This window comes from Pseudomonas sp. BF-R-01, assembly GCF_019946615.1.
In the GTDB taxonomy this organism is placed as follows: Bacteria; Pseudomonadota; Gammaproteobacteria; order Pseudomonadales; family Pseudomonadaceae; genus Aquipseudomonas; species Aquipseudomonas migulae.
Genome location: NZ_JAGYFX010000031.1, coordinates 1 through 56,313, shown reverse-complemented (window position 1 = coordinate 56,313; position 56,313 = coordinate 1). Strand labels below are relative to the sequence as shown.

Genomic DNA, 56,313 nt, shown 5'->3' with positions numbered 1-56,313 from the left:
GGCGGCGACACTCGCCAGCGAGCTTGAGATCTCCGAGCGTACGCTCTATCGCGACATCGCGGAACTCACCGCACTGGGCGCGCCGATCTACGGTGAGGCGGGGATCGGATACGTGTTGCGCAGCGGTTTGTTCCTGCCGCCGTTGATGCTCAATGCCGATGAAACCGAAGCCATCGTGCTGGGCCTGCGTTACGTGGATCAGCGCGGCGATGAAGTGTTGAGCAAAGCGGCAGCCGATGCGTTGGCCAAGATTGCTGCGGTACTAGCCCCCGAAGCGCTGGACGCTCTGCGCAACCCTACGGTGATGCCGGGCCCGCCCGGTTATGGCTTCGCGCCAAATGCCGTGCCGCTGAATGCGTTTCGCCAGGCGATTCGCGATCAGGCCAAGCTGCACATCGACTATGCGGACGCACAGCAAGTGCCGAGTCAGCGGCTGATCTGGCCGCTGGCGCTGGGGTTTCTCAATGAAGTGCGGATCATCGTCGCCTGGTGTGAGTTGCGTAGTGCCTATCGGACTTTTCGTACCGACCGGATTTCGGCGGCGAGCGAGCAGGGCGAGCGTTATCCGGGGCGGCGCAGCGATCTGCTGCGCACCTGGCGCAAGCAGATGCAACTGGATGAAGCCGGGCGCTTCACTCCTGACAAGAACTGACACAGGCGTGTTCTAGCATGGCCTCAGAATCAACCAACAAGGAGCTGTCACCATGTCCCATCCTGCCTCTGCACTGGCGCCCGCCATCGCCGCTTACATTGCTGCCGCCAATGCCCGCGACACCTCGACGGTCGCCAGTTTTTTCGCTGAGGACGCCAATGTGTTCGATGAAGGTCAACACCGGATTGGCACCCAGGCTATCGCCCAATGGATGCAAGACACCGCCCGGCGTTACCAGCCAAAGGTCGAAGTGCTCGACGTACAACAGCGCACCGGCAAGGTGCTGGTGCACAACCTGATCTCCGGGACGTTTCCCGGCAGCCCGCTGGAATTGCGCTACATGTTTCGCCTGAACGAGCAAGGCAAGATCGCCCGGCTGGACATTTCACTGTAGACGTCGCGTCACGATGGCATACTGCCGCGCATGAATGCCGACTCCCCGTTAAGCGCCTGGCAACACGCCATCGAACAGAAGGGCTTCGTCCAGGACGAAGCCCAGGAACATGCCGTCTGGGCGTTGCAAAAATGCCATGAAGCGTTGCATGAAGGTCAGACGCCGGTCACGGGCGTGTACCTGTGGGGACCGGTTGGGCGTGGCAAGACCTGGCTGATGGATCAGTTTTACCAAAGCCTGCAGGTCCCGGCCCGTCGCCAGCACTTTCACCATTTTATGGGGTGGGTGCATCAACGCTCGTTTCAGCTGACCGGCACCGCCGATCCACTCAAAGCCCTGGCCCGCGAGCTGAGCGAAGAAGTCCGCGTGTTGTGTTTCGATGAGCTGTTCGTCAACGACATTGGCGACGCAATCATTCTCGGGCGCTTGTTTCAGGTGATGTTCGAGGAGGGCGTGGTGGTGGTTTGCACGTCCAATCAGCCGCCGGACATGCTGTACGCCGATGGCTTCAACCGCGACCGCTTCGTGCCCGCGATCGAGGCGATCAAGCAGCACATGCAGGTGATCGCGGTGGATGGCGGCGAAGATCATCGCCTGCATCCCGGCGCTGGTTTGCAACGCTATTGGGTCGCCGCGCCAGGGCAACCCGGCGCGTTGGAGGATGTGTTCAAGGCCCTGACCGCCGGGCAGTCAGTCTCCAGTGAACCGATCAAGGTCGGTTACCGCTCGCTGAATGTGGTGCAGGCCAGTGAAACCGTGCTCTGGAGCCGATACGCCGATCTCTGTGAACAACCCTTTGCCGCCATGGATTTCATGGCCCTGTGCGACACCTTCAGGGCTATTCTGTTGAGTGACGTGCCCAACCTCAGCGCGCAAAAACGCGCCGGCCGCATTGCCCGTGGCACCGAAGACGGGGTCGAGCGGGTGGTGGCGGGTGATCGCGAGTTGCCGCAATTGTCGGTGCACGACGACGGTGTGCGGCGCTTCATCGCGTTGGTGGACGAATGCTATGACCGCAAAGTGCCGCTGTACCTCGAAGCCCAGGTGCCGATGGAATCGCTCTACACCGAAGGCTATCTGGAATTCCCGTTCCGCCGCACACTCAGTCGCCTACAGGAAATGCAGCTGCAACGTTTCGCCGACGCTTGAACCCAAGGAGCCGCGAACATGAATCAGCCCTTGTCCCACCATTTGCTGACCATGGCTTATCAGAACGCCTGGGCCAATCATCGACTGGCCAAGGCCTGGAGCCAGTTGAGCGCAGAGGAGCTGGCTGCGCCGCGCGTCAGTTTCTTCCCCAGCCTGCGTGCGACCCTCAACCACATCCTGACCTGCGACTGGTTTTACATGGATGCGCTGGAACGGGAGTTGCGTGGCGATGTTCCGCATCCTGAATGCACGGTGTTCTTCAACAAAGACGAGCCGTTCACCACTGCCGCTGACCTGCAGCGCGAACAGGCCCAGGTTGACCGCCGCTTGATCGCCTACTGCGAGCAAATGCGCGACGCCGACCTGGGCAAAATCGTGACAATCGCCCGAGACACGCCGCAATACGACAGCCGTTTGCGCCTGCTGTCTCATCTGCTCGAGCATCAGATCCATCATCGCGGGCAGGTACACGCCATGCTCAGCGGCACGTCGGTTGCGCCACCACAACTGGACGAGTTTTTCTGCGCCGGGGAGTCGGGCCTGAGGGCGGCGGATTTCGCCGAGCTGGGGTGGACCGAAGCATTGATCTGGGGGTATTGAAAGCGGATTCTCCCTGTGGGAGCGAGCCTGCTCGCGATGGACGTCAACGATAACGCGGGCTTGCTTTTTAAACGCGGCGCTCTCAGGCTCATCGCGAGCAGGCTCGCTCTCACAATCGAGGATGGAAATGGAATCCGCAGAAATTCTAGTGCTTCAGGCCAGTTACACCAATCCGGTGCATGCCGAGGCGATAGGTCAGGTGTTGAATCATTACGCCGAGGACCCGATGGGTATCGGTCATTCTTTGCCGGCCGAGGTGCTGGAGCACCTTCCGAGGGAACTCGCCAAACGTCCCCATGCGTACAGCGTGCTGGCGTTCGTCGGGGGCGAGCCGGCAGGGCTGGTCAATTGCTTTGAAGGTTTTTCGACGTTTGCCTGTCGGCCATTGGTCAACGTGCATGACGTGGTGGTGGTGAAACAGTTTCGCGGATTGGGCCTGAGCCAGAAGATGCTGCAAAAGGTCGAGGAAATCGCCCGTCAGCGCGGCTGCTGCAAAATCACGCTGGAGGTGCTGGAAGGCAATGCCGTGGCGCAGTCGTCCTACGCTAAATTCGGCTTCAGCGCTGGCATGTTCGATCCGGAGCACGGCCGGATGCTGTTCTGGACCAAACCCCTTTAACCTACCGCGCACCGCGTTCTGTAGGAGCCAGCTTGCTGGCGATGGCAATTTTGAAGACGCCATCGCCAGCAAGCTGGCTCCTACAGGTCCGAGATTCCACGCCGGTTCAAGGCTTGTAGTGCTCGGTCACTTGCGCCGTTTGATCGTCCGGAACCCGGACCTCAGCGGTTTGCTGGCTTTGATTCTCCTGTTGGCTGAGCCGCAGGCTTTCGTAGTAATAGCGCATGCGTTCTGCGCCACCTTCGGCAAATGCGCTGACCGAAACGAACGTCATCAGGCCGGCAACGATCAAGGGTGTACATTTCATGGTTCGCCTCCCAAAACGGATATCGGGTGCTTTTCATCCATGAAGCAATGTCGCGAGAACATTATCTGCCGATTTCGTCGATTGGGAATTAACTGCGCCTAGAGTTTCCAGTCCAGGCTCAGTGTCACCGTACGCGGATCACCCCAATACACACCGTTATAGAAACCGACGTTGTCGTAATACTTCTTGTCGAACAGGTTCTCGACGTTGAGCGAGGCGGACAGGTGCGGGTCGAACTCGTAACGTGACATCAGGTTGACCACGGTGTACGCGCCTTGCCGGATGTTTGTGCGTTCAGTTATCACATTGCCAGCGGCGTTGCGTCCGACCGGGCGATTGGCGGCGCGGTAAACGTCACTTTGCCAGTTCACTGCACCGCCCACGGTCAGGGCCTGCCAGTCGCCAGGCAAGCGATACGAAGTCGACACCCGAAGCAGGTTCAGCGGCTGACTGGTATTGGTGCGTTTTTCTTCGCCATTGACCGAGTGGGTGTAGGTGTAACCGGCGGTCATGTTCCAGTGCGGCATGACCTCGCCGGAGAGCTCGGCTTCGAACCCCTGTACCTTGTTGCCCTTACCGCTGGAGGTGTAGAACTCCTCGCCGGTAACCGGGTCCGGCGGCACCGAATCGTCGCGTTCGGCGACATTGTCCTGTTTGCTCCAGAACACGGCGGTGGCGAGGTTCAGTCGCTCTTCCAGCAGGCTGCCCTTGAGGCCAAGTTCATAGTTGCTGCCCACCACCGGTTCGAGGTACTTGCGGCTGCTGTCGCGGTTGGTTTGTGGCTTGAAGATATCGGTGTAGCTGATGTAAGCCGTGTATTCGGGCGTCAGGTCGTACAGCAGTCCGGCGTATGGCGTCCATAGGTCGTTGTGTTGCTGGCGGGTAACTTCGGACTCGCTCAACTGCAGATTGTCGGTGTAACTGTTAGCCGTTTTCGACGCTTTCCAGCTGCCATAGCGGCTGCCGAGGACGGCGTGCAGATTGTCGGTCAACGTCAGGCGAGTGGCCAGGTAACCGGCCTTTTGGCGGGTGTTGTCGCTGGAGCCACGCAGGCTGGTGACGGTGTCGGGGAATTTGGGGATGCCGCCCATGTACTTCCAGTCGGGTACGTTTTCGTAGTCCTTCGCGCGGGCGCCATCGACGGTGTGTGGGCTTTCGTCGCTGCGTTCGGCTTCGCCATACCCGAGCATCATTTCGTGCTCACGCCCGAACAATGAATAGGGTCCGGACACGTTGAAGTCATAAGCCTTCATTTTTTGCGTGCCGATCATGTGGCTGACGTTGGCGATCATGCCGCTGCGATCCGCCTCGGGGAAGCCGCCACCGCCGTAGTAAATCTTGCCGTCGGTGTCGCTTTCGCGATGGGTGTAAGCCGCCTTGAGGTGCCAGCCCATCCCCAGTTGCTGATCCAGCGTGGCGAACGCGGTCTTGTCTTTCAGCGGCCAGGAACTCCAGGGTGTGGCCATGTTGGTGGAGCGGCCGAGGCCGGCTTTGCTGCCGTCTGCGTTCCAGTAGGGCACGGTTCCCCAGGAGGTGCCCTGCACCTGCTTGTCCTGATAGTCATAACCCACGGCGAGCAGCGTATCGTCGGTCAGATCGGCTTCGAGAATCCCGTAGCCGACTTCCCGTTGCAGCTGATACTTGTCGCGTACCGAATGACTGTCGCGGTAGGCCAGCACGCTGCGCCCGCGCAGGCGTCCGTCGAACGCCAGCGGCCCGCCGACATCGACGTAACTGTAGTAATCGTCATAACTGCCGCCGCTGACACCGGTTTTGGCTTCCCACTGCGCCGTCGGACGCTTGCGCACCATGTTGATGGTGGCCGAAGGGTCGCCTGCGCCCGTGGTCAGGCCGGTTGCACCGCGCACGACTTCGATGCGGTCATAGATGATGGTGTCGGAGTCGGACTTCATGTAGTTGAAGGTGTTGAGCATCCCGTCGATCTGGAAATTGTTGATCGTGTAGCCGCGGGAGGAATAGACGACCCGGTCCGAGTCGTTGTGCTGAACCACCACGCCCGTGGTCTGGCGCATGGCGTCGGAGAGCGTGTCGAGTTTGAAGTCGTCCATTTGCTGGCGCGTGATCACGGACACCGATTGCGGCGTCTCCTTGATCGACAGGTTCAGGCGGGTGGCGGTGCTCATTGCGCCGGTGGTGTACGACCCGGTGTTTTCGGTGGTGCTGCCCAAGCCTTGGGCCGTGACGCTGGTGGCACCGAGTACCAGGGCGGAGGGTTGTTTGTCCGGGTCGGTTTCAGCCAGCAGGTCCGGGCTTAGTACGGCACTGCAAAACCCAAGGGTAAAGGTCATGGAACGGGTGATAGGCGCGAACATCGCGGCCGACTCCTTGTCGTCAATGAAAAAATTCCGTTTGTTCAAAGACGAAGGAGGGCGGGGGTATTTAGCAATAAACGAGAATTATTATTATCTTCCGAGTGAATTGTAGGAGCGAAGCTTGCTCGCGAAGACGTTGCCCCAGCCAGCATAGATGTTGAATCTGCCAACCTCTTCGCGAGCAAGCATCGCTCCTACAGGGTTACTGCTGAGCGACTGCCGGGGTCGGCTTCACCTTGGGTTTGATCAGGCTGAAGTCGATCAGCGCTTTCTGCTCGCGTTCATAAGGATTGCCGATCAGCAGTGGGCGCGGCTTGAAACTGTCGCTGACCACGCTCTTGCTGCGATCCAGTTCATCGAAGCTCAAGCCCGCCAGATCGGCCCAGGTATGGATCAGGTGCGAGCTGCTGTACGGCCGCCCCAGATCACCGGCGAAGCTCCAGTCATGGCTTTCGCGCCATTTCGGCGAGGCCCAGGCCATGAATGGAATGGTGTACATCGGCGCCGTCGGCTTGGCCTCGTTGCGACCCAGGGTGTTGTGACCGGCAGAGTCGAAAACGTCTTCGCCGTGGTCGGAGAGGTACAGCAGGAAGCCGTTAGGATCGGTCTTGGCGTAATCCTTGATCAGGCTCGAAACCACAAAATCGTTGTACAGCACCGCGTTGTCATAGCTGTTGTAGGTCGGCAACTGATCGTCACGCACGCCAGCCGGAACGCCGTTGCGGTCCTTGAACTTGTCGAAGGTCGATGGGTAGCGGTACTGATAGCTCATGTGTGTGCCGAGCAAATGCACGACGATCAACTTGCGTGGCGCCGCGTCGGCCAGGGCCTTGTTGAACGGCTCGATCACGTCGCCGTCGTACTGGGCGGCGTTCTGGTTGCGGTTGTTGTTCAGGTACACCTGCTCGTCGGCCTGCTCGGAGAAGGTCGTGAGCATGGTGTTGCGCTTGGTCATGGTTTGCTGGTTGGTGATCCAGAAAGTCTTGTAGCCCGCCTGTTTCATCATGCTGACCAGCGACGGCGTCGACAGGTACAGCTCCGGGTTTTCTTCGTCGGCGAACGTCAGGACCTGCTGCAATGCCTCGATGGTGTAAGGGCGCGGGGTGATGACGTTATTGAAGACCGCCAGTTGGTCCTTGAGCTTGTCCAGTTCCGGCGTGGTTTCACGCGGGTAGCCGTAGAGACTCATGCGCTGACGGTTGGTGGATTCGCCGATCACCAACACCAGGGTGGCGGGCTGATTGGCCATCGAATCCTTGAAATTGTGCAGCGGTGGAATCTTGCTCGCGCTGTCGAGCATGCCCTGCATGTCGGCCAGGGTGTCGAGGTAGCGGTGATAGGCCACGGCCATCTGCCACGGCACTGCCGGTTCGATACGGGTTTCGAACTTCTCGAAACCACTGGCGAAACTGCCGGTGTGAACGGTCTGCTTGGCCAGCGGATAACCCACCACGGCCACCAGAATGGCGGTCGCGGCGACCAAGGCGCGACCACGGGGCATGTACACCGGGCGCAAGCGGGTCCACAGGAAATAGGCGAACAGCGTGTGGGCGACAAATGCCGCCACCATCCACCAGGCAAAATACTGGGTCATGTACTCGCCGGCTTCAGAGATGTTCGACTCGAACATGATGAAGATGACGCTCTGGGAAAATTCCTGCTGATAGATGAAGAAGTAACCGAGACTGGCCATGGAACAGGCCCACAGCACCACGCCGATCAGCGCCGCCAATACACGCGTCTTGCGGGGAAACAGCAGCATCGGCGCCAGCCAGATGGCGCTCATGGTGAAGGCCTGGCGGAAACCGCTGAACCCGGAGGTGCCCGTCAATTGGATCAGCAGTTGGGTAATGCCGGAGAAATACCAGAAGAACAGAAACAGCCAGAGAAACCCTGCCCAATCAAACTTGTCCGCAGTCGAATTGCTGCGTTCATACAAAGCCATTGCGTGCTCCAGCCAGAAATCACTTCCACCGCCGGGACGGAAAGGTCGCCGACGAACAGGCGCCGCGCAGATACCGGGCGGCCATAAAGGACCGGAGTATCAACAAGGGCGTGTGAAAGTTTTGTGAGCTGCTGGGTGCGGGTAAATCGTGATGGCGTATCGGAAACAGCGATTGGCTGCTTCCGATTCAGGCGAGGGGATCAGGCGTGGGGAGCGCGCAAAGTGACAGGCATCGGCTGAGCCTGGATACCTTGCGTCAGCAGGCGCAATTGCTCGACTTCCTGTTTGAGCTGGTCGCGTTCGTCTTTCAACTGGCGCAATTCATCACGACGGATCGTGACGTAAAGGGTTTGTGCTGGCCGTGCTGCTTGTACTGTGCCCATTGCTCACCTCGCAAATGGCTTGCCTCAACTGTAAATCCGCCCCGACATCGGTGCTGATTTACTATCGGCGCTGATTTTGATTTCTTTTGTCCCGGAAGGGAACTTTTTTATTTTTCGTGGTCGTTGTGTCTTCGGCACGATTCCCGACGTTATCAATCAGGATCGGGCACAATGCCCGGAAACTTCATGCCAACGCTCTGGACTAACCCTCATTAGTCGCGTTGGGCTATAACCTTTGACACACATTTATTTGTAGTAGGGAGCATCAGCACATGCAACTCGGGATTATTGGACTGGGCCGCATGGGCGGCAATATTGCGCGGCGCCTGATGCTCAACGGGCATACCACCGTTGTTTACGACCGCAATACCGCCTTCGTCGACACCCTGGCCGCCGAAGGCGCCAAGGGCGTCATCGACCTGCCGGCCCTGGTCGCCGGCCTGGCCAAACCACGAGCGGTCTGGATCATGCTGCCGGCAGGCGCACCGACCGAAGACACCATCGACACCCTGAGCACCTTGCTTGAAGCCGGCGACACCATCATCGACGGCGGCAACACCTTCTATAAGGACGACATTCGCCGGGCAAAAACCCTCTCGGAAAAAGGCCTGCACTACATCGACGTCGGCACCTCCGGCGGCGTCTGGGGCCTGGAGCGCGGTTACTGCATGATGATCGGTGGCGAAGCCGAAGTGGTTAAACGCCTCGATCCACTGTTCGACAGCCTGGCGCCTGGCATGGGTGACATCCCGCGCACCAAGGACCGCAAGTCGGACGACGATCGCGCCGAACGCGGTTATATCCACGCCGGCCCCGCGGGTTCCGGCCATTTCGTGAAAATGATCCACAACGGCATCGAGTACGGAATGATGCAGGCCTTCGCCGAAGGCTTCGACATCCTCAAGACGAAGGCCAGCACCAACCTGCCGGAAGACCAGCGCTTCAACCTGAACGTCGGCGACATCGCCGAAGTCTGGCGTCGTGGCAGCGTGGTCTCGTCGTGGCTGCTCGACCTGACCGCCGATGCCCTGGCTGCCGATCCGCAGCTCGATAATTTCTCCGGTTCCGTAGCGGACAGCGGGGAAGGTCAATGGACTATTGAAGCGGCCATGGAACAAGCGGTACCGGTGCCGGTGCTGTCGAACTCGCTGTTCGCCCGCTATCGCTCGCGCGGCCAAGGCACCTTTGGCGACAAGATTCTCTCGGCCCAGCGCTTCGGCTTCGGCGGCCACGTGGAGACTGCGAAAAAATGACCCGTTTGATCCGCAATAAATCCAAGGCAGAACCCGCACCACCGACCACGCTGTTCCTGTTCGGTGCCCACGGTGACCTGGTCAAGCGCTTGCTGATGCCGGCGCTGTACAACCTGAGTCGCGACGGTCTGCTTGGTGATGGACTGCGGATCATCGGCGTCGACCACAACGCCATCACCGACGAAGCGTTTGCCCAGAAGCTCGAAGACTTCATTCGGGCCGAAGTGGCAAGCAAGGTCGGCAAGGGCGATCAAGCCCTTGACCCAGCGTTGTGGGCCAAACTGGCCAAAGGCATCAGCTACGTCCAGGGCGACTTCCTGGACGACAGCACGTATCAGGCGCTGGCGGCGAAAATCGCCGCCAGCGGCACCGGCAACGCGGTGTTCTACCTGGCCACCGCGCCTCGTTTCTTCAGCGAAGTGGTGCGTCGTCTCGGCGCTGCCGGTTTGCTGCAAGAGACGCCGCAAGCGTTCAGAAGGGTAGTCATCGAAAAGCCGTTCGGCTCTGACCTGCATACCGCCGAAGCCTTGAACGCATGCTTGCTCAAGGTCATGACGGAAAACCAGATCTACCGGATCGATCACTATCTGGGCAAGGAAACCGTGCAGAACATTCTGATCAGCCGGTTCTCCAACAGCCTGTTCGAAGCGTTCTGGAACAACCATTACATCGACCACGTACAGATCACCGCCGCGGAAACCGTCGGCGTGGAAACCCGTGGCAGTTTTTATGAACACACCGGCGCCCTGCGGGACATGGTGCCCAATCACCTGTTCCAGCTATTGGCGATGGTGGCCATGGAACCGCCGGCTGCCTTTGGCGCCGATGCGGTTCGCGGCGAGAAAGCCAAAGTGGTGGGGGCGATCCGTCCCTGGTCCACCGAAGAGGCACGGGCCAATTCGGTGCGTGGCCAATACGCCGCCGGCGAGATCGACGGCAAGCCGTTGGCGGGTTATCGCCAGGAAAACAATGTGGCGCCCGACAGCACGACCGAAACCTATGTCGCGCTCAAAGTCATGATCGACAACTGGCGCTGGGTCGGCGTGCCATTCTACCTGCGCACTGGCAAGCGCATGAGCGTGCGCGACACCGAGATTGTCATCTGCTTCAAACCGGCGCCTTACGCGCAGTTCCGTGATACCGAGGTCGATGAGCTGCAACCGACTTATCTGCGGATTCAGATTCAACCCAACGAAGGCATGTGGTTCGACCTGTTGGCCAAACGCCCCGGCCCCGCGTTGAAAATGGCCAATATCGAACTGGGTTTTGCCTACAAGGATTTCTTCGAAATGCAGCCGTCCACCGGCTACGAAACCCTGATCTACGATTGCCTGACCGGCGATCAGACGCTGTTCCAGCGCGCCGACAACATCGAGAACGGCTGGCGTGCCGTGCAACCGTTTCTCGATGCCTGGCAGCAGGATGCGAGCGTGCAGACTTACGCGGCGGGCGAAGACGGGCCGGCGGCGGCAGAAGACCTGCTGACTCGCGATGGTCGCGTCTGGCATAGCCTCGGATGAGTGACGAAACGCAACAACCCATCCGCTTTTTGCTCAGTGACATGGACGGCACATTGTTGCTGCCCGATCACAGCCTCAGTCAGCGCACCATCGATGCGGTCCGTTCGTTGCGTGAGTCGGGCGTGCTGTTCAGCCTGGCCACCGGCCGGCCGCCGAAAGCCATGCTGCAGCAGATCGAAGCCTTGGGCGTCGATCTGCCGACGGCGGCGTTCAATGGCGGCACCATCGTAAACCCCGACGGCAGTTTGCTGGTCGCGCATTATTTGCCGGCAACGGCCGCGCTGACCACGTTGACCACGTTGACACAGTTTGCCGATCTGCCGGACATCGAGGTGTGGGTGTTCAGCGGCGGCGACTGGCTGGTGAAAGACTCGAATGGCCCCATGGTGCCGCGGGAACAGCACGGCCTGGGGTATCCGCCCGTGGTGGTGGAGAGTTTCGAGCCCTATCTGGAATACATCGACAAGATCGTCGCGGCGAGCAACAACACGCAGTTGTTGATTGAGCTTGAGGCGCAGTTGCTGCCCAGGGTCGAGGGCCAGGCGCAGGTGTCACGCTCGCAGCCGGTGTACCTCGACGTGACCGCGATGCAGGCAAACAAGGGGGACGCACTGGCGACACTGGCGGAGTTTCTCGGCGTGTCGCTCGGGCAGACCGCCGCCATGGGCGATGGCGGCAATGACCCGGCGATGTTTCATCGCGCCGGATTGTCGATTGCCATGGGGCAGGCGGAGGAGGCGGTGAAGCGTCAGGCCGACGTAGTGACCGGGGCCAATACCGAAGACGGCGCAGCGCAGGCGATCGAGCGGTACATCCTCAATGCAGGTTAACCGCGTTATCGTTCTTCGCGGGCAAGCCTCGCTCCTACAAGTTAGCGGTGAATCTGTAGGAGCGAGGCTTGCCCGCGAAGGCGTCAAACCTGCCAACTCAAAGCCAGAAACTCACCGCATACCACCCCAGCACACCCATCACCACCGTATACGGCAACGCCATCCACACCATCCGCCCATACGACAGGCGAATCAGCGGGGCAATCGCCGACGTCAGCAGAAACAGAAACGCTGCCTGGCCATTCGGCGTCGCCACGCTCGGCAGGTTGGTGCCGGTGTTGATCGCAATCGCCAGTGTCTCGAAATGCTCACGGCTCATGTGGCCGGAGATGAACGCCTGTTTCACTTCGGTGATGTAAATGGTCGCGACGAACACGTTGTCGCTGATCGCCGAGAGCAAACCGTTGGCAATAAACAGCATGCCCGGTTGCTGATTCGCCGGCAGCGCCAGCACCCACTGGATCAGCGGCGTGAACAACTGCTGGTCGTGAATCACCGCCACTACCGCGAAAAACACCACCAGCAGCGCCGTGAACGGCATGGCGTCCTTGAAGGCGTTGCCGATGCGGTGCTCGTCAGTGATGCCTGTGAATGCGGTAATCAGCACGATCACCATCAAGCCGATCAAACCGACTTCGGCAATATGGAACGCCAGGGCGGCAATCAGTATCAGCGCCGCCAGCCCCTGAACGATCAGCGCAGCGCGTTGGTGTGAGGTGCGTTGGGCGTTGTCTTCGGCGGCGTAATTGGCCAGCACCGCGCGCACGTTGTCTGGCAGGAGCGTGCCGTAACCGAACCAGCGCAGTTTCTCCAGCAGCACGCAGGTCACCAGGCCCGCCACCAGCACCGGCATGGAAACCGGGGCGACTTTCAGGAAGAACTCAGAGAAGTGCCAACCCATTTCGTGGCCGATCAGCAGGTTCTGCGGCTCACCGACCAGCGTGCAAACGCCACCCAGTGCAGTGCCCACGGCGCCGTGCATCAGCAAGCTGCGCAGGAAGGCGCGGAACTGTTCGAGATCCCCGTGATGCAGCGTTGGCAGGTGCTGGTCATCGTTGAATTCGCTGTCCTGGCGCGGATCATTACCCGAAGCGACACGGTGATACACCGAGTAAAACCCCACGGCGGCACTGATGATCACGGCGGTCACGGTCAAGGCATCGAGAAAAGCCGAGAGGAACGCCGAAAGAAAGCAGAACATCAACGCCAGCATGGCTTTGGAGCGAACGCCGAGCAGCAGGCGCGAAAACAGAAACAGCAGCAGGTCTTTCATGAAGTAGATGCCGGCCACCATGAACATCAGCAGCAGAATCACCGGGAAGTTGTGCAGCAGTTCGTCATACAGCGCCTGGGGCGTGGTCATCTTCAGCAACAGCGCTTCGACCAGCAGCAAGCCGCCCGGCATCAGCGGATAGCACTTGAGCGCCATGGCCAGGGTGAAGATGAATTCCAGCACCAGCAGCCAACCGGCCGCTACCGGACCCACGGTCCACAGCACCAGGGCATTGAGAATCAGGAAACCGACAATACTGGCCTTGTACCAGCGAGGTGAGTGCCCGAGAAAATTATGCGCGAACGCCTGGGCCATTGAGCCGGACATCGGCTGCTCCTTGTATTAAGAAGCGCGCAACTTGCCGCAAGCGGTACGGAAGATCAAGCGCAGGAAAGCTCGGCAGGCCTATCCCAGATAGCGAGCGACGATTGCCCGGTAGTTGCCATCCAGCGAATAGCCTCCTACGACAATGTTGCCGTCGTCCTGCACGGCCAGCGACGTTGCGGTATCCAGGCTGCGACCCAGGCGGGTACGGACCCAGCCGATGCCTTTGCCGAACAGCTCGTCGAGTTGTCCGTCAGGACGATGCCGGGCCAGGATAAAGTCGGCTTCGACACCACCGATGGTCGCGCCAACAGTCAGCACACGCCCGTCTGCAAGGGCGTGGGCGGCGGTCCACTGGCAGCCACTGTGGCCGATCCCCAGCAAATGCGGCTGGCCACCGTTGCAATGGATGTCCGGGCGACCGTTGCTGTGTACTTTCAAGGCCATGCAATGCATCGGGTCGCGGCTGCTGCCAAAACAGTGCAGGTCGCCGTTGGCCTGCTGGACGACCTGGCTGACCTGGGCGTGACGCCCTTGTGCCAAGAAACTCATGAAGCCATCCACGGCGAAACGGTCGTCCAGGCTGCCGTCGCTTAGATAGCGCGCAAGCAGGCCTTCTTCAGGGAAGTTGATCGAGCCGCCCACCAGAATCCGGCCGTCGCGTTGCACCAGCAGGCTGCTGAGCCAGGTGTTCATCAGCAGGTGCCTGACCAGGACGAAGCCACGACCGTTGAAGGTGTCGTCCAGCGAACCGTCGGGGTTTAGTCGCACCAGCAGGCCGACGTGATCGGCCAGTTCAAAATGATGATTGGCCAGCAGGACCATCCGGCCGTCTTCCTGCACGCACACATCACAGGCTTCGGCGCCCGGTACGCCGGGGGGAAGCCAGGCATCCCGCACGCCCCGGGAAAGATTGCCCGGCAGGCGTACGACAAGGCGTCCGTTGTCGCCAAAGTCGGGGACCGGTTTGCCTTGCTGATCGAACAAGGCGAGGGCAGGCAGTGTCTGGTGCTCATTTTCGTAGTGCAGGCCGGCCAACAGAATGCACCCGTCGGGCCGGATCAGCACTTTGCCACCCCATGGACTCGAAGCCGGGTTCGAACTGGCTGATGACACTGCCTTGTTTGCCGAACGCCAGATCCGCCGAGCCATCCGCAAGCAGGCGGGCCAGACCGAAGCGGCTGCCGCTCGGGGTTCCGACCTTGGCCGCGACGAGCAGCCGGCCTTGTGAATCAATCGCGACGCCGGTGGCCATGCTCGACGTGCTGCCGGCGAAATACACCTGGGTTTTGCCGGCGCTGGCAAAGGTTTTGTCGAGCTCCCCGGCGGCGCTCAGCGTCGCAGGCAGGACCACAGCGGTCTGGGTTGACATGCACGCATCTCCTTGCGAGTCGTCTTGATCCAGGAGTTGGGGGGGCGACTTATAGTAGAAACATTCAATCCCTGAATGATTGGTTGCACAACTGTAATAACTAACAGACGGAGGGTCGTTTTGTGCCAGAACAGTGTCTTTTCGACCCACTGACAAGCCTGCCAAGTATTTGGCCGCGTTCAGGTACAAATAAATGTTGCGCGTGTTGTCTGCTGGCAAGGCCGGCAAACTAACGATCATGGAGGAGGGTGCGGATTACCGATAAGTAATCCGCAAAAAGATTAGTGCGGCATCGACCACGATTGCAGCGTGTAACCTTCCTGGCTCAGCTCTTTACGGGCTTCTTCCAGAACATGTTCCAGTTGTGCCGGGTCGGTATAGGCACTGCTTGGGATCTGCTTGCGAATGCAGGTGTTGGTGCGGTCGATGACGGTCAGGCTGAGTTCGCCGTTGCCGTCTTGTGGGGCCCAGGCCACGCATTGAAATGGCTTGAACGCGCGGTCGGCAATCAAAAGAGCTTCGTTGATACGGAGCGGGGCGGTCATGGGGTCTTCTCTCTGTATGCCCAATCAAGTGATGTGCCGTCGGTTGGGCTTACCGTTCGGCTGGTTACTTGTACTGATGCCCGCAACCGGTGGGTGGGTCACATACAATTAAAAGAATTTTCAACTTTCTTTCATCGGTTCGAGGTTTCGACGGCTTTTGAAAGCTGGGTGAAAGGTTCGAGTCGTTAGGTAACTAATAAAGTTGCTTCTTATAACTGCTTGCGCGCACTTCCTATAGTCAATCGATACAAGACAGTGTCAAATTCTTGCTAGTGTTACAGCCAGATCCGCCAAATGATTGTTTTTAATAAAATTTCATAAAATTTGGCGTCAAGGAACAGTCATGATCGAAGCGCCTGCGTTACGACGTCTGTTAGTAGTGGACCCTTGCGACGACTGTCATCGCCTGCTGCCAGGTCTGCGCTCTGTAGGTTGGGACGTTGATAGCTGTACGCTGGAAAATGCCGCTGACCGAACCTGCGACGTCGGCCTGCTGCGGCTCCAGCCTTTTCATCTGGAGCACCCCGATGCGGTCAAGGAACTGATCAGCCGCAGCGGCACCGAATGGATCGCCGTGCTCAACCAGGAAGTCCTGCGGCTGCAAAACGTCGGGGACTTCGTCTGCGAATGGTTTTTCGATTTCCACACCTTGCCGTTCGATGTCTCCCGGGTTCAGGTGACGCTGGGGCGGGCGTTCGGTATGGCGCGCTTGCGTGGTCAAGGCACGGTTCACATCGATCAGCCCGAACACGAGCTGCTCGGTGACAGCAAACCGATTCGCGAACTGCGCAAACTGCTGAGCAAACTGGCGCCAACCGAATCTCCGGTGTTGATTCGCGGCGAGAGCGGGACCGGTAAAGAACTGGTCGCCCGCACCCTCCATCGGCAATCCCAGCGCCACAGCAAACCCTTTGTCGCGATCAATTGCGGCGCAATTCCCGAACACCTGATCCAGTCCGAATTGTTCGGCCATGAGAAAGGCGCCTTTACCGGCGCCCATCAGCGCAAGGTCGGGCGGATCGAAGCGGCCAATGGCGGCACTCTGTTTCTCGATGAGATCGGTGACCTGCCGCTGGAGCTACAAGCCAACCTGCTGCGTTTTCTCCAGGAAAAACACATCGAACGCGTGGGCGGCAGCCAGCCGATTCCGGTCGATGTGCGGGTGTTGGCGGCGACCCACGTCGACCTTGAAGCGGCCATCGAGAAGAAACGCTTCCGCGAGGATTTGTATTACCGCCTCAACGTGCTGCAAGTGGTCACTGCACCGCTGCGTGAGCGGCATGGCGACCTGTCGATGCTGGCCAACCATTTCTCCCATTTCTACAGTCATGAAACCGGCCGCCGTCCGCGCAGTTTCAGCGAGGACGCACTGATCGCCATGGGCAAGCACGACTGGCCGGGCAACGTGCGGGAGCTGGCCAACCGTGTACGTCGCGGGCTGGTTCTGGCGGAAGGGCGGCAGATCGAGGCGCGAGACCTCGGGCTGATCAGTCAACATACAATCGCCGCGCCGATGGGCACCCTCGAAGACTACAAGACCCGCGCCGAACGGCAGGCGTTGTGCGATGTATTGAACCGCCACAGCGACAACCTGAGTGTCGCCGCCCGAGTGCTGGGCGTGTCGCGGCCAACCTTCTACCGACTGCTGCACAAGCACCAGATCCGTTAGGTTGGGTTAAACGAAAAGGCCCGCTGCGATGAACCTCGCAGCGGGCCTTTTTCATTCGGGTGTAGCGGTTAGAAGTAGTACGGGAATTTCAGGCTGAAGGAAAAGTCTGGCGCGTCGTCGGTCAGGCCGATGGCCAGGTTGGGGACGATCGTCAGGTTGTCGGTGGCTGCCATGGTCATGCCGATGTTGAAGTTGGCCGCGTTGTAATCGCTGTTGGAAATTGATTGCCAATCGCCGCCGTCGGGCTTGATTTTGCTCTTGCGGGCGAACTGATCGGTGAACGAGAACGACATACTCATCTTCTCGTTCAAGGCGAATGCAATGCCCGCGCCGACTTGCCAGGAATCGCCCAGTTTCACGTCCCCTTTCACCTTGGAGCCAACCTGAGGGCTGATGTCGCTGAAAGAGTCCTCCATGTTGTAGGTGTAGGCCAGGGTGCCGAACAGCACGGCCGGGTCGAAGGTCTTGACCAGCGAGATACCCGGGGTAATCGACCAGACGCCATTGCCGGTAGGCAAGTCCTCGGGTACCGCGAGGTTGTCGTTGTTCGGGTCTTCGACCAGTTTGATGCCGTAAGGGTCCTTGCCGGTCGGTGCCTTGACGCGCAGTGTAAAGACCGCGTCTGGCAGACTGACCGACTCATCCAGAAACTTGTAAGCAACGCCAACGTTCACATCGCCGATGGTCGGGTCGCGGGTGACGGTTGCGTCCGACGTCACGGGGCCAGCGCCACCGGCGCCACCGGAGGAATACGTCGACTCGCGATACACCACGGGGACGTTAATGTCGAACTGCCAGCGTTGCGCCACGTTGTAGCGGGCGGTCAGGTCCAGTGTCCAGTTGTCGGCCTTGATGCGGTCGAGGTTGATGTTGCCGAGGAAAATCGAGTCCAGTGCCAGAAAACCATTGAGCGTCAGCGCGCGTGTATCGAAGTGCGTGTAGGTGAGGCCGGTTTCGACACTGAACTTGCCGCCGCCGAAGAACCCGCTGGCTTCGTCATACAGGTTGGACACGCTTTGCGCAGGCTCGGCATCCTCTTTGAGCGATTGGCCGTATGAACTGCCCGTGGTGCCCGGCGCACCGGCGGCCACCGTCTGGCCACCCCTGGTCGGCTCGGCAGGGGATTTGGTCAGGCGTTTGGGGGCCGGTGTCGCAGGTGCTTCTTCTACTTGGCGAACGCGCTGTTCAAGTACCATCAGCGCGTTCTGTTGTGCTTCGTAACGCTGTTTCAACTCCATGAGTTCTTGTTTTAATGCTTCGACCTGGGGGTCCGGTGCTGCGTACAGCAATGTGGCCGGGGCCAGGCTACTCAAACAAACGATAGCTCTGAGCGTTATAGATCGGTGCATGGGTTAGCCGTCCCTTCTGACTGCATCTAATGAGACTGAGCGTAGATCAGAATCCTAGAGTGCGAACTCCTTTGAGTTGGTCCAGATTGCCGTTCATTGAACCGGTTGATGGCAGGTTGTCGCGCAGCACAACGTTGATCGACATCATGTTTCTGACCTGGTTACCACCGCCAAGCAGGGTCGCGTTTTGCATCAGCCCGCCTTGGGCAAGGCGCTGCACGGTGTTGCCCTGGTTGTTGTTGGCGATGATGTTGAGCTGCACGCCCGTGCCGGTGGCGGAAATACTCATCGCGCCGGCACCGTTGGTGTGGTTCAGGGTTGAGCCCGAGGCCAACGCTTGCCCCTGGTTGTCCATCTGTGGTGCCTGGCTACCTCTGCTGACGTTGAGATCAACGTTGTTGTAAGCGCTGTTGTTGTCGCCGGCAGCGCGCACAACCTGAGTGACGCCCTGGGTAGTGCTCAAACCGTTACCGCCGCTGACGGTCCCGGTGCCCTGAGAAACCGCCGAGCCATCGCCATTCCGGTCGATCATCGACACATAGAACTGTGGCTTGATGGTCGTTTGTTGAATTTGCATCGAGGAGGTTGCCCCGATCACCTGACCGTTGGCATTTTGCCAGGTGCTGGTCATGACAATCCCGAAACTGATGACGCGCCCCGGCATGACATAGCGGCCTCGCAGGTTCGCCAGTTCCTGATCGCTCAGTTCAATAGGTTTGAACGACTGTGCCTGGGTTGGCAGGCTGGCGGCCAGGCAAGCCACGGCCAGCCAGATTGGAGTCTTCATTAGATGCTCCCGGAGCGTCATGCTCCCTTGTTATTAGAAGAAGTCGCTTCGGATAAACCCGAAGTCCAACAACTCTGCGTCTTGCACCGGGCTGAAGGTGTCGAGGCGGTTCTTGGCGGTCAGTGGCACGGGAGGGTCGAGTAGCGCGTTGGTTTTGTCGTAGCCCTGGCCAATGACAGCAAAGATGATGCCGTTCCAGCCTTTGACAAAGTCGTCGACTTGGTAGCGTTTATGACCGAGTACCGGATCTCCGATGTATACCCAGCCCATGTGGACTTTTTGCAGGACCACAAAATGTTTGTAGCCACGGATATCCATGAGGACCACGACCGGAATTCTGATGTCGTTCAGCGTTTCTGGCGCCACCCGGTAGCCACGGGCCCGCATGCCGATACTTTCCACGTAACGCTTCATATCGAGCATGGAGAAGCCCTGAACGCGGACAAGGTCTTGATCGGCGTGTGTCAGCATGCCTTCGATGATCTGTTCTTCGTTCACGTCCAGCCAATAGGCCTGGCGCAATATGGTCGCCAGCGCAGCTGCGCCGCAACTGAAGTCGGTTTTCTGTTGCACCAGGTCGGCAAATTTACGCTCGCGTATGCTCTGGATCGGCTTGTACACCACCGCGCCGCCCGGCAGGACGGAAAGCGGCATTTGTGCAGCCTCGATCACACTGGACACACAAAGCAAAAGTACCAAGGCGATAATGCGCATGGTGGGACGCCCTCTGGTTGTGTTGAAAAAGGCCCCCGTGAGGGGGCCTCCAGAGACAGCCATCAGAACGATTGGTTGGAAATGGCCAACGAGTTGCTTTGTTGGTTACCCACACCGGCAGCCACGTTGACGCCGAGGTTGCCACTGCCGCCATTCACCGAACCGCTAAGGGTTGCAGTGTTGGTGACAGGGTTAGCCCAGCCATTTGGGGTCAGGATTTGATAGGAAACAGTGTTGCTCAATTCCCATGCATTGCTTTCGCTGTAGCCCTTCTCTTCGTGTTTGGTAGAAGCGGACGATTTCTCGCCTGATTTCTCGAACGAAGAGTCAAACGATTTTGAGAACGAAGAATCGAACTTCTTCTCGAACGAAGAGTCGGTCGATTTTGAGTGCTCTGTATCGATAGATGCTTTAAGCGATGCGTCAACCGATAGGTCGACAGACTTGCTGCGAGTGCGATCGCCATAGCCGTTATTATGAGTAACGGTTTTGGTAACATTCGCATCTGCGGTCAACATAGCTTCCACAGCAGCATGGCTGGTGGAGCTCTTGTCGGTGCTTTTTGATCCGATTGCTTCAAAGTGCTTGGTGCCACTGACGTCAAAACTGCTAGCACCTTTCTTGGTCCAGTTGCTGGACGCGCTCTTATCAATGTTCAACTCGGAGTTATGACTGAAAGAGGAATTACCGCTTTTGGTTGTGGTTAGCGTCACCGTCGTCAGGGCGAAGTTCCGATCGGCGTTGTTATTCACTACCAGACCAGGACCATTCTGATCGGCGGAGGCGGTGGCTGTTGCGTTACCCAGCGGCGAATTGGAGTTGGCAATCGCCATGGTGTTTTTCTGTTGGTTCAGGTCGCCACCGGCAATGTTGATCCCCATATTGCCGTTGCCACCATTGCCCGATCCGCTCATCACGGCAGAGGCTGTGGTGTTGTAGTTGTCGACCTTGTTGTGGTTGCTGTACTGCTTGACGCTGGCAGTGGCAGTGGCAACCCCGAACACGAAGGAGTTATCCAGAGCGGAAGTGGCGCCAGCGTTCGCGATGGCGGCAGCGTTGTCTTGTTGGTTGCCGTCGCCTGCCGCCACGTTGATACCGACGTTGCCGTCGGCGCCTGTGGCAGAGTCGGTCATCTCTGCCTTGTTAATAGTCCCTTCGTTACGGATGCGATTGTTGGTGCTGCTTTGTTTGTCGTAGGCATTGGCAGTCGCGTAAACAGGGATCTTCATTGGAGGAGGATTGTGGTGACCGTTGTTATGATGGCCATTGTGGTGGTCATCGTGACGCCGATCGTTTTGCCCAGCTTGTACAGCAACAGCCATGACCGCAGCAATTGCGAAAACCAGAGGCTTGAGTGCCGTCGAAGGTTTCATGGTGATTCTCCGTACTTATTTTAGGTTAAGTGTTGTTCCTAACTGTTTGGGTCAATCCGCGACCCGTACGTTCAGGGTGTTGGCCATTCGGTTTCCCACCCCGGCGCTCTGATTCAACTGAATCACCCCGCGGCTACCGGTGAATGCCTGGTCACTGGTAGAGACCTGGCGATAGCCTGGTGCAGAGTCAGTCGGATCGGAGTTTTTGATCAGCGCCACGTTCTGTTGCATGAGGACGCTGTCGTCGATACTTTGCGGTTGATTGCTGATGCTTATCCGCAGGGCATTGGCTTGCTGAGTGCTGGCACCGGCGCTCTGGTTGACACCCAGTACGCCGTAGCCGCGGCTGAAGGAGTCGCCCTGAATGCTGGCTCGAGCATCCATCCTGGGGTCGACTTCGGTATGCAATCGTTGGCGAATCTGTGTGGTCGCGCTGGCGCCATGGCCCATGGCGATGGCCCGGGCATTAGCCTGTTGCTGCTGATCGCCGGCAGCCTGGTTGACCGCGAAGTTACCTTGGTACTGCGCGCCCGAATTACTGATGTCGGCATTATTGATAACGGGGGGTTGAGCAAAGCTCGATGCGCTGCAAAACATGCTGATAATCAGCAGCTTACGATTCATCTCAACGGCCTCCCGTAATGACGTTCAGACCGCTCAGGCCTCGCTGGACGCTTGAATTGACCAGGTTGGAAATACCGTTGCCCGAACCTCCCGAGCGTCCGGCGGGAAGGTTGGAAAGCTGATTCTGGGTGGTGATGTTGCCGCCCAGGTTTGTGTTGCCTAACGTGACGAGGCGGGAGATCCCGGCACCACTGGCGACGTTGGCAAAGTCGCCGTCGTTCAACTCGTTCGTTTGCCTGAGGATTTGTTGGCTCGGGTTGGCATTTGCGGTCGTGGGGTTAGGATCGGGAGCCACCGGCGCTTGCACGGCGTTTCGTGTCTGGACATCACGCTTGATAATGATGATGCCGTCGTCAGCCTGGACACTTGAGCCCAATGCGCATCCGATCAGGAGGAGGCAGGTAAAGCCTTTATTGAAAGTATTGAAAGTCCCCACAGTGGCAATTCCTTCTTTTTGTGGGCTGGCCCTAGTCAGCGATGTGAAGGAGAGAGCGAATGCTGTGCCGTTTTTTGAATTTTGTTTTAATTCAACGGGTTAAAAATTTTGTCCGGGAGGCCGATGTCGGTGCTGTTTCACGTCTGAGACGGGCGCGGGCGCTTTTGTCCAACAAAAGCGGTTGCAGTGCTCTAGATCAATGCTTTGCGCCGAGGTGTATTGGGGACTTAACAGCTGACGGGCGAAGAGGGTGCAGACCGCTGAAACGGCCTGTTTGGGGTGGGGTGGGTGTAACAGGTATGGACACTTTTGCCCCCAAAACAGGGGAATTACTGGGTGAAAACCCCTAAAAACGGGTCAGGGGTTCAGTAGCAGGGTGACGGCTTGCAGTGCCTGAAATCGCCGTTCCGCCCAGTTTCCCTGCAGAATTCGAAAAGGCTGTTGATGGGTTTCAAGCCATGTCAGGGTTGCGTCGAAAAATGCCCGGCGCTCGCTCAAATCGGGTTGGCAGCGTTGGCCATCATCCTTCCAGTCGACCTGTTCGGGAGACAGCAACAGATGCAAGTCGTACTGGCGAGCCAGCAGCGCCTGCTCGAGCCACGCGGGGCAATCGCCAAACAGGGTCTGGCTCCAGAGGATGTTACTCAGCAGGTGGGTGTCGAGAATCAGCAACGATGGCTGCCGGGCGCGGGCCTCGTCTTCCCATTGCAATTGCCCGCGGGCGATCTCCGGAATGTCTGCCAGGCAGGTATCACGCGGGTTTTGTTCGATAAACCAGCGGACATATTCGTCGACCAGCACTCCGCCGAAATGCGTTTGCAACTCGGCCGCGAGCCAGCTCTTGCCACTGGATTCAGGGCCGGTGAGTACCAGGACTTTCATGTGCGCAATGCCGGGTCGGTGCGCCATTCCCGCCAGCCTTGAACGGCGATCACGGCAAACAACGCATAGAGCCCGGCGGTCAAGTACATGCCCTTGTAGACGAAGAGCCCGACGAAAATCACATCCAGGGTGATCCACAGTGGCCAGCATTGAACGCGCTTTTGCGCCATCCAGACCTGCGCCACTAGGCTGAACCCCGTCAGTGCCGCATCGAGCCAGGGCTGCGCGGCATCGGTCCAGTGCGCCATGGCCGCGCCGAGCAACAGACTGCCTAGGGCACCGATGGCCAGACCTGTCGCGATCGATTTGCCCTTGAGTTGGCTAACCTGCCGCCCTTGCCGCGCAACCCCCGCGCGGGTCCACTGCCACCAGCCATAGAGCTGCAACGCGGCGTAGATCACCTGCAACAGCATGTCCGAATACAGCTTCACTTCAAAAAAGACCCAACTGTACAGCGACACCATGACCAGACCGATCGGCCAGCACCAGGGGTTCTGTTTGACCGTCAACCAGACGGCAATGACACCGAGGGCGGCGGCAAACAGTTCAAGCCCGGACATGGAGGTTCCTTGGAGCAGACGAAGAGGGGAGCGAATTGTACCCGGATTGCAGCGGATGAGGCTGTGCTGGCGAGGGAGAAAGCACTCGTTGACCTGTAGGAGCCCGGCTTGCCGGCGATGGCGATTTCATGGGCGCTATCGCCAGCAAGCCGGCTCCTACGGGTCGCGGGGGTGTTGGGGATTGGGGGTTCACCCCAAACCTGTAGGAGCCCGGCTTGCCGGCGATGGCGATTTCATGGGCGCTATCGCCAGCAAGCTGGCTCCTACGGATCGCAAGGGTGTCGGGGATAGGAGGTTCACCCCAAACCTGTAGGAGCCCGGCTTGCCGGCGATGGCGATTTCATGGGCGCTATCGCCAGCAAGCTGGCTCCTACGGATCGCGTGGGTGTTGGGGATTGTGGGTTCACCCGAAACTTGTAGGAGCCGGCTTGCCGGCGATGGCGATTTCATGGGCGCCATCGCCTACAAGCCAGGCGCCTACACGCGGAACTGTTTGAGCAACCCGTTCAACTGCTCACTCAGTTCCTTGAGGTGGACGCTGGCCACGCTCGACTGTTCCGCCGCCAGCGCCGTGCTGTGGGACAAACCGGCCGCCTGGGTCACGTTCTGGTTGATGTCTTCGACCACATGGGCCTGTTGCAGGGTGGCGCTGGCAATGGAAGCGTTCAACCCGTTGAGGTTGCGCAGTGCCTGGCCAATGGCATTCAGGCTTGCACCGGCGAGGCCGGCCTGTTCGATGGTCAGTTGCGAGGCGCGGCTGCTGTCGCCGATGACCTTGACCGCCGCTTCGGAATGGCTTTGCAGGCGTTCGATCATTGCCTGGATCTCGGCGGTGGACTTCTGCGTGCGCTGGGCCAGCAGGCGCACCTCATCGGCCACGACGGCAAACCCGCGACCTTGCTCACCGGCACGGGCGGCTTCGATGGCCGCGTTAAGGGCCAGCAGGTTGGTTTGCTCGGCGATTGAGCGGATCACTTCCAGCACGCTGCCGATCTGAGTGCTTTCGGCGGCGAGGGTACGGATGACCTCCACGGCCTGATCAATCGTTGAAGACAGCTTGTCGATTTGTTGCAGGCTGCTGTCGATGTTGACCTGGCCCTGCTGCGCCTGAGACTCGGCATCGCGCATCTCGCTGGCGGCGTGCTCGGCGTTCTTCGCCACGTCCTGCACGCCATAGGTCACTTCATTGATGGCCGTGGCCACCAGTTCCATCTGTTGCGATTGCTGCTGGCTGCGTTGCTGGGCCTGGACGGCGTCGTTGCCCAGTTCGCTGGACGACTGGCCCAGGGCGCTGGCGGACACCTGCAATTCGCTGATCACCAACCGTAGCTTGGCGGTGAACGCATTGAAGTGGTGTGCCAACTGCGTGACTTCGTCCTGACCGTGGGTGTCGAGGCTGCGAGTCAGATCGCTCTCGCCGCTGGCAATGTTGGCCATGGCGTTCACGGTGTCCTGCAGCGGACGGACGATGCTGCGGGCAATCAGGATCACCAGCAGCGCCATGAAGGCGGCGATCACCAACCCGACCACTGTCGCTTTCCAGACCTGGCCCATGAACTCGGCTTGCATGTCATCTATATACACGCCCGAGCCGATCACCCAGCCCCACGGTTCGAAGAGTTTGACGTAGGAGGTTTTTGCGACCGGCTCGCTGGCGCCCGGTTTCGGCCAGCGATAGTCGATCGGGCCGGCTCCCTTGGCCTTGGCGAGAGCGACCATTTCATTGAACACCGCAAAGCCGTCCGGGTCGCGGATCGCCGAGAGGTTCTGGCCATCGAGTTTGGGGTTGGCCGGGTGCATGATCATCACCGGCGTCAGGTCGTTGATCCAGAAGTAGTCGTTCTGGTCATAGCGCAGGCCGCGAACGGCGGTCAGCGCCTGTTTCTGCGCAGCTTCGCGGGTCAGCGTGCCGGCGGTTTCGAGCCCGTGGTAATAGGTCAGAATGCCGCTGGCCGTCTGCACGACGTGCTGGGTTTTCTGCGCCTTGGCGTGATACAGGTCCTCGTGAATCTGCTTGAGCATCAACACGCCCAACGTCAAAAGCATCATGACGGCCACGATCAAAATCAACCACAAACGCCGGCTGATCGACATATTGCGCAAGCTGTTCATAACGCTGTCACTCCTGTTTCTTTTTCTTGTAATAAACGACCGCCAGCATCCAACCACATTTTGCCGATCGGGCATATCCGACCCAAGTCCAATAACGTGGCAGCGTTATTCAGCCTTGTCTGATAGGATTTCGGCCCCGCACGGAAAAACCTGAATCCAAGTTGATTTTTCACGGAATTTTTACGGTTTCGTCTGGATTCTGTGCGCGTCTGGCTGCAGCTGCGCTGATCGCAGTCAATGTTTTGAAAAATATTAACGGGGCATGCCGTGGCGCATCGCTTCTTGGGGGATTGATGGATCTTTGGACCGCCTTTCAGGCATTGATACTTGGCGTTATAGAAGGGCTGACGGAGTTTTTGCCCATTTCCAGTACCGGACACCAGATCATCGTGGCCGACTTGCTCAATTTCGGTGGTGAACGGGCCATTGCCTTCAACATCATTATTCAACTGGGTGCGATTCTGGCGGTGGTGTGGGAGTTTCGTCGCAAGATTCTCGATGTGGTGACCGGTTTGCCAACGCAGCCCGGCGCCCGACGCTTTACCGCCAACCTGTTGATTGCCTTCATGCCGGCCGTGGTGTTGGGGGTGATTTTTTCCGACTTGATTCACCACTACCTGTTCAACCCGATTACGGTCGCGTCGGCGTTGGTGGTGGGCGGGATCATCATGTTGTGGGCTGAAAAGCGTCAGCATGAAGTGCATGCTGAAACGGTCGATGAAATCACCTGGCAAGATGCGCTTAAAGTCGGTTTCGCCCAGTGCCTGGCAATGATTCCCGGTACATCGCGTTCCGGCTCGACCATCATTGGCGGGTTGCTGTTTGGCCTGTCGCGCAAGACCGCTACCGAGTTCTCCTTCTTCCTGGCAATGCCGACCATGGTCGCTGCGGCGGTGTACTCGGGCTACAAATACCGCGACCTGTTCGTCCCGGCCGATTTCCCGGTGTTCGCCATCGGCTTCGTCACCGCGTTCATTTTCGCAATGATTGCGGTCCGGGGCTTGCTCAAGTTCATCGCCAGCCACAGCTACGCGGTGTTCGCCTGGTACCGTATTGCATTTGGCCTGGTCATTCTCGCCACCTGGCAGTTTGGCTGGGTTGACTGGACAGCGGTCAAGCCATGAATGACACCCGCGCACGCAACAATCCCGGGCGCCAGTCCGGGGGCGGAATCCAGAACCCACGGCTGAAACTGCTGGTGTTCGCGATGGTGTGTGCGCTGCCGTTGTTCGGCTCGATGTCGTTCTGGCTGCGAGGGGTTTCGCTGATTCCCCTGGCGGCCTATGGCATCGTCAGTGTGCTGGCGTTCTTCCTTTATTGGAGCGACAAGCGCAAGGCCCGGACCGATAGCTGGCGCACGCCGGAAAACGTGTTGCATGCGGTGGAACTCGCCGGCGGCTGGCCGGGCGCGTTGCTGGCCCAGCAGGTGTTTCGGCACAAGACCCGCAAAGTGTCGTTTCAGTTGCTGTTCTGGGTGATCGTGCTGCTGCATCAAGTGTTCTGGATCGATCAACTGTTCCTGGGCGCCAATCTGGCGCTGCTTTAAAGCAGCAGCCCGACCTGCGTGCGTTTGGGCAGTTTGCTCACCACCAGTTGATGGGAGCGTTGCAGCAGCCCTTGCAGTTCTTCGCTGCCCAGCGGGTAGGGCGTTTGCATGATGATCCACTGGGCCCGGGCCAGATACGGCGCCGGATGAATGCCCGGACGGTCGCAATGCCCCAGAAACAAGTCCTTGTCGACCTTGAACGCCAAAGAGTCGCCCCGCAGGTTCTGCAGGGCGAACATCTTGTTCCCGGCAATCGAAAACACCCGCACGCCACCCCACTTGTAATCTTCCCGCGCACCCGGCAGCGCGAGACAGAATTGCGCGACATCCTCTTCGCTCATACGCCCAGCCTTCATATCAGTCGGTCCCCACAGGCATTGAATGATTCGATCAAATGGTCGAGCCAGGCGCGAACGGCCGGCATCACTCCGCGCCGATGAGGGTAGACCGCTTGCAGCCAGCCGCCAGGCAAAGACCAGTCGGGCAGTAACTGCACCAGCGCGCCGCTTTCCAGTTCCTGCTCGCAATACATCATCGGCAGCATGGTAAAACCCTGGCCGGCGAGGGTGCAGGCCCTGCGCACGATAAAGTCATCGATGCCCAGTCGCGCTTCGAGCGCGAGTTCATGACTTTTACCCTGTTGGTCGAGCATGCGGATGTGCACCATACGGTCCGCTTCCAGAGCGCCGAGCACCGGCAAGCCCTTGAGGTCTTCGGGATGATTGATTGCTCGTCCATGAAGAAAACCCGGACTGGCCACCATCAGCATCTGTGCCTGACGCAGGCGCCGGGTCACCAGCAGCGGGTCTTCATCACCCGGTTCGCGAACTCGCAACGCGACGTCGACGCCCTCGGTCACCAGATCGACCCGGCGGTTTACCAGCATGACCTCCAGCTGGACATGAGGGTATTTCTCGAGGAATTTGCTGATCACCGTTGGCAACATTTCGTGAGCCAGCCCGACGGGTGCGGACACCCGCAAGCGTCCGCGCGGTTCGCTGGACATGCTGGCCACGGCCTCATCGGCCATCTCGGCTTCCAGCAACATGGCCTGACAGTGGCGCAAATAGCGCTCGCCCACAGCGGTTAACTTAAGCTGCCGGGTGGTGCGTTGCAGCAGGCGCGCACCCAGGCGTTCTTCCAGTTCGGCGATGCGGCGCGACAATCGTGATTTGGGAATCCCCAGCAAACGCCCGGCTGCCGCGAAACCGCCAGCTTCGACCACTTTGGCGAAGTAGTAGAGGTCATTGAGGTCTTGCATGGTTTTAACTCGATTGTTCTATCAGTGAGACGAACTATCGCATTGTTGCGGTCTAATCAGCTATTGGTTTCGTCTGTAGGATTGTCTCCATCAGATCGCCTCGTGGCGGTCCTCACCTGGAGATCCCATATGAAACTGCTGCATATCGATTCGAGCATTCTTGGTGACAACTCGGCTTCCCGTCAGCTGAGCCGCGAAGTCGTCAGCGCCTGGCAAGCTGCCGAGCCGACCGCCGTCGTGACCTACCGCGACCTGGCCAGCGATGCCATCAGCCACTTCTCCGCCACGACCCTGGTCGCCGCCGGCACCTCCGCTGAACTGCGCAACGCCGCCCAGCAGCACGAAGCCGAACTGAGCGCCTCGACACTGGCCGAATTCCTCGCCGCCGATGCCGTCGTCATCGCAGCACCTATGTACAACTTCACCATCCCGACCCAACTCAAGGCCTGGATCGACCGCGTCGCCGTTGCCGGCCAGACCTTCCGCTACACCGAAGCCGGCCCTGAAGGCCTGTGCGGTGGCAAGAAAGTCGTGATCGTGTCGACTGCCGGCGGTTTGCACGCAGGTCAGGCGAGTGGCGTTGCGCACGAAGAGTATTTGAAGTTGCTGTTCGGCTTCCTCGGCATCACCGACATTGAATTCGTCCGTGCCGAAGGCCTGGCGTACGGTGATGAAGTCCGTACCAAAGCCATGAGCGCTGCTCGCACTCAGATCAGCGAGCAACTGTTCGCCGCCGCGTAAGGCTTGCGTAAAGTTGTAAATCAGCTCGGGCAACACCCCAAAAAACTCTGTATTCTGATCCCGCAAGGTCAGATACGGAGTTTTTTGTTTCTGATCATTGCGCAATCTTTCATGTTGTGGCCCAGGTTATGCAGTCGAGGGTTTAACGTCCCCGTTCTGTAACGACCTTGGTGGCCGCAATTGCTGGTACAAGGCCGCTTCCTCGGTAATCGATGGAGAACGGGCTTCCCGGTCAAGTAACAAAGGTGGGGCATCCCATGGTGCGTCTTTGGGCAACGTTACTGATTTGCCTGCTCAGCAGCCTGAATTCAGTGCACGCCGCGCCTGCGCCACATCCTCACTGGAGCGTCGGTTTCCATGAGATGAGTTTTCTCGACCCACTGGACCTGCAACCGATGCGCGCCATCGCGTTCTATCCCTCCAGCGACCGTGAACACTCCAGTAAACTCGAGGGCTACACGGTCGAAGCGGGCGAAGACACCCGCGTCGCCATTGGCCGCTTCCCGATGCTGATGCTGTCCCACGGCAACACCGGAACCCCGCTGGCCCTGCACGACCTCGCCACATCGCTGGCCCGCAAGGGTTTTGTGGTGGTGGCGGTGATTCATCCCGGCGACAACTCGAAAGACCACAGCCGCCTCGGCACCTTGAGCAACCTGTATGGGCGGCCGATCCAGATTTCCGAAGCCATTACCGCGACCCTGGGCGACCGTATGCTCGCGCCGTTCGTCAATGCCGATCAGGTGGGGGTTATCGGTTATTCGGCCGGTGGGGAGACGGCGCTGATTCTGTCGGGGGCGACGCCAGATCTGGATCGTCTGCGTCGCTATTGCCAGGAACGTCCGGACGACCACGATGCCTGCAACACTCAGGGCGAACTGATTGTCGACCGTGATGACCTGCAACCGGTGGCGGATCCACGGGTGCACGCGCTGCTGCTGATGGCGCCGTTGAGCCTGAAATTCGGTCGCCATACCCTGGCCGACGTGCATGTACCGGTGCTGTTATATAGTGGTGACGGCGACAAACTGGTGGCCTTCGACAAAAATGCCGCCGCGCTGGCGCGCAAACTGCCGACCGCACCGGACTTCAAGCTACTGGCGGGGGCAGGGCACTTCGTGTTCATGGCACCGTGCAACGAAGAACAGATCAAGGCGATGCCGGCGCTGTGCACCGATGCCGACGGTGTCGATCGCGAGGACATCCATCGCAACATGATCTCCGAAGCAGGGCGCTTCTTCTCCCACGCACTGGGCAAACCGACCCGCGCCGGCATGCAAACCGCCGATCAATAGGACCCAAACACCACTGTAGGAGCCGGCTTGCCGGCGATGGCGCCCATGAAATCGCCATCGCCAGCAAGCCGGGCTCCTACAGGTCTTGTGGTGCACCCACAAACCCAGTCATCCCCAAATCCGTAGGAGCCGGCTTGCCGGCGATGGCGCCCTCGGAATCGCCATCGCCAGCAAGGTTTGTGTTGATCAGGCTGTAGCGCGGCGTTTCAGTAGCAGAGTCAGGGCCAGGCCGGTGATCGACAACATTGCCGCGCTGAAGAAAATCCACGAGTACCCCAGGTTCAACGCCACCGCGCCCATCAGCGGTCCGGCAATCGCCAGCGCCAGATCGAAAAACACCGCGTAAGCACTCAAACCCGCGCCGCGACTGGAGTTGGGCACCTGTTTAATGGCTTCTACCCCCAACGCCGGGTACACCAGCGACAGGCCAAACCCGGCCAGACCCGCGCCAATCAGGGCGAAACCGGTCGACGGCGCGAGCCACAGCAGCACCAGGCCCGCTGTTTCAATGCTCATGCAGACAATCGCCGAGGTGAATCCACCAAAACGACTGATGCTGGAAATGAACAGCAGTCGCGCCAGAATGAAGCAGACGCCGAACACCGTCAGGCAGTACGCGGCGCCGGTCCAGCCACGGTTGACGTAATACAGGGTAATAAAGGTGGTCAACGTGCCGTAGCCGATTGACGCCAGGCTCAAACTCGCGCCGAACGGTGCAATGCGCCCGAACACCGCCCAGAACGGCAGGCGTTCACCGCGAACCACTGGCACCGAAGGTTTATTGCGGATCAGCAGCAGCGCCAACGCAGCCAACAATGACAGCGCGATGCCCAGGCTGGCAAAACCATACGCGGCCACCATCACGACGCCCAATGGCGCACCAATCGCGATGGCGCCGTAGGACGCGATGCCGTTCCAGGAGATCGAACGCGCGGTATGTTCGGCGCCGACCTGGCCCATGCACCAACTGATGGTGCCGACGCCGATCAAGCCCTGCGCGATGCCCAGCAACAAACGGCCGGCGATCAGGATCAACAGGCTCGTCAACGGAAAGCTTTGCAGCAGCGTCGACAGCAACGTCAGCGCGCCGCTCAAGACAATCCCCGCCAACCCGTAAACAATCGATCGTTTCGTGCCGATGCTGTCCGACATGCGCCCGGCCATCGGGCGGCTGAGCAGGGTGGCGAGGTATTGCGAACCGATGGTCAGCCCTGCGACGACGGCGCTGAACCCGAGCTGTTCGTGGACATAACCTGGCAACACCGCAATCGGCAGGCCGATGCAGAGGAAGGCAATAAAGGTATAGAAAACGATGGAGACGATCTGCAGGGTGATCGCCATGGAGCTTTGCGGTGGCAGTTGCTGCGCAGACATGAGGGCTCGTTCGCGGGCGGCGGTGGGAGAGGTCCATCATGGCGCGGGTGTGGAATAAAAGAAAGCAGGCTAACTATATTCGTTGAGCCCGAGGGCCTCTTCGCGGGCAAGTCGGATCGCCGCACCGCTCGCTCCTACAGGATCGATGTCGACCACAACATTTGGGCTCGACGCAAATCCTGTAGGAGCGAGGCTTGCCCGCGAAGAGGCCCTGAGCACCGCCGAATCACTGCCCCTGAAATACAAAAAGCCCCGTCACAAGGACAGGGCTTTCAGTTGCAGCAAGGCGTGTCTTAGAACACTACGCCCTGACTACGCAGATAATCATCATAAGTACCGCTGAAGTCGATCACGCCGCTAGGGCTCAACTCGATGATGCGGGTGGCCAGCGACGATACGAACTCACGGTCGTGGCTGACGAAGATCAGCGTGCCCGGATAGTTCTCCAGCGCCAGGTTCAGCGCCTCGATGGATTCCATGTCCAAGTGGTTGGTCGGTTCGTCCATGATCAGCACGTTCGGTTTTTGCAGGATCAGCTTGCCGAACAGCATGCGACCTTGCTCACCACCGGAGATGACCTTGACCGACTTCAGAATCTCGTCGTTGGAGAACAGCATGCGGCCTAGGGTGCCGCGAACCAGTTGCTCGCCGCCCTGGGTCCACTGGCCCATCCAGTCGAACAGGTTGCAGTCGTCTTCGAAGTCGTGCGCGTGGTCCTGGGCGTAGTAGCCCAGTTCCGCGGCGTCGGTCCACTTCACGGTGCCGGCATCCGGGGTCAATTCGTTGACCAGGGTGCGCAGCAGGGTGGTTTTACCGATACCGTTCGGGCCGATGATCGCAACGCGCTCGCCAGCTTCAACCTGGAAGCTGAAGTCCTTGAACAGTGTCTTGCCGTCGAAGCCTTTGGCCATGCCCTCGACGATGACCGCTTGACGGTGCAGCTTCTTGGTTTGTTCGAAGCGGATGAACGGGCTCACACGGCTCGAAGGCTTGACCTCGGCCAGCTGGATCTTGTCTATCGCCTTGGCGCGGGAAGTGGCCTGCTTGGCTTTCGAGGCGTTGGCCGAGAAGCGGCTGACGAACGATTGCAGTTCCGAAATCTGTGCCTTCTTCTTGGCGTTGTCCGACAGCAGTTGCTCGCGGGACTGGGTCGCCACGGTCATGTACTCGTCGTAGTTGCCCGGGAACAGGCGCAGCTCGCCGTAATCCAGGTCAGCCATGTGGGTGCACACGCTGTTCAGGAAGTGACGGTCGTGAGAGATGATGATCATCAGGCTGGAGCGCTGGGTCAGCACGTTTTCCAGCCAGCGGATGGTGTTGATGTCCAGGTGGTTGGTCGGTTCGTCGAGCAACAGCACTTCAGGATCGGAGAACAGCGCCTGCGCCAGCAATACACGGAGTTTCCAGCCTGGGGAAACCTCGCTCATCGGGCCAAAGTGCTGCTCGATGCCGATACCCAGGCCCAGCAACAGTTCGCCGGCACGGGACTCGGCGGTGTAGCCGTCCATTTCGGCGAATTCGGTTTCCAGCTCGGCCACGGCCATGCCGTCTTCTTCGGTCATTTCCGGCAGCGAGTAGATGCGGTCGCGCTCGGCTTTAACCTTCCACAGTTCTTCGTGACCCATGATCACGGTGTCGATCACGGTGAATTCTTCGTAGGCGAACTGGTCCTGGCGCAATTTACCCAGACGCACGTTCGGCTCGAGCATGACCTGACCGCCGGAAGGCTCGAGGTCGCCACCGAGGATTTTCATGAAAGTCGACTTGCCGCAGCCGTTGGCGCCGATCAAGCCGTAGCGGTTGCCCGCGCCGAATTTGACCGAAACGTTTTCGAATAGCGGCTTGGCGCCGAACTGCATCGTGATGTTAGCTGTAGAGATCAAAGGTTTTTCCTGCGAAGCATTCAGAGTAGCTAGGGTTGCGGCAGTACCGATTCAGTACCCGTTTCCGGTATTCAAACCACGGGAAATACATCCCGATCAGAAGCGGAAGGTCCATCTGGCAATAAGTGGACAGCAGCAGTTGGAGCGCTTGGCCCGAGTCGAAGTGCGCTGAGACGGGGTTCATTCCCGTCATCAACCAAGGGGGGCGCGTAATGTTTGGCGGCGATTGTACTGGTCTGGCTCTTTAAACGATAGGGCGTTGAGGCCGCACCGGTGCTTTGGCGGTACAAGTGGACAGATTTTCACAGTTGAACGCTAACTATTTGTTACAACTCGTGGCTAAAATGCCATCTTTCAACCGGATGCCGACCGCCGGCATGCTCAAGGACGCGCCTCAGGGACGCTGTTTCGTATTCAGACGCTGCACAAGACCCTTGGGCCGTCGGGCCTGTCAGGGGACGCAGTTTGTTCACTTCTGACGTGTGACGATTTCCGTGAAACTCATCATTGCCGCTATTTATGTTCTATCGATTGCGTACGTCCACCTGCGCGGTCAGGTGCGCCACAAGCTGGGCCGCCAACTGAGCGATCACTCGACGTTTCTCGCGCCGATCAATTGCTTCCTGTACCTGTTCTCGAAAATTCCCAACAAACCGTATCTCGATCCGGCCGACTTCCCGGACCTGAGCCCGTTGCAGACCCATTGGGAAGAAATCCGAGCCGAAGGTCAGAACCTGCTCAAGGCGGGTGAGATCAAGCGCTCGAACCAGTACGACGACGTCGGCTTCAACTCGTTCTTCAAAACCGGCTGGAAGCGCTTCTACTTGAAGTGGTACGGCGACAGCCATCCTTCGGCAATGAAGCTTTGCCCGCGCACCACCGAACTGGTGCAGAGCATCGGTTCGATCAAGGCGGCGATGTTCGCCGAACTGCCGCCCGGTTCGAAACTGGTACGTCACCGCGACCCGTATGCCGGTTCCTACCGTTATCACCTGGGCCTGGAGACGCCGAACGACGCCGGTTGCTACATCAACGTCGATGGCGAGAACTATCACTGGCGTGACGGTGAAGCGGTGATGTTCGACGAGACCTTCATTCATTACGCCGAAAACACTACGCAGCAGAACCGCATCATTTTGTTCTGCGACATCGAGCGCCCCATGAAGTATCGCTGGGCGGCGGCGTTCAATGGCTGGTTCAGTCGTAACGTGATGTCGGCGGCCGGTGCACCGAACGAAGCGGGCGACAAGACGGGTGGCATCAATCGACTGTTCACCAGGATCTACAAGATTCGCCTGCGCGGCAAAGCGTTGAAGAAGCGCAACCGCACACTCTATTACCTGGAGAAGTGGGCGATTTTTGCCGGGTTGCTGGCGATTTTTGTCTGGATCTGATTGAGGCGTCGCGGCTGCCCATGGTCCGGCGCAAAGTTTTCAGCGGCGTACCAGCCAGTCCTGGCAGGGGATCAACTTCGTGTTACATGGTTTTGGTTAACAAATCCGAACCCTCGGCGTAGCGTGCTATCGAAGGCTGTATCACCTCGAGAGGCTGGCCATGAACCGATTAGCGTTTGGCATCATCACGATGGCATTGACTGGCGTACTGAGCCAACTGGCCCAGGCCGACACCCGGTTACCCGCATTCCCGATGCTGTTGGCCCAGAGCCCGACGGGCGCCGCCAGCAATCCTTACAACAGCCCGATTCGCCGGGCCAACCCCAATAGCATGCAAGGCACACAACCCAGTGCGCCGGTTATTCGCGGGCCCAATACCGTGCCTGTTCCTCGGCCGCCAACGCTGGACAACGGCGGCATTGGCAACCGCTATCCCCAGGATCGATCGGCGCCTGTCAGCCCACCGAAATTCATCCCCAATCCGCCCCATCGAGACGCAGGCACCAGCAACCGTTGAGCAGCAGGACGCACGTCTTGCCAGCCATTCAGACGACAAAAGGAATCGTGCATGTTGCGTAAAACCCTCCTGGCCACCGTGTTTGCCAGCGCCCTGATCAGCGCCGCCGCACCGGTCTTCGCGGCGTCCGTGCAAGCGCTGAAAAGTGAACAGGGCACCCTTGAGGTCACGCCCATCGCCAAGGGGCTGGATCACCCGTGGGCCTTGGCTTTTCTGCCGGATCGCCAAGGGATGCTGGTGACCGAACGGCCTGGTAACCTGCGCGTGGTCAGCGTCGACGGCAAACTTTCGGCACCGCTCAGTGGCGTACCGAAGGTCTGGGCCAAAGGGCAGGGCGGTCTGCTCGACGTGGTGCTGTCGCCGGATTTCAAACAGGACCGCACGGTCTATCTGTCCTACGCCGAAGGTGGCGGCGAGGGGAACAAGGCCGGTACGGCGGTCGGTCGCGGGCAACTGTCGCAAGACCTGACAGCAATCAAAAATTTCAAAGTGATCTTCCGTCAGGAGCCCAAACTTTCGGTCGGCAATCACTTTGGTTCGCGACTGGTGTTCGACCGTGACGGCTACCTGTTCATCACCCTCGGCGAGAACAATGACCGGCCAACCGCGCAGGACCTGGACAAGCTGCAAGGCAAGGTCGTGCGGATCTACCCGGACGGCACGGTGCCCGACGACAACCCCTTTGTCGGCCAGGCGGGTGTACGTCCGGAAATCTGGTCGTATGGCCAGCGCAATCCACAAGGCGCGGCGCTCAATCCCTGGACCGGCGTGCTCTGGGAAAACGAACACGGCCCGCGCGGCGGTGACGAGATCAACATCATCGAACGTGGCAAGAATTACGGCTGGCCGCTGGCGACCCATGGCATCAACTACTCCGGTCAACCGATTCCGGAAGCTACGGGCAAGACCGCTGTGGGCACTGTTGCACCGCGCCACGTCTGGGAAAAATCTCCCGGCCTGAGCGGCATGGCGTTTTACGACGCTGACCGCTTCAAGGCGTGGCAGCACAACGTGTTCATCGGTGCGCTGGTCAGTCAGGAGTTGATACGCCTGCAGTTCGACGGCGACCGGGTGGTTCACGAAGAGCGCTTGATGGGCGAGCTGAACAAACGCATCCGCGACGTGCGGCAGGGGCCGGACGGGTATTTGTATGTGCTCACCGATGAAGATGATGGCGTGTTGTACAAAGTTGGCCTGAAATAAACACAATTCCTGCAGCCGCTGGCGAAACTTGTGGGAGCGAGCCTGCTCGCGATAGCGGACTTATGGCCAACATCTATGTTGATTGGTAAGGCCCCATCGCGAGCAGGCTCGCTCCCACAGGTTCCGTCAACTGCTACAGGGAGCGGCGATAAAGAATCACCGCCGCCCGCAACTTGCCGCGCCCGAAACTGCACATCTTCTCGAACTCCCCATGGCTGACCGGCAAATGCTGGCAATCCATGGGCTGACGATGCTGGCTATGGTCGACATCCGGGTCGTGCAGGTACACAAATTCCTCATCGCAATCGGTGACGATCACCCAGTGCGGCGACTTGGAGCGGGTCAGCCGGTAACTGCTGATCAGCACCAGCGGCTGTCCGCCGTCGTTCAGTAACCGTGGCAGGTCCAGCGGACCACCGAGCACCTGTTCGACGTCGGTCGTTCCCAATTGAGCCATGAACTCCTCGTGCACCAGGCGCATGACGTCTTTTTTATGCTCATCGCGCACGCCATCGAGAAACAACGGCCCGGCCATGCTCACTTGCAGGCGCACACGAAACCCGCGTCGCGCCGCCGCTAATGCCAGGCCTTGAGGGCTGCACCCGCCGTGGCCAGAGGTCATGAACACGGTGGTCGCTTCGCGCCAGATCTGCAGTTCTTCGCGGCGCTCCAGCATGCGACCGGCTTGCAGTGCGCCCATGGCCATCAACAGGCACGCGGGGCCGCAGGTGAAATCGGTGGTCTGGGCGTACCAGGGCACGTTGATATTGCGCGAGTCACGGTGCTGAAGGATGCGTTTTTCCAGGCGCAGCGCATCGGCATGGTCCTGGTAATAATCATGGATCAGCGCGAAGCGCCGGTAACCGTTGCGCTCATACAGGGCGATGGCGGCGGGGTTGTCGATGCGCACTTCCAGCCGCAGGTACGCGCAGTCGTGTTCCAGGGCGCAGGCCTCGATGCGTTCCAGCAATTGCTTACCGAGCCCACTGCCGCGAGCCTGTTCGGCGATGGCAATCGAGTAGAGCCGCGCCAGCGATGTGCCCCGGTGAAACAACACCACTGCGTAGCCCAACAATTGCTCGCCACGCTGGGCCACCAGCAGTCGTCCGTGAGCGCGGGTGATCATCCATTGAAAGCTGCGGCTGGTGAGCCGGTCCGTGGTGAAACATTGCTGTTCGAGTGCCAGCAACGCGGGTAAGTCTTCAACTACCGCCAAGCGAAAGACAGGATTCATATGACCGCCGTAAAAGTTGCGTAACGAAACGGGACTTTCGAAAAAGTTCGTGCTTAATAGGAAAGGTCTTGTTCTCCAACGGATCAATCACTATGTCAGCGGTACAGGGTCATTGGCGCGAAGTATCCGAGCAAAGTTTGCCGGCAGCAACTTATTTAAATGACACGGTTAGAACTTCAAGTCAGTTGATTATCATCGTCGAACGCAAGGAAGACTGGGCGTCCTACTTTCCCAGCGAAGACATCGTCACGGCTCAGGAATACCTCGAGCAGACCCGCGACAACGAGCAGGGCAAACGGGTCCAGGTGATCAACCTGTGTCGCAGCTACAAGTACCTGGGGCACGGTTATTACTGCTCGCTGCTGGCAGAGGCGCGGGGGCACAAGGTTATTCCATCGGTGCGTACCATCAGCGAACTGACGCGCAAAGCCCTGTACGGCCTCGCGCTGGATGACCTGGATAAAACCCTGGAAAAAGCCCTCAGTCATCACCTTTACAGTGATACCGAAGGTTTTACCCTGACCCTGTATTTTGGCAAGACACATATAGAGCCGTTGCAGGATTTGGCGCGGCAGTTGTTTGAAGTGTTTCCGTGCCCGATATTGTTAGTTGAGTTTCGCCGAACTAACGGCTGGCACATCGAAGGGATAAAGTCTGGCGCCTTACACAAGTTGCGCGAAGATCAGGAAGATCAGTTCGCCCACTCACTGGACACGTTCAGTCGAAAGATCTGGCGTGTGCCACGGTCGCGACGCCTGGCGCGTTATGACCTGGCGATCCTGCACGATCCGCAGGAAGCGTTGCCGCCGTCCAACCCCAAGGCGCTGGAAAACTTCGTACGTGTCGGCAAGACCTTGGGCATTGACGTGGAGCTGATCGAGCGCAAGGACTACGCACGCATCGCCGAGTACGACGGGCTGTTGATCCGCGAGACTACAAGCGTCGACAACCACACCTACCGTTTCGCGAAAAAAGCCGAGAGCGAAGGGTTGGTGGTGATGGACGACCCGGCCTCGATCCTGCGTTGCACCAACAAGGTCTACCTGACCGATCTGCTCAACAGCCATCAATTGGGCATGCCCGCCACCGAAATCCTCTACAAGGAACGACCGGAAGATTTCGAACGGGTCGGCGAGCGCCTGGGTTTTCCGCTGGTGTTGAAGATTCCCGACGGTTGTTTCTCCCGTGGCGTGATCAAGGTCGAAAGCCAGCAAGCCTTACTCGAAGCGACCGCCGAACTGTTCGAACACTCGGTGCTGTTGCTGGCTCAGGAGTTTTTCTACACCGAGTACGACTGGCGCATTGGCGTGCTCAACCGCAAACCGATTTTTGCCTGCCAGTACTTCATGTCCAAGGGCCATTGGCAGATCTACAACCACAAGGCCAAGGGGCAGGACATCAACGGCGAGTGCCGTACCCTGGCGGTTCACGAAGCACCGCGTGCAGTGGTGGAGCTGGCGGTGAAAACCGCGAACCTCATCGGCGACGGCCTCTACGGCGTCGACCTCAAGCAGTCCGGCGACAAGGTGGTGGTCATCGAGGTCAACGACAACCCGAACATGGATGCCGGCATCGAAGACGCGTATCTGCAGGACGATTTGTACTCGTTGGTGCTGGAAGAATTCGTCCGCCGACTGGAACTCAAACGCCGCGGCCAGGCCTGGTGAGCGGCCGATGATCAAGAGCTTTCAACTGACCCACGGCGTGCTGCATGCGGTCGAACGGCTGGACGCCGAAGTGATGCTGTTCAGCAACCCCGATGCGGCCGAGCGCGACTTGCTGCACAGCCATTTCAAACTCGATGAACACGCCCTGGCGTCGGCGCTGGACCCGGACGAGGTGTCGCGCATCGAGTTTCACCCCGACAACCTGTTCCTGATCTGGAAGCGCCCGGAGAACTACTCCGGCGCCGGCAGCCTGGCCTTTGAGGTGTCGTCCTGCGGCTTGCTGTTTTCTACCCAGCGTTTGCTGGTGATCGCCACCGACGATTCGCCGCTGCATGGGCTCGGCACCCGGCAGAAACTGAACACGCCGTTGGATGTGCTGCTGGATCTGCTGTTCAACAACATCCATCACTACCTGGGTCACCTCAAGGTGATCAAGCTGGTTGCGCGGGAGTTGCAGCAGAAATTCAACGCGTCGATGCAGAACCAGCACCTGATCCAGATGTTCAACCTCAGCGAAAGCCTGATCTATTACATCAATGCGATTCACAGCAACGGCGCGGTCCTGACCCGGCTGCGCAACCACGCGGAAAAGGAGCACTTCGGCGCCGAGGCCATCGGCCTGATCGACGACCTGATCATTGAAAACAACCAGTGCTACAAACAGGCGGAAATCTATTCCACGGTGTTCTCCGGGCTGATCGACGCCCGGGGCAACCTGATGAACAACAGCATGAACAACCTGCTGCGCAAACTGACGCTGATCAACGTGGTGTTTCTGCCGCTGAACCTGATTGCGAGCATCGGCGGCATGTCCGAGTTCAGCATGATGACGGCGGGTACGCCGTGGTGGGTTTCATACCCGTTGTTCCTCACGGCAATGATGCTGGGGGCTGGAGTGATGGTGTTGGGGCTCAGGCGGTTGGCCAAATGATGTGGTGAATGTCAGGCCGCCATCGCCGGCAAGCCGGCTCCTACAGCGGCGCGCACAACTTGTAGGAGCCGGCTTGCCGGCGATGGCGGCCTCAATAACACCAAACACCTCGGATCAGACTTCTTGCGCGGCACCCACAGACCTCTTCCGCTCCTGCAACCCGCGAACCACCAGATACAACAACGGCCCAATCGATACAAAAATCGCGGTGAGCAATAGATAGGGAATGACGGACAATGCCGACTGCCCACGCTTGCGCGCATCGCTGTACATCCACACCCCGGCCAGCGTCGCCAGCAGGTAAAGATCAATCACCACCTGCGCCGTATCAGGTCGTGACATCAGGCTGATGCCAAATTCGATCAACGATTGTTCCGCCTGGAGCATCACCGCAACGGTGTAGCCAGCGAAGGCGAGCAGGGCAATCAGGGGCAGGGCGATGGACTTCATGGTTTCCTTCCTTGGACGATGAGCAGAACAGCGAGCCTACACAGGCCGGGAAAATTTGGCCATTGACTTGCCTGTCATGCCCGGCTAATTTCCAGCCATGACTTCCACCGTATTGCGCTGCCAGCCAAGCATTATTACCGCCATTCCTTATTTGGCGGGCTAGCTCACGACTGCAGCACCCAACCCGCCCTAGAGGCGGGTTTTTACTTTCTGTCTCTTGGGTTCTGATCAACGTCAGGAGACGACCATGAACAGCACACCCGCCCAGCAGAGCTTGCTTGAGCATTACGTCAAAAAGATCCTCGCCGCGCCGGTGTACGAACTGGCGGTACGCACGCCGTTGCAAGTAGCGCCGGCGCTGTCCGAAGTCCTCGGCAATCAGATCCTGTTGAAACGCGAAGACTTGCAGCCGACTTTTTCCTTCAAGATCCGTGGCGCCTACAACAAGTTGGTACAGCTCAGCGATGAGCAGAAGGCGCGCGGTGTGATCACCGCCTCGGCAGGCAACCATGCCCAGGGCGTGGCGCTGGCGGCGCGTGAATTGGGGATTGCCGCGACCATCGTCATGCCCGCCACCACACCGGAATTGAAGGTGCTTGGAGTGCGCAGCCGCGGTGCCGATGCCGTGCTGCACGGGGAGAGTTTTCCGTTTGCCCTGGCGTACGCCTTGAACCTGGCAGAACAAACCGGCCGCCCCTTCGTTTCGCCCTTCGACGACCCGGACGTGATCGCGGGGCAGGGCACCGTCGCCATGGAAATCCTCCGTCAGCACCAAGGAGCGCTCGACGCGATCTTCGTGCCGGTGGGCGGTGGCGGCCTGATCGCGGGCATCGCCGCGTACGTCAAATACCTGCGACCTGAAATCCGCATCATTGGCGTCGAGTCGGAACATTCCGCGTGTCTGCGCGCCGCCTTACAGGCAGATGAGCGTGTTGTCCTGCCCAACGTCGGTACGTTCGCCGATGGCGTCGCCGTCGCTCAGATCGGCGCTTATGGTTTCGAGGTTTGCCGGTTTTGCGTGGATGAGGTGCTGACCGTCAGCAATGACGAACTCTGCGCGGCGATCAAGAACATCTACGACGATACCCGCTCGATCACCGAACCTTCCGGTGCGTTGGCCGTGGCGGGCATCAAAAAGTACGTGGCGCAGACTGGCGTGCGTGGTCAGACGCTGGTGGCCATCGACTCCGGCGCCAACATCAACTTCGACAGCTTGCGCCACGTCGCAGAGCGCGCCGCATTGAGCGACGCCCCAGCGTAAGCGTAAGCGTGAGCGGGCGCTGGGCGCTAATCGATCACCCGTTCCCCCTGTGGGAGCGAGCCTGCTCGCGATGACGGTTGTACATTCAACACATCTGGTGGCTGAAAGTCCGCTATCGCGAGCAAGCTTGCTCCTACAGGTTTTGCATTTGGGCGGGGATTATTCCTGAACAGCTTTTTCAACCGTGCTCGACGCCGACCAGATCCGGTAGCGGACTTCCACGTCCTTGGGCACGTAAAGCACGACGGGCAGTTTGCTGTTGTAACGCAACATAAAACCGTCGCCTACGAATGGCACAAAGTCCTTTTTTCTCGTGCCATCGGGGCAGGCCATCAACGTACTCATGGGATCGATGGTTCTTTCCAGCTGGTAGAACGGGTAGCCCCAACCCTCGAGGTTTTTCTGCTCGAGCATGCCTCCCAGACCTTGGTGATTACAGTCAACAGTCAAGGTCTTGCCGGCGAGAATCTCGACCTGGTAGCGGTCTTCCTGGCTCTGTGGGGCGAGGTGAATCACCTGGCGGGTGAAACCTCTTTCGGCTTTGGGAAACGGTGCAACGTCTTCGAGTTTCGCCGCGTGAACAACGGTCGATAGTCCGGCAACAATCAGCCCGACGGTAGTGAAACGGGTCAATGAACCCATGATGCCTCCTTGCGTGTGAGTAGGGTCAGCAGATACTGACTGAACTGGCCGCAGTTTTACCGCCATGGGCGGCCAATGCAAACCCGGACTCATCAGGTTGCAATTTGCAGGGGCGAGAACCTGCGTTCATGCAGACTGCATGAGTCCATTTACTTGAAGACACATTAAACCTTTGAATTACCGATGAGCTGCACGGCGAAATCCGGGGCATGTTTTATGCTTCATCTGGTCCTGAAGCTGGCCGCGAATGAGTTGAGTCGGCATTGATAGCTGATTGGCAATCTCACATAAGGAGAGGGTCGCCATGTTTCTTTCTGCCTTGGAACTTCGCAACATCATCGAAAGCAGTTTTCTGCCGAAACGTTGTCAATGCACGCTGACGCCCGACCTGTCGATGAGCATCAAGGTGTATGCCGACGGTCAAACCGATCAAGTAGATCTATTGGTCACTGGCATAGACGCCAGCACACTCAATGGCTGCCGGGAAATCAATGACCTGATTGCCGGGCTGCGCACCGAAATCCAGCATCGGGCAGAACTCCAGACGCTGCACCCCGACCGGCAAGCGCTATAAGCCAATCCTGTAGGAGCAAGCTTGCTCGCGATGGACGTAAACGATAACGCGTGTTTTCTGAATAAACGCGTTATCCGAACGTTTTTCGCGAGCAAGCTCGCTCCTACAGAAAAGCATGAGTGTCGCGTTATCAATTCTGATAACTGCACGCATCCGACCATTTGCGATACGAGATCTCTGCGGGTTTTCCCGACGTATCGATGTACTTCATCTCAGCCGTAATGACTTTGCAGTCCAGCGTCGTAGGTTCGGTCAGCGCAACCACCTTGGCCACGTGCAGCGGCATCCCGTATTCGTAGGGCACGGCTTGAGAGGAAGTGGTGTCGTCGGCCTGGGCAAGCCCGGCAAACCCGGTGCAGGCGAGGGCAGCGGTAACCAGCAAAATGCGCGTATTCATGAGCAATCTCCGGTGCGGACGGAACGAGAGTTCGACGTAGTGAACGTCGAACCTGCCGCACTGGGCGTCAGAGGAACCTGAGGGCGTGCGGTCCAGTAAAGTTTTGGACCGCAGGGTTAAGCAATGGTTAACCCGGCTGAATGCCGTCTGTCGTGAGGGGCGTTTCTGTCAGGCGTTTCTGTCAGGCGTTTCGTTGGGGTGAAAATCTTCGGTAGCTTCGGCTTCGTCCTACAAGGATGGATGCTTTGTCGACTTTCGGCTGATGGGGCATAGCGATTACTGTTTGGGCTCGCTGCAAAATCAGCGAACAGGTTTGGTCACCTGATAACACTTGTGCATAGATGTGCGATCATTCGCGCCGCGGACTTCTGCGTCTTGTAGTGCGTTGCAATGGTGGCTGTGTGCAGGACGCCTTCGGGCGAGCCGTTTGAGTGTTACCGGTTGACCAAGCCTGTACACAGCCGCCTCCATCGTTTGGTCACGGTGCTGGCGATTACTAATTAATACTCGAGTAATTACTATGCATACGTTAAATCCATTCCCCGAACGTCACCGTTCAATCAAAAGCAGCGTCACCGAAACATCTCCTCTGGTCATCGACACCGAAGCCAACCCCCAAGACATCCTCGAAGCCGCCCTCCAGCGCATCCGCGCCTCCAGCGAGCTGCTTGAGACACTCCACCTCCAATGTTTCAAGGACGGCGACGTCCAGGACATCCCCCACATCACGCATGCCCTTTACCTGCTGACGCAGGACGGTTGCGATTTACTCAAGGTTGCGCAGCAACGGATGCTGGGCTGGAAGGCACCAGCCTGACGTTTGATCTGTACTGACAAATCCAGCGCCCGTAGACGCTGGATTTTTTATGGGGGCGACGCAACTTGAATGACTTGTTGCGGCTTTCAAGTTGTCAGTGAACCGTCTTCGCCTGCACCACATTCCCCGCACGATCCTGATCGGCAGGCGTCGGCACCACCGGCGGCAACTGAGCAATCCCGGTGCCCGCACCCGGCGCACCGCCCGAGTTGGCCTTCACCTCAGCCCCACTAATCGTCACACCCCCCGCATCGACCTTGACGAAACTCCCGCCAGCCTTCGCCGTCAGTTCCATCCCGCCTTCAACCACGACCTTGTTCCCCGCGTGGTAGTGAATCTCTTCACCCGCCTCAACAAACTGCGCCGTCCCGACCTTCACGTGCTGGGTTACACCCACCGTAAGGTGATCATCCGCCCGCGCTTCAGTCTTGCGGTCCAGATGCGTAATCCGGTGCTCTTCCACCTTGAACTCGCTGAACACCTTCGCCTCAACCGTGTCATGCCGCTCGTTGCCGATGCGGATTTTCTGGTCGTGTTCGATGTTTTCGTCCCAGTCGCGCTGGGCATGCAGGTAGATCTGTTCCGCGCCTTTTTTGTCTTCGATGCGAAATTCGTTGTAGCCCTTGCCGCCCGGTGAGCTGAGGGTCTTGAAGGTGCTGCGGGTTTTGTTGGCCGGCAGGTCGTAGGGGACGACGTTTTCCTTGTGGTACAGGCAGCCGGTGACCAGCGGTTGGTCGGGGTCGCCTTCAAGGAAGGTGACGAGCACTTCCATGCCGACACGCGGGATGGCGATGCCGCCGTAGGCGCTGCCGGCCCAGCCGGTGGCGACGCGCAGCCAGCAACTGGTGTTGTCGTTGGCCTGGCCGTCGCGGTCCCAGTGGAATTGCACTTTGACGCGGCCGTACTCGTCGCAGTGGATTTCCGAGCCGGGCGGGCCGGTGACGATGGCGGTCTGGCTGCCGAGGACTTGCGGTTTCGGGTGTTCGAGGGCAGGGCGGTAGTGCGCGTCCCACGGCGTGGCGAGGAAGCGGTTGCGGTAGCCCTGGTGGAAATCGTCTTTGTTGTGGGTGACGTCGCTGGTGACGTTTGCGCCGAGCACTTGCGGTTGTTTGCCTTCGTGGACCACTTCCAGCAGTAGCCAGAGGTCGTTCCATTCGGCGCGCGGGTGTTCGCTCAGGGCCATGAAGTGACCGCTGACCAGCGTTGGCTGGTCGCCTTTGCCTTCCGCGAGTTTGTAGTCGCTGCGGTGGCGTTCGAGGGCGCGGGTTGCCAGTTGCTTGCCACGGGCACGGTCGGTGAAACGGCCGGGGTAGTCGTAGTCTTCCAGGTCCGGAGCGAACGCACTGGAAGCGGCGCCTTCAGGCAGGATGCGCGGTTTTTCGAAGTCGTAATCGCGACGGCTGACGCGGCTGGTGCGGGTTTCCAGGCGCAGGTTGAAGCGCTTGATCACCGGTTTCTCGGCGGCCATGCCCGAGTCTTGCTGATAGGCCACGGGCGCCAGTTTGCGGAACACCGTCTGGTCGTCGCCGAACACCAGTTTGTGGCCGCTGCTGCTGTGCTGGAAGTGGAAGTGAATGCCTTCTTCTTCGCACAGGCGCTGGATGAAATGCAGGTCGGATTCGTCGTACTGCACGCAGTAGACGCGCTCCGGATAGATCGCGCCGAGCTGGAAGTCATAGGCATCGGCCAGAATGCCACGGGCCTCAAGGACCTGGGCGATGATCTTCGGCACCGTCAAATGCTGGAAAATCTGCTGGTCATGGTTGTGGCGCAGGTAGGCCAGTTGCGGCACCAGGCTGATGCTGTAGCGGGTCAGGCTTTTGCCGGAGTCGCCTTGCTCGATGCGATAGACCAGGCCGTGAATGATGCCTTCGCCGGTGGCGCCGAAGGTCAGGCAGCCGGGCTTGTGCAGCAATTCTTCGAGTTTCAGGTCGGGGCGCGCGCTGACCAGTTCGATGTCAAAACAGAAGGGCTGATTGAGGGCTTCGCGACCGACGAAACTGAGTACCTGAAGGTCAGCGGAAACGCCTTCCAGCGTGAGGGAAATATGGATTGCGTTTGCGTCCAGCATGCCTTGAATTCCGTCCTTTGGATAAGCAGGAGCGGATGGTGCAGGATTAAACCGCCTCGTTCAAGGCGCAAATGCCGTAGATGAGGGCGTGCCCCTGCATCGGGAAAACCCCTAATGGCACGGTTTCGACCAATAAACACGGGGGCTCTTCGCCTGCGGGCTCATCGATCAATTGCCCCCCGCTGGTCAGCGCCGTGCCAGAACAGGGAGTCATTTTCCGACTAAAGTCGTCTGTAGCCGGTAAAAGCCTTCTGCCATCATTGCCGCTCACCCCCGTGTGTCACCTTCATCCTGGCCAGTTCCTGGTCCGGGGCGAAGCTATTTTCTGGCTTATTGCGTCTTGCGCAAACGCTGCACTGTTGGAGCTTTTTCATGCGTCCCCCTTTTCAACTCATCACCGCGCGCCAGTCACTCGGCTTCGGCGCTTTAGTCCTGTGCGCCGGTTTTATCGTCCAGGCTCAGGCGAGCGGTTTTCTCGATGACACCACGGCGAAGATCGAATCGCGCACGGTGTATTTCAACCGTGATTTTCGTGATGGTCATACGTCCACCGAACAGGGCGCGTCCAAGCGCGAAGAGTCGGCGCAGGGCTTCATTCTTAACCTGCAATCGGGGTACACCGAAGGCACCGTCGGCTTCGGTATCGATGCGCTGGGCATGCTCGGGTTTAAACTCGATTCCAGCGCCGACAGCAGCAACAGCGGCTTGCTGCCATCGTCGGGTGAAAACCCGCGTGGCTCGAAAGACCAGTACGCCAAACTCGGCCTGACCGCCAAAGTGCGCGTCTCCGACAGCGTATTGAAGTACGGCGCGCTGCTGCCGGACGTGCCGCTGCTCAAGTACAACGACGGGCGTTTGCTGCCGACGATGTTCAACGGCGCGCAGCTCACTTCTAAAGAGATCAAGGACCTGACGTTCATGGCCGCGCGCCTGGACCAGTACACCGCCCGGGACTCGACCGACGCCCAGGACATCCGCGTGCACTGCAAGAACAAGCGCTACGCCTGCAACGTCACCGCCGATCACTTCGACATGTATGGCTTCGACTACAAGATCAATGAGCGCCTGACTGCGCAGTATCACTACGCCGAGCTGGAAGACATCTATCGCCAGCACTTCGTGGGTTTGCTGGCCAGTCAGCCGCTGGGTGAGGGCGTGCTCAAGGCTGATCTGCGCGTGCTCAAGAGTGCCGACAGCGGCGCCGAGCGTGCCGGCTCCATCGACAACCGCGCACTGAGCGGCATGCTCGCGTACGCCATCAGCGGCCACACCTTCAGCGCCGGTTGGCAGCGCATGAACGGCGACAACTCGATGCCGTACCTGGATGGCACCAATCCGTACCTGGTGAACTACGTGCAGGTCAATGACTTCGCCGCCGCGCAGGAGCGTTCGTGGCAACTGCGTTATGACTATGACTTCAAGTCGATCGGCATCAACGGCCTGAGTTTCCTGACCCGTTATGTGAACGGCGACCACATCAAGGTGCTTGGCAGCGATCAGGAAGGCAAGGAGTGGGAGCGCGACAGCGAGCTCAAGTACGTGGTGCAAAGCGGGACGTTCAAGGATGTCAGCCTGCGGCTGCGTAACGCGACATACCGGACCAACTACGAGAAGTTTGCGCGGGATGTGGATGAGACGCGGTTGATCATCAGCTACAACTTTTCGGTGTTGTGACAGGGAGGCCGCCTTCGCGGGCAAGTCGGGTCGCCGCATCGCTCGCTCCTACAGGTTCTATGGCGCGACGCCTACCTTGTAGGAGCGAGGCTTGCCCGCGAAGAGGCCCTCACATTCAGCCAAGATCCAACTGCTGCCGATACGGCAAATCCGGCCCGGTCTTGCTGCACGTCAACGCCGCTGCCCGCACCGCAAACTTCAACATCCCGTCGATCTGCTCGCGCGCCAGCGATTGAACGCCCTCGACCGAATCCAGCTGCTGCTCGGTCAGCCAGGTAATCAACGCCGCCTGGAACGTATCGCCAGCCCCAACGGTGTCGGCAATCTTCACCGGACAGGCCGGCACCGACCACGAACCGTGATTGCGGCAAAACACTGTCGCCCCTTCGCCGCCACGGGTCAGGAACACCACCTGACAGCGATGCTGCAACCAGCCTTCAATCACTTGCTGCGGATCCTGCCCGGGATACAACAGGCTCAGGTCCTCATCGCTGACTTTGATCAGGTCGGCCAGCTCAACCAGCGTCGCAACCCGCGAACGCCAAAGCTCGATGTTCGGTTCAGGATTGAGCCGCACGTTCGGATCAAGGCTGATCAGACGCTTGCCACTTTCCCGCTGCACCAGGGCCAGCAGCGTGTCGGCAATCGGCTGCACCACCAGCGAGAACGAGCCAATGTGCAAGCCGCGCACCTCTGGCCCCAGTTCCGGCAAATGCTCCGGTTTCAACTGCCGATCCGCGCAACCTTCGCCCCGAAAGCTGTACTGCGGTGAACCATTGGCACCGACCGCGACCATTGCCAGGGTGGTCGGTGCGGCGAAATCCACCAGGTAATCCGGGCGTACGCCTTCATCCTGCAGCACTTGTTGCAAGCGCCGGCCCAGGTAGTCGGTCGACAACCCGGCAAACAGCGCCGAGTCCACACCCAAGCGGCGCAACCCGACCGCCACGTTGAAGGGTGAGCCGCCGGCAATCGCCTTGAAATTCACTTTTGAAGCCAGGCCGCTGGCGTCGTCTTCACTGAAGAAATCGAACAGCGCTTCGCCACACACCAGATACATAGTTGTTCACTCTTTAAAGGGTTGCGACATGCTGTTGATAGCGTTCATAGGCCTGCTGACAGGCCGTTACATTTTCTGCAATCGGCAGGGTTTCGCTGGCCGGATCGAGCTTCACGCAGCGCTCGCACAAGTCCGCGAGGCTGTCTTCGTGGCCGTTTGCCCAGGATTTGCACCATGCCGCCTGAATTGCCGCGCCGAGGGCGGCGGCTTCGCTTTGTTCGGTGCAGATCACCTTGGTGTTCATGATGTCGGCGACAATCTGGCGCCACACCGGGCTTTTCGAGCCGCCGCCGATCAGGCAGATGGTGCGGCTTTGTAAGCCATTGTGGCGCAGCAGGTCCAGCCCATAACGCAAACCGAAGGTCGTGCCTTCGACCACGGCGCGGCACAAATTGGCTTGCGTCAGGTTGGTCATGGTCAAGCCCAGCAAGCTGCCGGTGGCGTGGGGCAGGGCGGGGACGCGCTCGCCGTTGAGAAACGGCAGCATGCTCACACCTTCGGCGCCGATTGGTGCTTGCGCGACGAGGGCGTTGAACTGCTCGATATCCAGCTCGAACAGGTCGCGAATCACCCCGGTGGCATTGGTCAGGTTCATGGTGCAGATCAGCGGCAACCAGCCACCGCTGGAGGAACAGAACGTCGCGACCGACGCGTCAGCGCTGACGGTCGGTTGATCGGCATAGGCGTACACCGTGCCCGAGGAACCGAGGCTCATGGTGATCGCGCCGGGCCGGATGTTGCCGGTGCCGATAGCGCCCATCATGTTGTCGCCACCGCCGCTGGACACCAGCGCCTTGGGGTTGATGCCCAGGTGCTCGGCGATGCCCGGCAGGATCGTGCCCACCGCTTGATGGGCGTCGATCAGCTCCGGCAGCGCCGCTTGCAAGCGACCGCTGGGATCAATGTCGCGCAGCAGCTGCAAGTCCCACTGGCGGGTGCGCACGTTGAAATAACCGGTGCCCGAGGCATCGCCGTACTCGCTGCAACTGCGGCCGGTCAGCCAGTAGTTGAGGTAGTCGTGGGGCAGCAGGATGCGCGCGATCCGGGAAAAAACCTCCGGGTGCTGTTCTTTGGTCCAGAGCAGTTTTGAAACGGTGTAGCCCGGTGCGATGACCACGCCGAGGCGTTCGAGCGAGCCTTTTTCACCGCCAATGTGCGCCAGTAGACGGTCGTTCTCCGGAGTGGATTCGGTGTCACACCAGAGCTTGGCGGGGCGCAGTACCTGGCCTTGATCGTCGAGCAGGACCAGGCCGTGTTGCTGACCGGAAACGCCGATGCCGAGGATGTCCTGGCCGTCGACGTTTGCCGCGATCAGCGCACGACGCGTGGCTGAAGTGAATGCTTCCAGCCATTGCGATGTGTCCTGCTCGCGACGGCCATTGGCGCCGCTGATCAACGTGTGTGCGGCGGCGCCTTGGCCGAGGACCTGACCGCTTGCGGCATCGAGGATGATGGCTTTGGTGCCTTGGGTGCCGCAGTCGATGCCGAGGAATAGTTGTTGGTTTGGCATGGTAAATCCTTGGTGTGTCAGGTCGATCTCGGTGAAGCCATTCGCGGGCAAGCCTCGCTCCTACAGGGGGAATTTAGTGGACGCGGATTTTGTGTATGACACCGATCCAATGTGGGAGCGAGCCTGCTCGCGATGACGGCGGTGATGTCACCGCCGCTTTTACGCCAACACCCGCTCCAACGTCCGCGAAACCCCAACTTCGCGCAAACTGTTGCAACACCACTCAAACGCCGCGACAAACTCCGGCGAATGCGCAATCGCCGTACCAAAAATCTCCTCCACCCCCAGAAGTCGCTGGGTCATCAACGCATCATCGGCCACCTGCGCCTGACAAAACGCCGCCCGAGGATCCGGAATGGCGTAGGTATCACCATTCTCGTCCACACCCTTCAAATACAACGCCCATGCCGCCACCACCAGTGCCGCACGCTTGGTCTCCCGGCCATCGGCAATCAAGCGGTTGATGGTCGGAATGGTGAACTTGGGAAACTTCGACGAACCGTCCGAGCACACACGCTCCAGCTGATCGGCAATCGCCTGATTGGAAAAGCGTTCCACCAGGGTGTTCTTGTAATCAGTCAGATCAATCCCCGGCACGGGCGACAGTTGCGGCGTCACGTCCAGGTCCATGTAGGCGCGCATGTAACGCACGAACAGCGGATCGTTCATGGTCTCGTGAACGAAGCGGTAACCCTTCAAAAACCCCAGGTATGTCAGCGCCAGGTGACTGCCGTTGAGCAGTTTGATTTTCATCTCTTCGTACGGCGTGACGTCGTCGGTGAACTGTACGCCGACCTTTTCCCAGGCCGGGCGACCGTTGACGAACTTGTCCTCCAGTACCCACTGCACAAACGGTTCGCAGACCACCGGCCAGGCATCGTCGACCGCGTGTTTGTCGGCCAGTTGCAGGCGATGTTCGGTGCTGGTCATCGGCGTGATGCGGTCGACCATCGCATTCGGGAAGCTGACGTTTTCGGCGATCCAGTCGTGCAGGTCTGCATCGCGCAGCGCGGCGAAGGCCAGCAGCGCTTTGCGGGTGACCGCGCCGTTGTGCGGCAGGTTATCGCAGGACATCAAGGTGAACGCCGGCGTGCCCGCAGCGCGGCGTTTGGCCAGCGCGGCGCATAGAAAACCGAACACGGTTTTCGGCGAGTCCGGGTGCGCGAGGTCGTGCTGGATCTGCGGCAGGTGCGACATGAATTCGCCGTTGCTGTCGTCGATGCAGTAACCGCCCTCGGTGATGGTCAGCGAGACGATGCGGATCTCGGGACTCGACAGTTTGTCGATCAACGCTTGCGCGCCGTCCTCGGCCAGCAGCATGTCGCGGATCGCGCCGATGACCCGGACTTCGGTGTCATCGGTGTCGCCGAGTTCGAACAGGGTGAACAGGTAATCCTGCTCCTTCAGGTCGTCCCGCGCGCGGCGGTCTTCGGCGCGCAGGCCGACGCCGCAAATCGCCCAGTCTAGGCCTTCGCCAGTGTTCATCAAGGCGTCGGTGTAATACGCCTGATGGGCGCGGTGGAAGCCGCCGACGCCAATGTGCGCGATGCCTTGGCGGGCGTCGCTCAGGGCGTAGGCGGGCAGGACCACTTCGGGGGCGAGGCGGTGCAGGTTCTGTTTATTCAGTTTCATCACAGGCTCTCTGAAATCAGGCCGCTGCGCGCAACGGGCGGGTCAGCGCCACGCCGTCGGCATCGAATAAATGGCAGTGTTCGGCGTCCAGGTGCAGGCTCAGCGCCTCGCCATAACGGCTGGCCAGATCGCCGCGAACCCGCATGGTCAGCGCTTCACCGGAGGAGGTCCGGACGTGACAGAAGGTGTCGCTGCCCAGTCGTTCGCTGACGTCGGCGGTGACCTGCAAGGTGCAGTCGCCGGTTTTTGCCAGTTCCAGATGTTCCGGGCGAATGCCCAGCGTCACCGCGCCACCGACGCTCAGGCTGGCGCCGCTCAGCGGCAACGTGATGCGGGTACCGGCATCGAGCGCCACTTCGCAGCTTTGGCTGTCGACACGGGTGACTTTGCCTTTGAGGAAGCCCATCTTCGGTGTGCCGAGAAAGCCTGCGACAAACAGGTTGGCGGGCTGGTGATACAGGTCCAGCGGTGAGCCGACCTGTTCGATCTTGCCGCCATTGAGCACGACGACTTTGTCGGCCATGGTCATGGCTTCCACCTGGTCGTGGGTCACGTAGATCATCGTGGCTTGCAGTTCCTTGTGCAGGCGCAACAGTTCCAGGCGCATCTGTACGCGCAGCGCCGCGTCGAGGTTGGACAGCGGTTCGTCGAACAGGAAGATTTTCGGGTTGCGCACGATGGCACGGCCGATGGCCACGCGTTGACGCTGGCCGCCCGACAGTTGCTTCGGTTTGCGTTCCAGCATCGGCCCGAGCTCAAGGATGCGCGCCGCTTCGCCGACTTTCTTCTCGACTTCGGCTTTCGGTACGCCGGCCAGATCGAGGGCAAACGACATGTTTTTGCGCACGCTCATGTGCGGGTACAGGGCGTAGGTCTGGAACACCATTGCCAGGTCACGCTTGGCCGGGCTGACTTCGGTAATGTCGCGGCCGTCGAGTTCGATGCTGCCGCCGCTGACTTCTTCCAGGCCTGCGATCAGGCGCAGCAGGGTGGACTTGCCGCAGCCGGACGGGCCGACGAAGACCACGAATTCCTTGTCGTTCACTTCCAGGTCGATGCCTTTGATGATGGAAAAGCCTTCGAAGCCTTTTTGCAGATTCTTGATTTTCAGGTTGGCCATGGTGATGGGCCTCCGCTTGTTTTTATTCAGTTGAACCGAACGGGCTTTTTTGTAGGAGCCGGCTTGCCGGCGATGAGGCCCTGAAATTTTGCATCGCTCTTGAGGCCGTCATCGCCAGCAAGCTGGCTCCTACAGGGGATCGTGTCAGGCCGGAAATTCGTATCAGGCGTCGTTTCATTTCACCGCGCCAAACGACAGGCCGCGGACCAGTTGTTTCTGGCTGATCCAGCCGAAGATCAGGATCGGCGCGCAGGCCAGGGTCGACACCGCCGACAACTTGGCCCAGAACAACCCTTCGGGGCTTGAGTACGAAGCGATCAGCGCGGTCAGTGGCGCGGCTTTCGACGAGGTCAGGTTCAGCGACCAGAAGGCTTCGTTCCAGCACAGGATCAGCGACAGCAGCACTGTGGAAGCCAGGCCACCCTTGGCGATCGGCAACAACACGCGGACCATTTCCTGCCACAGCGTGGCGCCGTCCAGGCGCGCGGCTTCGAGGATGTCTTTGGGGATGTCCTTGAAGTAGGTGTAAATCATCCAGACCACGATGGGCAGGTTGATCAGCGTGTAGATCACGATCAGCGCGATGCGCGTGTCGAGCAGGCCAAAGCTCTTGGCCAGCAGGTAGATCGGCATCAGCACGCCCACCGGCGGCAGCATCTTGGTCGAGAGCATCCACAGCAGCGTGCCTTTGGTGCGCTGGGTTTCGTAGAACGCCATCGAGTAGGCCGCCGGCACCGCGATCAGCAGGCACAACGCCGTGGCGCTGAAGGAAATCACCACCGAGTTCCAGGCAAAACTGAAGTAATCGCTGCGCTCGTTGATGTGCAGGTAGTTCTCCAGCGTCGGTGTGAAGATGAATTGCGGCGGCGTGGCGAACGCGTCGATTTCGGTTTTGAAACTGGTCAGCACCATCCAGAAAATCGGGAAGAAGATCAGGATCGCGATGGCCCAGGCCAGCGTGCCGAGCAGCACACTTTGCAGACGACGGGATTGTTGAAGGGTCATGGCGCGGGCCTCAGGCTTTGTCTGTCAGGTTTTTGCCGATCATGCGCACCAGCACGATGGCCGCGATGTTGGCGATCACCACCGCAATCAAACCGCCGGCGGACGCCATGCCGACGTCGAACTGCACCAGCGCCTGGTTGTAGATCAGGTAGGCGAGGTTGGTCGAGGCGTAGCCGGGGCCGCCGTTGGTGGTGGTGAAGATTTCGGCGAACACCGAGAGCAGGAAGATCGTTTCGATCATCACCACGACGGCAATCGGTCGTGCCAGGTGCGGCAGGGTCAAGTGCCAGAAGATCGCAATCGGCCCGGCACCGTCGAGGCGCGCGGCTTCTTTCTGTTCCTGGTCGAGGGACTGCATGGCGGTCATCAGGATCAGGATCGCGAAGGGCAGCCATTGCCAGGACACAATGATGATGATCGACAGCAGCGGGTAGTGCGCCAGCCAGTCCACCGGTTGCGCGCCGAACAGTTTCCAGACGTAGGCGAGAATCCCCGACACCGGGTGGAAAATCAGATTCTTCCAGATCAGCGCACCGACGGTGGGCATGATGAAAAACGGCGAGATCAGCATCACCCGCACGACGCTGCGACCGAGAAAATCACTGGCCTCCAGCAACGCACTGATCAACACCCCGAGCACCACACTGATCAGCAATACGCTGCCCACCAGCAACAAGGTGTTGGTGGCACCGGGCATGAACCCGGAGTCGGTCAGGAAGTAGGTGAAGTTCTCAAGCCCCACGAACTCGTTCTCGCCCGGGTTGAGCAGGTTGTAGCGGATCATCGAGAAGTAAACAGTCATGCCCAGCGGCACGATCATCCACAGCAGCAGCAAGGCCACCGAGGGGCTGACCAGAAACCAGCCGGGGTTGGCCAACCGGCTTTTACGCACCGGCTGGGGAATGTCCATGTGAGCTTTGGCAGTTGAAATATTCATGGCGTTAAACCGTTAAGAACAGACAAATGAAGATCAACTGTAGGAGCGAGGCTTGCCCGCGAAAGCGATGGTTCTGGCGAAAGATATTTGTCGGATGTACCGACGCTTTCGC

Annotated in this window: 51 protein-coding genes and 2 pseudogenes (1 of these 53 only partly in view); 22 read left to right on the top strand and 31 right to left on the bottom strand. The window is 59.3% G+C overall.

Annotated features, from left to right (window positions below; translation table 11 throughout):
- The 5 genes from KGB27_RS14130 to KGB27_RS14110 all read left to right on the top strand — a co-directional run.
- Positions 1-652, top strand: the 3' portion of a protein-coding gene (locus KGB27_RS14130; protein ID WP_008040237.1) for a helix-turn-helix transcriptional regulator. Its footprint begins 65 nt before the window's first position; the window shows 652 of its 717 coding nt (coding positions 66-717); the start codon falls outside the window, past its left edge; its stop codon occupies positions 650-652.
- A 52-nt stretch (positions 653-704) separates the two neighbouring features.
- Entirely contained in the window at positions 705-1,046 is a 342-nt protein-coding gene (locus KGB27_RS14125) for a nuclear transport factor 2 family protein (RefSeq protein WP_008040238.1), read from the top strand.
- A gap of 30 nt (positions 1,047-1,076) precedes the next feature.
- Positions 1,077-2,195, top strand: a complete 1,119-nt coding sequence (gene zapE / locus KGB27_RS14120; RefSeq protein ID WP_008040240.1) for a cell division protein ZapE — start codon at positions 1,077-1,079, stop codon at positions 2,193-2,195.
- Positions 2,196-2,213: 18 nt separating this feature from the next.
- Entirely contained in the window at positions 2,214-2,795 is a 582-nt protein-coding gene (locus tag KGB27_RS14115) for a DinB family protein (protein WP_207284385.1), read from the top strand.
- A gap of 127 nt (positions 2,796-2,922) precedes the next feature.
- Positions 2,923-3,414, top strand: a complete 492-nt coding sequence (locus KGB27_RS14110) for a GNAT family N-acetyltransferase (protein WP_008040243.1) — start codon at positions 2,923-2,925, stop codon at positions 3,412-3,414.
- 106 nt (positions 3,415-3,520) lie between these two features.
- Here the strand turns inward: KGB27_RS14110 and KGB27_RS14105 are convergent, their stop codons facing one another.
- From KGB27_RS14105 to KGB27_RS14090, 4 genes are all read right to left on the bottom strand, one after another.
- Positions 3,521-3,721, bottom strand: coding sequence for a hypothetical protein (locus tag KGB27_RS14105; protein ID WP_008040245.1), 201 nt, complete (start codon positions 3,719-3,721; stop codon positions 3,521-3,523).
- Positions 3,722-3,819: 98 nt separating this feature from the next.
- The gene (locus KGB27_RS14100; protein ID WP_223555004.1) at positions 3,820-6,054 is read right to left on the bottom strand and encodes a TonB-dependent siderophore receptor; all 2,235 of its coding nucleotides are present in this window, start codon (positions 6,052-6,054) and stop codon (positions 3,820-3,822) included.
- Positions 6,055-6,256: 202 nt separating this feature from the next.
- The gene (locus KGB27_RS14095) at positions 6,257-7,999 is read right to left on the bottom strand and encodes a phosphoethanolamine transferase CptA (RefSeq protein ID WP_207284383.1); all 1,743 of its coding nucleotides are present in this window, start codon (positions 7,997-7,999) and stop codon (positions 6,257-6,259) included.
- A 200-nt stretch (positions 8,000-8,199) separates the two neighbouring features.
- Positions 8,200-8,382, bottom strand: a complete 183-nt coding sequence (locus tag KGB27_RS14090) for a DUF6026 family protein (RefSeq protein ID WP_008029917.1) — start codon at positions 8,380-8,382, stop codon at positions 8,200-8,202.
- A 272-nt stretch (positions 8,383-8,654) separates the two neighbouring features.
- Between KGB27_RS14090 and gnd the strand changes: the two genes are divergently transcribed.
- From gnd to KGB27_RS14075, 3 genes are read left to right on the top strand one after another with little or no spacing between them, the layout of a single operon-like run.
- Entirely contained in the window at positions 8,655-9,635 is a 981-nt protein-coding gene (gene gnd, locus KGB27_RS14085; protein ID WP_223414242.1) for a phosphogluconate dehydrogenase (NAD(+)-dependent, decarboxylating), read from the top strand.
- A complete protein-coding gene (gene zwf / locus KGB27_RS14080; protein WP_223480055.1) occupies positions 9,632-11,155 on the top strand; it encodes a glucose-6-phosphate dehydrogenase in 1,524 nt (507 codons plus the stop codon). The genes gnd and zwf overlap by 4 nt, the downstream gene beginning before the upstream one ends.
- Entirely contained in the window at positions 11,152-11,985 is an 834-nt protein-coding gene (locus KGB27_RS14075; protein ID WP_223555001.1) for an HAD family hydrolase, read from the top strand. Before zwf ends, KGB27_RS14075 begins: the two co-directional genes overlap by 4 nt.
- A gap of 97 nt (positions 11,986-12,082) precedes the next feature.
- Here KGB27_RS14075 and nhaB read toward each other — a convergent pair whose 3' ends face one another.
- The 3 genes and pseudogenes from nhaB to KGB27_RS14060 all read right to left on the bottom strand — a co-directional run bounded on the left by nhaB (position 12,083) and on the right by KGB27_RS14060 (position 15,499).
- The gene (gene nhaB, locus KGB27_RS14070) at positions 12,083-13,585 is read right to left on the bottom strand and encodes a sodium/proton antiporter NhaB (RefSeq protein ID WP_008029909.1); all 1,503 of its coding nucleotides are present in this window, start codon (positions 13,583-13,585) and stop codon (positions 12,083-12,085) included.
- Between the two features lie 78 nt (positions 13,586-13,663).
- Positions 13,664-14,954 (bottom strand): annotated as a pseudogene (locus KGB27_RS14065) (hypothetical protein).
- Between the two features lie 281 nt (positions 14,955-15,235).
- The gene (locus KGB27_RS14060) at positions 15,236-15,499 is read right to left on the bottom strand and encodes a hypothetical protein (RefSeq protein ID WP_008040259.1); all 264 of its coding nucleotides are present in this window, start codon (positions 15,497-15,499) and stop codon (positions 15,236-15,238) included.
- 343 nt (positions 15,500-15,842) lie between these two features.
- On the opposite strand from KGB27_RS14060, the gene KGB27_RS14055 reads away from it, so the two are divergent.
- Entirely contained in the window at positions 15,843-17,168 is a 1,326-nt protein-coding gene (locus KGB27_RS14055; protein ID WP_008040261.1) for a sigma-54 dependent transcriptional regulator, read from the top strand.
- A gap of 68 nt (positions 17,169-17,236) precedes the next feature.
- Here KGB27_RS14055 and KGB27_RS14050 read toward each other — a convergent pair whose 3' ends face one another.
- From KGB27_RS14050 to KGB27_RS14010, 9 genes are all read right to left on the bottom strand, one after another.
- The gene (locus KGB27_RS14050; protein ID WP_008040263.1) at positions 17,237-18,517 is read right to left on the bottom strand and encodes a transporter; all 1,281 of its coding nucleotides are present in this window, start codon (positions 18,515-18,517) and stop codon (positions 17,237-17,239) included.
- Between the two features lie 46 nt (positions 18,518-18,563).
- On the bottom strand, positions 18,564-19,304 hold the full coding sequence (locus tag KGB27_RS14045; RefSeq protein WP_223554999.1) for a hypothetical protein: 741 nt from the start codon (positions 19,302-19,304) through the stop codon (positions 18,564-18,566).
- A 33-nt stretch (positions 19,305-19,337) separates the two neighbouring features.
- On the bottom strand, positions 19,338-20,018 hold the full coding sequence (locus KGB27_RS14040) for a C39 family peptidase (RefSeq protein ID WP_223554987.1): 681 nt from the start codon (positions 20,016-20,018) through the stop codon (positions 19,338-19,340).
- Positions 20,019-20,080: 62 nt separating this feature from the next.
- Entirely contained in the window at positions 20,081-21,391 is a 1,311-nt protein-coding gene (locus KGB27_RS14035; protein ID WP_008040269.1) for a hypothetical protein, read from the bottom strand.
- A 51-nt stretch (positions 21,392-21,442) separates the two neighbouring features.
- Positions 21,443-22,015, bottom strand: coding sequence for a hypothetical protein (locus KGB27_RS14030; RefSeq protein ID WP_008040271.1), 573 nt, complete (start codon positions 22,013-22,015; stop codon positions 21,443-21,445).
- A 1-nt stretch (position 22,016) separates the two neighbouring features.
- Positions 22,017-22,451: a hypothetical protein gene (locus tag KGB27_RS14025; RefSeq protein WP_008040279.1), complete on the bottom strand. Its 435-nt coding sequence runs from the start codon at positions 22,449-22,451 to the stop codon at positions 22,017-22,019.
- 357 nt (positions 22,452-22,808) lie between these two features.
- On the bottom strand, positions 22,809-23,333 hold the full coding sequence (locus tag KGB27_RS14020) for an AAA family ATPase (protein ID WP_223555012.1): 525 nt from the start codon (positions 23,331-23,333) through the stop codon (positions 22,809-22,811).
- Positions 23,330-23,893 carry a nicotinamide riboside transporter PnuC gene (pnuC, locus tag KGB27_RS14015; protein ID WP_192416287.1) on the bottom strand — a complete coding sequence of 188 codons (564 nt, stop codon included), beginning with the start codon at positions 23,891-23,893 and terminating at the stop codon, positions 23,330-23,332. The genes KGB27_RS14020 and pnuC overlap by 4 nt, the downstream gene beginning before the upstream one ends.
- 477 nt (positions 23,894-24,370) lie before the next feature.
- On the bottom strand, positions 24,371-26,005 hold the full coding sequence (locus KGB27_RS14010) for a methyl-accepting chemotaxis protein (RefSeq protein WP_008043778.1): 1,635 nt from the start codon (positions 26,003-26,005) through the stop codon (positions 24,371-24,373).
- A 293-nt stretch (positions 26,006-26,298) separates the two neighbouring features.
- Between KGB27_RS14010 and KGB27_RS14005 the strand changes: the two genes are divergently transcribed.
- Both KGB27_RS14005 and KGB27_RS14000 read left to right on the top strand, forming a co-directional pair.
- Positions 26,299-27,129 carry an undecaprenyl-diphosphate phosphatase gene (locus tag KGB27_RS14005; protein WP_008043777.1) on the top strand — a complete coding sequence of 277 codons (831 nt, stop codon included), beginning with the start codon at positions 26,299-26,301 and terminating at the stop codon, positions 27,127-27,129.
- Positions 27,126-27,551, top strand: coding sequence for a DUF1294 domain-containing protein (locus tag KGB27_RS14000; protein WP_192227108.1), 426 nt, complete (start codon positions 27,126-27,128; stop codon positions 27,549-27,551). Before KGB27_RS14005 ends, KGB27_RS14000 begins: the two co-directional genes overlap by 4 nt.
- On the opposite strand, the gene KGB27_RS13995 is transcribed toward KGB27_RS14000, so the two are convergent.
- Positions 27,548-27,907 (bottom strand): MmcQ/YjbR family DNA-binding protein, encoded by a 360-nt coding sequence (locus tag KGB27_RS13995; RefSeq protein ID WP_008043775.1) that lies wholly within the window; start codon positions 27,905-27,907, stop codon positions 27,548-27,550. The genes KGB27_RS14000 and KGB27_RS13995 overlap by 4 nt on opposite strands.
- Positions 27,904-28,812 (bottom strand): LysR substrate-binding domain-containing protein, encoded by a 909-nt coding sequence (locus tag KGB27_RS13990; RefSeq protein WP_008029879.1) that lies wholly within the window; start codon positions 28,810-28,812, stop codon positions 27,904-27,906. The genes KGB27_RS13995 and KGB27_RS13990 overlap by 4 nt, the downstream gene beginning before the upstream one ends.
- 129 nt (positions 28,813-28,941) lie before the next feature.
- Here KGB27_RS13990 and KGB27_RS13985 point away from each other — a divergent pair, with 129 nt between their 5' ends.
- Both KGB27_RS13985 and KGB27_RS13980 read left to right on the top strand, forming a co-directional pair.
- Positions 28,942-29,553 (top strand): FMN-dependent NADH-azoreductase, encoded by a 612-nt coding sequence (locus KGB27_RS13985; protein WP_192227110.1) that lies wholly within the window; start codon positions 28,942-28,944, stop codon positions 29,551-29,553.
- A gap of 257 nt (positions 29,554-29,810) precedes the next feature.
- Complete coding sequence (locus KGB27_RS13980) at positions 29,811-30,848, top strand: alpha/beta hydrolase family protein (RefSeq protein WP_008043773.1); 1,038 nt, start codon at positions 29,811-29,813, stop codon at positions 30,846-30,848.
- Between the two features lie 186 nt (positions 30,849-31,034).
- Here KGB27_RS13980 and KGB27_RS13975 read toward each other — a convergent pair whose 3' ends face one another.
- Together KGB27_RS13975 and KGB27_RS13970 are read right to left on the bottom strand one after the other, a co-directional pair.
- The gene (locus KGB27_RS13975; protein WP_008026597.1) at positions 31,035-32,222 is read right to left on the bottom strand and encodes an MFS transporter; all 1,188 of its coding nucleotides are present in this window, start codon (positions 32,220-32,222) and stop codon (positions 31,035-31,037) included.
- Positions 32,223-32,515: 293 nt separating this feature from the next.
- Positions 32,516-34,105, bottom strand: a complete 1,590-nt coding sequence (locus KGB27_RS13970) for an ABC-F family ATPase (protein ID WP_008026595.1) — start codon at positions 34,103-34,105, stop codon at positions 32,516-32,518.
- 494 nt (positions 34,106-34,599) lie between these two features.
- Here KGB27_RS13970 and lpxO point away from each other — a divergent pair, with 494 nt between their 5' ends.
- The 3 genes from lpxO to KGB27_RS13955 all read left to right on the top strand — a co-directional run bounded on the left by lpxO (position 34,600) and on the right by KGB27_RS13955 (position 37,219).
- A complete protein-coding gene (lpxO, locus tag KGB27_RS13965) occupies positions 34,600-35,499 on the top strand; it encodes a lipid A hydroxylase LpxO (RefSeq protein ID WP_223554984.1) in 900 nt (299 codons plus the stop codon).
- A 160-nt stretch (positions 35,500-35,659) separates the two neighbouring features.
- Positions 35,660-36,016: a hypothetical protein gene (locus tag KGB27_RS13960; protein ID WP_223554981.1), complete on the top strand. Its 357-nt coding sequence runs from the start codon at positions 35,660-35,662 to the stop codon at positions 36,014-36,016.
- A gap of 51 nt (positions 36,017-36,067) precedes the next feature.
- The gene (locus tag KGB27_RS13955) at positions 36,068-37,219 is read left to right on the top strand and encodes a PQQ-dependent sugar dehydrogenase (RefSeq protein ID WP_223554979.1); all 1,152 of its coding nucleotides are present in this window, start codon (positions 36,068-36,070) and stop codon (positions 37,217-37,219) included.
- A 133-nt stretch (positions 37,220-37,352) separates the two neighbouring features.
- Here KGB27_RS13955 and rimI read toward each other — a convergent pair whose 3' ends face one another.
- Positions 37,353-38,453 (bottom strand): ribosomal protein S18-alanine N-acetyltransferase, encoded by a 1,101-nt coding sequence (rimI, locus tag KGB27_RS13950; RefSeq protein ID WP_223434351.1) that lies wholly within the window; start codon positions 38,451-38,453, stop codon positions 37,353-37,355.
- Between the two features lie 92 nt (positions 38,454-38,545).
- Here rimI and KGB27_RS13945 point away from each other — a divergent pair, with 92 nt between their 5' ends.
- Both KGB27_RS13945 and KGB27_RS13940 read left to right on the top strand, forming a co-directional pair.
- A complete protein-coding gene (locus KGB27_RS13945; RefSeq protein WP_223434350.1) occupies positions 38,546-40,120 on the top strand; it encodes a RimK family protein in 1,575 nt (524 codons plus the stop codon).
- Between the two features lie 7 nt (positions 40,121-40,127).
- Entirely contained in the window at positions 40,128-41,051 is a 924-nt protein-coding gene (locus KGB27_RS13940; RefSeq protein ID WP_008044231.1) for a magnesium transporter CorA family protein, read from the top strand.
- Positions 41,052-41,165: 114 nt separating this feature from the next.
- Here KGB27_RS13940 and KGB27_RS13935 read toward each other — a convergent pair whose 3' ends face one another.
- A complete protein-coding gene (locus KGB27_RS13935) occupies positions 41,166-41,501 on the bottom strand; it encodes a DUF2834 domain-containing protein (RefSeq protein ID WP_223554977.1) in 336 nt (111 codons plus the stop codon).
- Between the two features lie 247 nt (positions 41,502-41,748).
- Between KGB27_RS13935 and ilvA the strand changes: the two are divergent.
- Positions 41,749-42,750 (top strand): annotated as a pseudogene (gene ilvA, locus KGB27_RS13930) (threonine ammonia-lyase, biosynthetic); the annotation flags it as partial.
- Between the two features lie 171 nt (positions 42,751-42,921).
- Here ilvA and eco read toward each other — a convergent pair.
- Positions 42,922-43,404, bottom strand: a complete 483-nt coding sequence (gene eco / locus KGB27_RS13925; RefSeq protein WP_223554974.1) for a serine protease inhibitor ecotin — start codon at positions 43,402-43,404, stop codon at positions 42,922-42,924.
- A gap of 304 nt (positions 43,405-43,708) precedes the next feature.
- Between eco and KGB27_RS13920 the strand changes: the two genes are divergently transcribed.
- Complete coding sequence (locus tag KGB27_RS13920; protein WP_223554972.1) at positions 43,709-43,978, top strand: DUF1652 domain-containing protein; 270 nt, start codon at positions 43,709-43,711, stop codon at positions 43,976-43,978.
- A 130-nt stretch (positions 43,979-44,108) separates the two neighbouring features.
- On the opposite strand, the gene KGB27_RS13915 is transcribed toward KGB27_RS13920, so the two are convergent.
- Positions 44,109-44,375, bottom strand: coding sequence for a DUF2790 domain-containing protein (locus KGB27_RS13915; protein ID WP_008026577.1), 267 nt, complete (start codon positions 44,373-44,375; stop codon positions 44,109-44,111).
- 520 nt (positions 44,376-44,895) lie between these two features.
- Here KGB27_RS13915 and KGB27_RS13910 point away from each other — a divergent pair.
- Positions 44,896-45,192: a hypothetical protein gene (locus KGB27_RS13910; protein ID WP_223554970.1), complete on the top strand. Its 297-nt coding sequence runs from the start codon at positions 44,896-44,898 to the stop codon at positions 45,190-45,192.
- A 94-nt stretch (positions 45,193-45,286) separates the two neighbouring features.
- On the opposite strand, the gene KGB27_RS13905 is transcribed toward KGB27_RS13910, so the two are convergent.
- Positions 45,287-47,263 carry a type VI secretion system tip protein VgrG gene (locus KGB27_RS13905; RefSeq protein WP_223451586.1) on the bottom strand — a complete coding sequence of 659 codons (1,977 nt, stop codon included), beginning with the start codon at positions 47,261-47,263 and terminating at the stop codon, positions 45,287-45,289.
- Positions 47,264-47,635: 372 nt separating this feature from the next.
- Between KGB27_RS13905 and KGB27_RS13900 the strand changes: the two genes are divergently transcribed.
- On the top strand, positions 47,636-48,937 hold the full coding sequence (locus KGB27_RS13900) for an OprD family porin (RefSeq protein WP_223554968.1): 1,302 nt from the start codon (positions 47,636-47,638) through the stop codon (positions 48,935-48,937).
- A gap of 115 nt (positions 48,938-49,052) precedes the next feature.
- On the opposite strand, the gene KGB27_RS13895 is transcribed toward KGB27_RS13900, so the two are convergent.
- The 6 genes from KGB27_RS13895 to KGB27_RS13870 all read right to left on the bottom strand — a co-directional run bounded on the left by KGB27_RS13895 (position 49,053) and on the right by KGB27_RS13870 (position 56,201).
- Positions 49,053-49,997, bottom strand: a complete 945-nt coding sequence (locus KGB27_RS13895) for a carbohydrate kinase family protein (RefSeq protein ID WP_223554966.1) — start codon at positions 49,995-49,997, stop codon at positions 49,053-49,055.
- Positions 49,998-50,010: 13 nt separating this feature from the next.
- Entirely contained in the window at positions 50,011-51,507 is a 1,497-nt protein-coding gene (gene xylB, locus KGB27_RS13890; RefSeq protein ID WP_223554964.1) for a xylulokinase, read from the bottom strand.
- 159 nt (positions 51,508-51,666) lie between these two features.
- Positions 51,667-53,139 carry a mannitol dehydrogenase family protein gene (locus KGB27_RS13885; protein WP_223554962.1) on the bottom strand — a complete coding sequence of 491 codons (1,473 nt, stop codon included), beginning with the start codon at positions 53,137-53,139 and terminating at the stop codon, positions 51,667-51,669.
- Between the two features lie 16 nt (positions 53,140-53,155).
- Entirely contained in the window at positions 53,156-54,259 is a 1,104-nt protein-coding gene (locus KGB27_RS13880) for an ABC transporter ATP-binding protein (protein WP_223434339.1), read from the bottom strand.
- Positions 54,260-54,433: 174 nt separating this feature from the next.
- The gene (locus tag KGB27_RS13875; protein WP_008026557.1) at positions 54,434-55,264 is read right to left on the bottom strand and encodes a carbohydrate ABC transporter permease; all 831 of its coding nucleotides are present in this window, start codon (positions 55,262-55,264) and stop codon (positions 54,434-54,436) included.
- Positions 55,265-55,274: 10 nt separating this feature from the next.
- Complete coding sequence (locus tag KGB27_RS13870) at positions 55,275-56,201, bottom strand: carbohydrate ABC transporter permease (RefSeq protein WP_411736703.1); 927 nt, start codon at positions 56,199-56,201, stop codon at positions 55,275-55,277.
- Positions 56,202-56,313: the final 112 nt, after the last annotated feature.

What these genes read in the sequence shown, in the direction of transcription:
- KGB27_RS14125 (WP_008040238.1), top strand. Translation starts at nt 705, where the DNA reads ATGTCCCATCCTGCCTCTGCACTGGCGCCCGCCATCGCCGCTTACATT.
- zapE (WP_008040240.1), top strand. Translation starts at nt 1,077, where the DNA reads ATGAATGCCGACTCCCCGTTAAGCGCCTGGCAACACGCCATCGAACAG.
- KGB27_RS14115 (WP_207284385.1), top strand. Translation starts at nt 2,214, where the DNA reads ATGAATCAGCCCTTGTCCCACCATTTGCTGACCATGGCTTATCAGAAC.
- KGB27_RS14110 (WP_008040243.1), top strand. Translation starts at nt 2,923, where the DNA reads ATGGAATCCGCAGAAATTCTAGTGCTTCAGGCCAGTTACACCAATCCG.
- KGB27_RS14105 (WP_008040245.1), bottom strand. Translation starts at nt 3,721, where the DNA reads ATGAAATGTACACCCTTGATCGTTGCCGGCCTGATGACGTTCGTTTCG.
- KGB27_RS14100 (WP_223555004.1), bottom strand. Translation starts at nt 6,054, where the DNA reads ATGTTCGCGCCTATCACCCGTTCCATGACCTTTACCCTTGGGTTTTGC.
- KGB27_RS14095 (WP_207284383.1), bottom strand. Translation starts at nt 7,999, where the DNA reads ATGGCTTTGTATGAACGCAGCAATTCGACTGCGGACAAGTTTGATTGG.
- KGB27_RS14090 (WP_008029917.1), bottom strand. Translation starts at nt 8,382, where the DNA reads ATGGGCACAGTACAAGCAGCACGGCCAGCACAAACCCTTTACGTCACG.
- gnd (WP_223414242.1), top strand. Translation starts at nt 8,655, where the DNA reads ATGCAACTCGGGATTATTGGACTGGGCCGCATGGGCGGCAATATTGCG.
- zwf (WP_223480055.1), top strand. Translation starts at nt 9,632, where the DNA reads ATGACCCGTTTGATCCGCAATAAATCCAAGGCAGAACCCGCACCACCG.
- KGB27_RS14075 (WP_223555001.1), top strand. Translation starts at nt 11,152, where the DNA reads ATGAGTGACGAAACGCAACAACCCATCCGCTTTTTGCTCAGTGACATG.
- nhaB (WP_008029909.1), bottom strand. Translation starts at nt 13,585, where the DNA reads ATGTCCGGCTCAATGGCCCAGGCGTTCGCGCATAATTTTCTCGGGCAC.
- KGB27_RS14060 (WP_008040259.1), bottom strand. Translation starts at nt 15,499, where the DNA reads ATGACCGCCCCGCTCCGTATCAACGAAGCTCTTTTGATTGCCGACCGC.
- KGB27_RS14055 (WP_008040261.1), top strand. Translation starts at nt 15,843, where the DNA reads ATGATCGAAGCGCCTGCGTTACGACGTCTGTTAGTAGTGGACCCTTGC.
- KGB27_RS14050 (WP_008040263.1), bottom strand. Translation starts at nt 18,517, where the DNA reads ATGCACCGATCTATAACGCTCAGAGCTATCGTTTGTTTGAGTAGCCTG.
- KGB27_RS14045 (WP_223554999.1), bottom strand. Translation starts at nt 19,304, where the DNA reads ATGAAGACTCCAATCTGGCTGGCCGTGGCTTGCCTGGCCGCCAGCCTG.
- KGB27_RS14040 (WP_223554987.1), bottom strand. Translation starts at nt 20,018, where the DNA reads ATGCGCATTATCGCCTTGGTACTTTTGCTTTGTGTGTCCAGTGTGATC.
- KGB27_RS14035 (WP_008040269.1), bottom strand. Translation starts at nt 21,391, where the DNA reads ATGAAACCTTCGACGGCACTCAAGCCTCTGGTTTTCGCAATTGCTGCG.
- KGB27_RS14030 (WP_008040271.1), bottom strand. Translation starts at nt 22,015, where the DNA reads ATGAATCGTAAGCTGCTGATTATCAGCATGTTTTGCAGCGCATCGAGC.
- KGB27_RS14020 (WP_223555012.1), bottom strand. Translation starts at nt 23,333, where the DNA reads ATGAAAGTCCTGGTACTCACCGGCCCTGAATCCAGTGGCAAGAGCTGG.
- pnuC (WP_192416287.1), bottom strand. Translation starts at nt 23,893, where the DNA reads ATGTCCGGGCTTGAACTGTTTGCCGCCGCCCTCGGTGTCATTGCCGTC.
- KGB27_RS14010 (WP_008043778.1), bottom strand. Translation starts at nt 26,005, where the DNA reads ATGAACAGCTTGCGCAATATGTCGATCAGCCGGCGTTTGTGGTTGATT.
- KGB27_RS14005 (WP_008043777.1), top strand. Translation starts at nt 26,299, where the DNA reads ATGGATCTTTGGACCGCCTTTCAGGCATTGATACTTGGCGTTATAGAA.
- KGB27_RS14000 (WP_192227108.1), top strand. Translation starts at nt 27,126, where the DNA reads ATGAATGACACCCGCGCACGCAACAATCCCGGGCGCCAGTCCGGGGGC.
- KGB27_RS13995 (WP_008043775.1), bottom strand. Translation starts at nt 27,907, where the DNA reads ATGAAGGCTGGGCGTATGAGCGAAGAGGATGTCGCGCAATTCTGTCTC.
- KGB27_RS13990 (WP_008029879.1), bottom strand. Translation starts at nt 28,812, where the DNA reads ATGCAAGACCTCAATGACCTCTACTACTTCGCCAAAGTGGTCGAAGCT.
- KGB27_RS13985 (WP_192227110.1), top strand. Translation starts at nt 28,942, where the DNA reads ATGAAACTGCTGCATATCGATTCGAGCATTCTTGGTGACAACTCGGCT.
- KGB27_RS13980 (WP_008043773.1), top strand. Translation starts at nt 29,811, where the DNA reads ATGGTGCGTCTTTGGGCAACGTTACTGATTTGCCTGCTCAGCAGCCTG.
- KGB27_RS13975 (WP_008026597.1), bottom strand. Translation starts at nt 32,222, where the DNA reads ATGTCTGCGCAGCAACTGCCACCGCAAAGCTCCATGGCGATCACCCTG.
- KGB27_RS13960 (WP_223554981.1), top strand. Translation starts at nt 35,660, where the DNA reads ATGAACCGATTAGCGTTTGGCATCATCACGATGGCATTGACTGGCGTA.
- KGB27_RS13955 (WP_223554979.1), top strand. Translation starts at nt 36,068, where the DNA reads ATGTTGCGTAAAACCCTCCTGGCCACCGTGTTTGCCAGCGCCCTGATC.
- rimI (WP_223434351.1), bottom strand. Translation starts at nt 38,453, where the DNA reads ATGAATCCTGTCTTTCGCTTGGCGGTAGTTGAAGACTTACCCGCGTTG.
- KGB27_RS13945 (WP_223434350.1), top strand. Translation starts at nt 38,546, where the DNA reads ATGTCAGCGGTACAGGGTCATTGGCGCGAAGTATCCGAGCAAAGTTTG.
- KGB27_RS13940 (WP_008044231.1), top strand. Translation starts at nt 40,128, where the DNA reads ATGATCAAGAGCTTTCAACTGACCCACGGCGTGCTGCATGCGGTCGAA.
- KGB27_RS13935 (WP_223554977.1), bottom strand. Translation starts at nt 41,501, where the DNA reads ATGAAGTCCATCGCCCTGCCCCTGATTGCCCTGCTCGCCTTCGCTGGC.
- eco (WP_223554974.1), bottom strand. Translation starts at nt 43,404, where the DNA reads ATGGGTTCATTGACCCGTTTCACTACCGTCGGGCTGATTGTTGCCGGA.
- KGB27_RS13920 (WP_223554972.1), top strand. Translation starts at nt 43,709, where the DNA reads ATGTTTCTTTCTGCCTTGGAACTTCGCAACATCATCGAAAGCAGTTTT.
- KGB27_RS13915 (WP_008026577.1), bottom strand. Translation starts at nt 44,375, where the DNA reads ATGAATACGCGCATTTTGCTGGTTACCGCTGCCCTCGCCTGCACCGGG.
- KGB27_RS13910 (WP_223554970.1), top strand. Translation starts at nt 44,896, where the DNA reads ATGCATACGTTAAATCCATTCCCCGAACGTCACCGTTCAATCAAAAGC.
- KGB27_RS13905 (WP_223451586.1), bottom strand. Translation starts at nt 47,263, where the DNA reads ATGCTGGACGCAAACGCAATCCATATTTCCCTCACGCTGGAAGGCGTT.
- KGB27_RS13900 (WP_223554968.1), top strand. Translation starts at nt 47,636, where the DNA reads ATGCGTCCCCCTTTTCAACTCATCACCGCGCGCCAGTCACTCGGCTTC.
- KGB27_RS13895 (WP_223554966.1), bottom strand. Translation starts at nt 49,997, where the DNA reads ATGTATCTGGTGTGTGGCGAAGCGCTGTTCGATTTCTTCAGTGAAGAC.
- xylB (WP_223554964.1), bottom strand. Translation starts at nt 51,507, where the DNA reads ATGCCAAACCAACAACTATTCCTCGGCATCGACTGCGGCACCCAAGGC.
- KGB27_RS13885 (WP_223554962.1), bottom strand. Translation starts at nt 53,139, where the DNA reads ATGAAACTGAATAAACAGAACCTGCACCGCCTCGCCCCCGAAGTGGTC.
- KGB27_RS13880 (WP_223434339.1), bottom strand. Translation starts at nt 54,259, where the DNA reads ATGGCCAACCTGAAAATCAAGAATCTGCAAAAAGGCTTCGAAGGCTTT.
- KGB27_RS13875 (WP_008026557.1), bottom strand. Translation starts at nt 55,264, where the DNA reads ATGACCCTTCAACAATCCCGTCGTCTGCAAAGTGTGCTGCTCGGCACG.
- KGB27_RS13870 (WP_411736703.1), bottom strand. Translation starts at nt 56,201, where the DNA reads ATGAATATTTCAACTGCCAAAGCTCACATGGACATTCCCCAGCCGGTG.